This is a genomic window from Streptomyces sp. NPDC051217 (assembly GCF_044455465.1).
In the GTDB taxonomy this organism is placed as follows: Bacteria; Actinomycetota; Actinomycetes; order Streptomycetales; family Streptomycetaceae; genus Streptomyces.
Window position 1 is genome coordinate 434,198 of the sequence record NZ_JBITEV010000003.1, and the last position, 57,671, is coordinate 491,868.

The following is a 57,671-nucleotide window of genomic DNA, read 5'->3' on the forward strand; positions in this document are numbered from 1 at the left end:
CCGTGGTCGTGCGGGGCACGGTCAGCGCTCCGACCGACATGATGGAAGACCTCGACGTCGGAACACCGGTGCCGTTCACCGCCGGCGGATCACCGTCCCCCGTCGCTGTCTCGGCGGGCGCCATGGCCGCGTTCACCCAGGTCGTCAACGCGCCCGGCATCGCCTACTGGGACATCGTGGAGGGCGTCGGACCCGCCCGTCCGCATGTCACCGTGGCCTCGGGCACGACCCTCCCGCAAGCGTTGGCCGAGCTTCTGACGTCGGCGTACTCCTCGCCCACAGTCTATGTGACCGGCCACAGCCTCGGCGGCTGCGTCGCGACCATGCTGGCCCCGTACCTCCAGAAACTGCCGTGGCCGAACACGCCGCAGTTCGCCCTCGTCACCTTCGCCGCCCCCACCGCCGGCGTTCAGAGCTTCGCCCAGTACGTCGACTCCCTTCCGCTCGACCAGAACGAGAGGTACGTCAACTCCTACGACGTCGTCCCGTGCGCCTGGTCCGATCTTCAGACGCCCAAGGGGTGGTACCCGAAGGACAAGGGACCGAGGGCGAACGATGACGTGAAGTTGCTGCTCACGGAGATCGACACGCTCAGGAAGGGGAACGTCTACGTCCAGCCCGGCGGCGCCGGCACCACGATGAACGGGGACTACGACCAGCGCGACCTCGCGCTGGTCAACAAGACCCTTGAGGACTACCTGGGCCAAGTCGCCTATCAGCACGCCGACTCCACCTACCTGACGCTGCTGGGCGCTCCCCTCGTTCCGTCCGGACCGCTGGTGGCCTCGGTGAGTCCCGGCTTCGGGGCGCGAGGAGCGACCGTCACCATCAGCGGCAGCGGATTCGACCCGGATTCCGTCGTCGACTTCGGTCCGATGCCGTGCGTCGAGTTCGCACTCGACTCCACCGGTATGCGGATCACCGCGACCGTGCCCGACGGAACCGGCATCGTCGACGTCCGCGTCACCACCAAGTTCGGCACGTCGCCCGCCGCCCCGCTCGGCCAGTTCGCCTACGGCGGACCGGCACCCGTGGTCGTCACCTCTGTCTCACCGGACAAGGGAGGGTTTGGTACCCCGGTCAAAATCTACGGCTCGGGCTTCGTCGACGGAGCCACCGTGATGTTCAGGGAAACCGCCGGGGACAACGTCGGCTTCACATCCTCGACCCTGCTCACGGCGTCGGTGCCGAAGCGGACGCTGGAGCATCCGAGAACGGTCGACGTCACCGTGACGGTCGGCGTGGCCACCTCGCCGACCAGTCCGGCCGACGAATTCACCTACCCGAAAGTTATCCCGGACGGGAGCGCGGAAGCGCCTCGCGTATCGGGCTGACCGCGGGCTCACCCCTGGCACGGCACGTTCAGTGACAGCAGCGCCGTGCGCTTGCCGTCCGTGCGGATCTCGCTCACCGCCGCGTTCCGCAGCCCCGGGAACACCCGCCGGTAGTCGCTCAGCTCGATCCCCAGCAGTTCACAGAGCACCAGCCGCAGCAGGGTGTTGTGCGCGACCACCAGGACCCGGCCGCCCTCGTGCGCCGTCGCGATCCGGTGCAGGGCGTCCGTGCCGCGGGTCGCGGCCGCGCGGGGGTCCTCTGCGCCCGGGAAGGGGTTGACCACCGGGTCGGCGCGGAACGCCGCCGCGCCCGTCGGGTCGACCGCCTCGAACTCCGCGAGCGTACGGCCCTCCATCACCCCGAAGTCGCATTCGCGCAGCTCGTGTTCGCGTTCCGGTACGAGGCCGAGTGCCCGGCACGCGGGCTCCGCCGTGACGATCGCGCGGGGCACTGTGGAGGTCCATACCGCGTCGATCGGCGCGCCCGCCGCCGCCTGCCGTCCCGCCCACTCCCCCAGCCGCGCCGCCTGGGCGCGGCCCTCGTCGGTGAGGCCGACGTCGCTCACGCCCGCGTAGCGGTTCTCGGCGTGCCAGAGCGTCTGGCCGTGGCGGGCCAGCAGCAGGGTCGTACTCACGGGACCTCCAGGTCGTCGGCGCGAGCGCGGACGCGCGCGTGGGCGGCGACCGGGGCGGGGAGCCAGCCGCGCCGTTCCAGTTCGCCGACCATCCTCAGGTACGGCTGAAGGAAGCGCGCGGTACGCGCCGGGTCGGGGCGCAGGACGTGGCTGAGGCCGACCATGCGCTTGGCCGCGTCCGCGAGGGTGGGAGCGGCGCCGGCGCCGTACGCGGCGAGGACGGCCATCCCGAGGGCGGGTTCGCTGTGCCGGGGGATGTGCACGGTCCGGCCGAGGATGTCGGTGCGCAGCTGGTTCCAGTACGCGCTGCGTGAGCCGCCGCCGGTGAAGGTGAGCGGGCCGTCCTGGGGGGCGCCGAGATGGTCGAGGTAGTCCAGGCAGAGCCGTTCGGTGTGGCCGACTCCCTGGAGGAGCGCCGCCCAGTGGTCGGCGTCGGACCGAGGCTCGCCCAGGAGGAGGGCGGTGGCGTCGGGGGCGAGGAAGGGAAACCGCTCGCCGCCCGAGACGAGTGGGTAGGCGAGCGCGTTCGAGGGCTCGTACCGGTGGGCCTGGGTGTCGAAGTGCGCGGGATCGGCGTCGGGGAAGGCCCTGGCGAGCGCGCCCGCCCCGACGCCGGAGGCGCCGCCGGGCAGCCAACTGCCGTCCGGGGCACGGTGGTTGTAGACGACCCCGGTGCTGTCGTGGACGGGGTCGGCGGTGACGCCCTTCAGGACGAGCGTGGTGCCGAGGACCGAGTTCCACGACCCGGGGCTCAGTGAGCCGGAGGCGATCTGGGCCGCGCAGCCGTCGGTCATCCCGGCGATCACGGGGGTGCCGGCCGGGATGCCGGTGGCCCTCTCGCCGTCGGCGCCGACCTCGCCGAGCCGCGCGCCGGGGCGTACGACCTCCGGGAAGAGGCCCGGGTCGAGTCCGAGCGCGGACAGTTCCTCGCGCGGCCAGGTGTCGGACGTCAGGTCGTATCCCGTCTTCAGCGCGTGGCTGGAGTCCGTGGGGGTACGGCGGCCGACCAGGCGGGAGACGATGAAATCGGGCTGGTGGGTCAGGCGTACGCCCGCGGTCGCGGGCTGCCGACGCAGCAGCCACATCACCTTCGGCAGGGCCCAGGTCGGCTGGACGCGCAGTCCTCGCTCGCGTGCCAGCGCGGCCTCGGCGGTGGCCCGCCCGTCGTCGTACATCAGACCGGGGGTGAGCGGCCGGCCCGTGCCGTCGGTGAGCAGGACCGTGCCGGAGGTGCCGCACACGGCGAGCGCGCGGACCTGGCGCGACCCGCCGGGCGGCCGGTCCCGCAGGGCCCCGCCGATCGCCGTGCGCACCGCTTCCCACCACTCGTCCGGCGACTGCTCGTGGCGTACCCCGTCGCGTCCGCCGCCCAGCGGGGCCGCGCCGCCGCCGAGCATGGCCCCGTCGTCGTCGACGAGCACGGCACGGACGCTCTGTGTACCGAGATCGACACCCATCCACATATCGGCTCCCTCTGTGAAGTTCTCACTCTGCACCGAGATTTTCCGGCGCGCGCGGGATTGACGCGCAACTACCGGTGTTCCAAGCTCTGTTAACCACTCGAAGGAACGCGTTATCCAGGGGTGGGAACGTGGGAACAGCGTCTCCCGCCGGACCGTGGAGGTCATGGATGGACATGCACGGGCAGCTCGGGCACGACCGGCGGCGGTTCCTCGCTCTGACGGCGGCGGCGTCGTCCGTCCCGCTGCTGAGCGCCTGCGGCGCCGGCTTCGGCGGCGGCGACAGCAAGAGCGACGGTTCGGCGGCCGACGATGTCACCGGATCGTTCGACTGGCGGCGGCACAAGGGCACGACCGTCAAGGCGCTGCTCAACAAGCACCCGTACACGGACGCCCTGATCGCCGAGCTGGGGACCTTCACCGAGAAGACCGGCATCAAGGTCGAGTACGACGTGTTCCCCGAGGACAACTACTTCGACAAGCTGACCGTGGACCTCTCCAGCGGCCGGGCGTCGTACGACATCTTCATGCTCGGCGCCTACATGGTGTGGCAGTACGGCCCGCCGGGCTGGCTGGAGGACCTCGGTCCGTGGATGCGCAACGAGTCCGCCACCGGCGCGGAATGGGACCAGAACGACTTCCTGCCGAGTCTCCTCGAAGGCACCCGGTGGTCCCTGAAGGCGGGTGCGCCGCTCGGCCGGGGCGGGCAGTACGCGCTGCCGTGGGGCTGGGAGGCCAACGTCGTGGCGTACAACACGGAGGTCTTCGACAAGCTGGGGCTGAGGCCGGCCGAGTCCTTCGACGAGCTGCGTGAACTCGCGGGCACCATCAAGCGCAAGGCGCCGGGCGCCGGTTTCGACGGGATGTACGGGGTCGCGGTACGCGGCTCGCGGAGCTGGGCGACGATCCATCCCGGCTTCATGACGATGTTCTCCCGCTACAAGCTGAAGGACTTCACGGTCGACGGGGAGAGCCTGAAGCCCGCCATGAACTCGCCCGAGGCCATCACGTTCACCCGCGACTGGGCGGACATGGTCAAGAAGGGCGGGCCGCCCTCCTGGACCTCGTACACCTGGTACCAGTGCTCCAGCGACCTGGGCGCGAAGAAGGCGGGCATGCTCTTCGACGCGGACACCGCCGCGTACTTCCAGGCGGTGAAGGGTGCCTCGCCCGCCGCCGGGAACATCGCCTTCCACCCGGGGCCGAGGGGGCCCGACGGGTCGCTGGCGACCAACATGTGGATCTGGTCGCTCGGGATGAACGCCAAGAGCGAGAGGAAGAGCGCGGCGTGGTTGTTCCTCCAGTGGGCCACCGGCAAGGAGCACCTGCGCAAGGGCGCGGTCGAGTACAACCACATCGATCCGGTGCGCAAGTCCGTGAGCGACGACGCGGCGTACCGGAACAAGATGAAGGAACTCCCCGGTTTCATCGAGACGTTCGAGGCCGTCCAGGACCAGACACGGATCCAGTTCACCCCGCAGGAGCAGTTCTTCGACGCGACCACCAGCTGGGCGTCGGCGCTCCAGGAGATCTACGGGGGCAAGAGCGCGGGGCCGGTGCTGAACGGTCTGGCGGACGATCTGGCCTCGAAGGTCGGGTGACGCCCCATGGACTCGTCGACGGAGGCCGATCACGGGGCGGCCTCGTCCGACGACGCGGCCGTGGCCGACGCCCCTGAGAAGGCGTCGGCCGCGGAACCGGGCCCCGGTACGGGCTCGGAACCGGGCCCCGGACCGGGCTCGGGCGCTGCCCCGCTCGGGCTCGGCGCCGCACGGAGCGTGCCGGGGTGGCGGCGCGCACTGCGGCCGTATCTGCTCATCGTCCCCGCCCTGCTGCTGACCGGCGGGATCCTCTATCCCTTCGGACTCGGCCTCTACTACACCGTGTTCGACTTCGCGGCGAGCAAACCGCAGCCGGACCTCGTGGGCCTGGAGAACTACCGCCGGATCTTCACCGACTCCTCCTTCTGGGACTCGGCGTGGGTGACGGTGCTGTACGCCGTCGGCGCCGCCGCCGTCGAGACGGTCCTCGGCGTCGCCGTCGCGCTGCTCCTGCACCGCTCGACGCTGGTGGGCCGGGTGCTGGAGAAGGTCCTCATCCTGCCGCTGATGATCGCTCCCGTGATCGCCGCGATCATCTGGAAGCTGATGCTCCAGCCGTCGGTCGGCGTCGTGAACCATCTGCTGCGGCCGTTCGGTCTCGGCGGTGTCCAGTGGACGGACACCCCGACCGGCGCGCTGCTGTCGTCGATCGCCGTGGACGTGTGGGTCTACACACCGTTCGTCGCGATCCTCGCGCTGGCCGGGCTGCGCTCGCTGCCCACCTCTCCGTTCGAGGCGGCGGCGGTCGACGGTGCGAGCTGGTGGTTCACCTTCCGCAAGCTGACGATGCCGATGCTCTGGCCGTACGTCCTGGTCGCCGTGATCTTCCGGTTCATGGACTCGCTGAAGGTCTTCGACATCATCTACGCCCTGACGGAGGGCGGCCCCGGCGACTCAACGGTGGTACTCCAGATCCGGGCGTATCTGGAGGCGATCCGCTTCCAGCGTTACTCGTTCGGGCTGAGCTACATGATCGTGCTGTGGGCGGTGGTCTATCTCGCGGCCATGGTGCTGGTGCGCTATCTGGGCCGGATACAGAACCGGGCCGCGGAGGTGCCGAAATGACGGGCAGTCAGAAGGGCGGAAAGTCCCACAGGGCTTCGCGGCGGCGGGCGCTGGCGATCGCCGCCGACGGTGCGCTGATCCTCTACTTCGTCTTCGCGCTCTTCCCGGTCGTGTGGATGGTGATCCTTTCCCTGAAACCGGCGAACGACCTGTTCAGCACGTACTTCTCCTTCAGCCCGACCCTCGACTCCTACCGGACGGTCCTCGGCGCCGGCGAGGACGAGGGCGTGCCGTTCGTACGTTTCTTCGTCAACAGCCTGGTGGTGTCGCTGGGGGCGGTCGGGCTCTCCCTGGTGATCGGGCTGCCCGCCGCGTACGCCGCCGCGCGGTGGCGGTTCCGGGGCTCGGAGAATCTGATGTTCACGCTGCTGTCGTTCCGCTTCGCGCCCGAACTGACCGTGATCATCCCGCTGTTCGTGCTCTACCAGCAGCTCGGGCTCTTCGACACCTACGTCGGCATGATCTGGGTCCTGCAACTGGTCACGCTGCCACTGATCGTCTGGATCATGCGGTCGTACTTCGCCGATCTGTCGCCGGAGCTGGAGCAGGCCGCGCTGCTCGACGGCTACACCCGCAAGCAGGCGTTCTTCCGTGTCGCGCTCCCGCTGGTGAAGCCCGGCATCGCCGCCGTTTCGCTGCTGGCCTTCATCTTCGCGTGGAACAACTTCGTCTTCCCGCTGATCCTCACCTCGTCGCAGGCGCAGACCGTGACCGTGGGCGCGCTGTCGTTCCTCGGCGGCGACCGGCCCAAGTACAACCTGACGGCCGCCGCCGCGCTGGTGTCGGTGATCCCGCCGCTGCTCCTCGCGCTCACGATCCAGCGGTATCTGGTGCGGGGGCTTTCGTTCGGGGCGGTGAAGTCATGACCCCCGCGCCGTCCTCGGCCTCGATCGCGCTGCGCGGCGTCCACAAGTCGTACGGGCGCACCACCGCGCTCGACGGCATCGAACTGAACGTCGCCGAGGGCGAGTTCTTCTGTCTGCTCGGCCCCTCCGGCGCGGGCAAGACGACCACGCTCAAGACCGTCGCCGGGCTGGAGGAGCCCGACTCGGGGACCGTCGAGCTCGGCGGCCGGGACATGACGGGCGTGGAGCCCTACGACCGGGGCGTGGCCATGTGCTTCGAGTCGTACGCGCTTTATCCGCACCGTTCCGCCTACGACAACCTCGCCTCGCCGCTGCGCTCGCCCAAGTACCGGCTGCCGGCCGCCGAGGCCCGGACGCGGATCCATGAGGTCGCGGAACTCCTCGGTATCGAGCGGCTGTTGGAGCGCCCCGTCGGCGCGCTGTCGAACGGGCAGCGGCAGCGGGTGGCGCTCGGCCGGGTGCTCGTCCGGCCCGCCCGCGCGTTCCTCCTCGACGAACCGCTCTCCCATCTCGACGCCAAACTCCGCCAGGCGATGCGCGCCGAACTGAAGGCGATCGGCGACGTCCGGCACACCACCACGCTGTATGTGACGCACGACTCGGTGGAGGCGCTGGCGCTCGGCGACCGGATCGGGGTGATAAGGGACGGGCGGATCACGCAGACCGGGACGCGCGAGGAGATCTGGCACCGGCCGTACGACACGTTCGTCGCCCGCGCCTTCGGGCGTCCGCTGATCAATCTGCTGCCGGGGACGGTCACCGCGGACGGGCACTTCGGCTCGGCGGCGGGCGGCTTCGAGCTGCCGGTGGACCTGCCGGCGGCGCCGGGCACCGCCGTACAGCTGGGGGTACGGCCGAGGGACATCACCCTGGGTGGGTCGGTCGACGGCGCGCTGGAGCTGACCGGCACCGTCTACGTCACCGAGGTCCTCGGCCGCGCCACCGAGGTGACCGTCCAGCTCGGCTCCCGGCAGTTGTCGCTCGTCGCCCCGCGCGCCGCCGCGGCCGGTCTGCGCGTGGACGATCCTGTGCGGCTCTCCGTAGGGCCTGAGAGCCTGCTCCTGTTCGAGGCCGACCGGCCGGAGCGTCCAGGACGAAGGATCACCCCATGAGCACCCAGCAGCAGCGCGGCCCCGCCTCGCGCCAGGCGGCGATAGCCGAGTACGTCCTCGCACAGGGCGAGGGCACCGCCGCCGAGCTGGCAGCACGCTTCGACGTCAGTCTGATGACCATCCACCGCGATCTGGACGAGCTCGAACGGCAGGGAATCGTAAGGAAGTTCAGGGGCGGGGTGACCGCCCAGCCGTCCGGCGTCTTCGAGTCGAACGTCGCCTTCCGCCTCAAGGCCATGCACGAGGAGAAGGCGGCGGTCGCCCGGCACGCGCTGACCCTCGTCGAGCCCGGCATGGCGGTGATGCTCGACGACTCGACCTCCACCCTGGAGATCGCGCGGCGGCTCGGCCCCATCACCCCGCTCACCGTCGTCACCAACTTCCTGGAGGCGATCAATCTGCTGTCCGGGGAGCGGGGCATCCATCTGATGGCGCTCGGCGGCGACTACGACCCGCTCCACTCCTCCTTCCTCGGCGTCAGTTGCGTCGAGGCCGTGCAGTCGCTCCAGGTCGACATCTGCTTCACCTCCACCTCCGCCGTCTCCGGGGGCTTCGCCTACCACCAGGAGCAGCACATCGTCTCCGTGAAGCGCGCCATGCTCGGCTCGGCGGCGAAGAACGTCCTGCTGCTGGACCACTCCAAACTCGGCCGGGTCGCGCTGCACCGGCTGGCCCCGCTCTCCGCCTTCGATCTGGTGCTTGTCGACGCGGGCGCCTCCGCGGACGCGCTGCGCGACCTCGACGAGCACAAGGTCCCCTACCAAATCTGTGAGGTGGGCGGTGACTGAACCATCCGCCGGACAGGACCTGACTCTCCGTGCGCTGCGCAAGACCTATGTGTCGCGTGGCCGTCCCGCCGTCGAGGCGGTGCGCGGCATCGACATCGAGTTGCGCTCCGGCGAACTCCTCGGCCTGCTGGGCCCGTCCGGCTGCGGCAAGTCCACCACGCTGCGGATGATCGCCGGTCTGGAGTCCGTGACCGGCGGCGACATCCTGGTCGGCGGGGACTCCGTCGTCTCCCTCCCCGCGCGGGAACGCAACATCGGTGTCGCCTTCGAGAACTACGCGCTCTACCCGCCGCTGACCGTCGCGGAGAATCTCGGCTTCGGGCTCGCGGCCCGCCGGCTGCACGGGGCCAGGGAACGGGCCCGGCGCGTCGCCGACATGGCGGAGCGGATCGGCATCACCGACCTGCTCGCCGCTCGGCCCGCCGGTCTGTCCAGCGGCCAGAAGCAGCGCGTCGCGCTGGCCAGGGCGTTGATCCGGGAGCCCGACGTACTGCTCCTGGACGAGCCGCTGTCCCATCTGGACGCCGCCCAGCGCGACACGACGCGCCGCGAACTCAAGCGGATTCAGCGGGACTTGGGCCATACGACGATCCTCGTCACCCACGACCAGGAGGAGGCGCTGTCGCTCGCCGACCGGATCGCCGTCATGCGCGACGGCGTGATCCAGCAGGTCGGCACGGCGTACGAGATCTACGACGCCCCGGCGAATGTGTTCGTCGCCGACTTCGTGGGGGAGCCGGCGATCAATCTGCTGCCGGGCGTCGTGGCGGCCGGCGGGTGGGTACGGCTCGCCGGAGCGGCGCGGTTCCCGTGCCCGGCCGGCGCACCCGTGGGCCGCGAGGTGCTGCTCGGCATCCGTCCGGAGGACCTGCGGCTGACCCGGGAGGGTGAGCCGGGCGACGGGACGGGGGACACCGGGCCGGGCGGGGCAAAGGACGGCGCCGTACGGGCTACGGTCAGCGCCCATGAGCCGCTCCTGGAGTCCGGAATCGCCACGCTCACGCTCGACGGCGTCACGGAACCCCTCGTCGTGGAGACCGGCCCGGAGATCCGCCTGGACCGGGGCGACACCGTGCGCGTCACCGCCGACCCGCGGCACACGCACGTGTTCGACGCCGAGACAGGAGGCGCGCTGACGTGAAGATCCTCGCCGCGGGTGACCACTTCGTCCTCAACTCCCTGATCACCGAGGCCCTGCGGCGCGACGTCGCCGGCCCGGCCGAGATCACCGAGCTCACCCTCCCCTGGCCGCTCACCCCGTTCGGCGAGGTCGCCGAGGTCCATGAGGCCAACGACTCCGAGGACGCGCTGATCGAGGCGCTGGACGGGGTCGAGGTCTGTGTGACCCAGATGGGTCCCTTCACCGAGCGGGTGCTGGCCGCGTCGCCCGCGCTGCGGATGGTCGCGGTGTGCCGGGGCGGCCCGGTCAACGTCAACGTCGAGGCGGCACGGGCGCGCGGTGTGAAGGTCTGCTTCGCGCCGGGGCGCAACGCGGCGGCCACCGCCGAGTTCACCGTCGGGATGATGCTGGCGGCCCTGCGGCGGATCCCGCAGGCGCACAACTCCCTCGCCCTGGACGGGGAGTGGGACGCCTCGCACTACACGTACACGCGCTGCGGCCCGGAGCTGGAGGACACCCCGGTGGGGCTGATCGGTTACGGCGCGGTCGGCAGCCGGGTCGCCCGGGTGCTGACCGCGTTCGGCGCGGAGGTGGAGGTGTACGACCCGTACGTACGCGGCGATGTGCACGGCATGCGGTCCAAGTCCCTCCAGGCGCTGCTGTCCCGGTCGAGTGTCGTCACACTGCACGCCCGGCTCACCCCCGAGACCCGGGGGCTGATCGGCGCGCCCGAACTCGCCCTGATGCCAAGGGGATCGGCCCTGGTGAACGTGGCGCGCGGCGGGCTGCTCGACACCGACGCGCTCTGCGACGCGCTGAGGAGCGGGCAGCTCGCGACGGCGGCGCTCGACACGTACGAGCAGGAGCCGCTCCCGGCCGACTCCCGGCTCCGCGGCACTCCGAATCTGGTGCTGACCCCGCATCTGGGCGGGGCGAGCAAGGCGGTGGCGCGGAAGGCGGCGCGGATCGCCGCGGCGGAGGTGGCGCGCTACGCCAAGGGCGAGCCGCTGGCGCACTGCCTGACCTGAGCCCGGGACCCACCTGAGGAGAGCGTGATGTACGTCGGTATCGATGTCGGCACGTCCACGGTGAAGGCCGCGGCCTTCGACGACGGGGGCAACGCGCTGGCCGTCGAGTCCCGCCCGGTGCGCCTGGACATCCGCGGCGGCCATGTCGAGCAGGACATGGAGGAGTTGTACGACGCGGTCGTCGACGCCCTCGGTACGCTCACCGCCGCCCTGCCCGAGCCGGTCGAGCTGGCCGGGCTCACCGGCCAGGGCGACGGGGTCTGGCTGGTCGACGCCGAGGGGCGCCCGGTGCGGCCCGCGATCTCCTGGATGGACGGCAGGGCCCATGAGTTCGTGGACGCGTGGCTGGCGTCCGGGGTCTTCGATTCGGTGTTCCGGCGCAGCGGCAGCGCGATGTTCCCCGGCTGCCCGGGGCCCGTGCTGGCCTGGCTCGACCGTCACGAGCCGGCGGCGCTGGAAGCCGCGGAAACGGCGCTGTACTGCAAGGACATGGTCTTCCAGCGGCTGACGGGGGTGCGGGCGACGGATGTCTCGGACGCGTCGATGCCGTTCCTGGACCCGAGGACGCGCGCGTACTCCGGCGATGTGCTGGCCGAGTTGGGGCTCACGCACCGGGCTCCGCTGCTGGCGCCGGTCAGCGATCCGGTCGCCATCGGTGAACTGCCGTCGGGCGTACGGATCGCCAACGGGCCCTACGACCTGCCGGCCAGCGCGCTGGGTGCGGGGGTCACGGAGCCGGGGGACGGGCTGCTCATCATCGGCACCTGCCTGGCCTCGCTCGTCGCGACGGACACGCTCGACCTGGACGGTGAGCCGGGCGGGCTGCACATCTCGACGGACCGGCCGGGGCACTGGCTGCGCGCGATGCCCGCGATGGTCGGGACGGCCGCGCTGGACTGGGTCCTGACGACGACCGGCACGGACCACGCGGAGGTGGACGCGCTGCTCGACGCGGTGGAGCCGGGTGCGGGAGGCGTCCGGGTGCTGCCGTACTTCGCCCCGTCGGGCGAACGCGCGCCGTTCGTGGACCCGGCGCTGCGTGCCGAACTGACGGGCGTCTCACTGGAGTCGACGCCGGCCGATCTGATCCGGGCCACCTGCGAGGGCATCGCCTACGCCGCCCGCCACTGCCTGGAGGCGGCGGGCCTGACGGGCACCCTGGCGGTCTGCGGCGGCGGCACCCGGAGCCCCGCGTGGACGCGGCTGTTCGCCGATGTGCTGGGCAGGCCGCTGCGGATCGTGGAGGGCGAGGTGGGCGCGCGCGGCGCGGTGATCGCCTCGGCGGCGCGGCACGGGGTGGCGCTGGACGTGGCCCGGTGGACGGCCCCGACGGCGGTGATCGAACCGGACCCGGCGCGGGCGGCGTACTACGCGAAGGGATACGAGGACCACCTGTCGCGCCTGACGGCGGCGCGTGGACGCCACGGTACGTAGTGGGACCCCGGGCCGTGGCCGAGGCGCGGCGGCGTGAGCGGGGCCGGCGTCGCGCTCTTCGCCGTCGCGGTGGGGCTGCGGGCGCTGCCGTACCACACGTGGTGCCGGCGAGCGCGGTGGCGGTGGGGATCGGGCTGCCGTACGCGCGCGGGGCCGGGGCGCGGCGGCGTGAGCGGGGGCGGAGGCCACCGCCGTACGCACGGCCACGCCGTACGTACGCGGCGCGCGGTCCCGCGCCGTCCGGCCGGGCCACCGGTGAACCCCCGGCGGCCACCCGCCGTACAGACGGTGAATCCGCCGCGTACCGCGCCGACTCGGCCTCGGTGGATGCCTATCGTGCTGCCGCCGTCCCCCCCCCGCTTTTCGCCAACCGTCCGCCGATACACGAGCCTTACGAGGGAGACCCGTATGTCCGCACAGCCCAGACGCCGCTCCATACTGCTCGCGGCCGGCGCCGCTACCGCCGCGACCGCCGTCCCCGCGCTGCCCGCCGCCGCGGCCGGTGCCACGGAGCACGACCGGCGGCCCGGGGGCTCCGGGCGGCCGGTGGTCATCGGGCACCGGGGCGCCGCCGGGTGGCGGCCCGAGCACACCGCGGCGGCGTACACCTACGCCGTGCGGACCGGTGCCGACTGGATCGAGCCCGATCTCGTGCCGACCAAGGACCACGTCCTGGTCGTGCGGCACGAGAACGAGATCTCGCAGACGACGGACATCGCGAAGCACCCCGAGTTCGCGGACCGGCGTACGACGAAGACGGTCGACGGGCGGCCGGTGACCGGCTGGTTCACGGAGGACTTCACGCTGGCCGAGCTGAAGACCCTGCGGGCCGTCGAGAGGCTGCCGCTGATCCGGAACCGCAACACCGTCTTCGACGGCCGCGAGCCGGTGATGACCTTCGAGGAGGTCGTGAAGCTGGCCCGTGAGCTGTCCCGGCTCCACCGCCGCCGGATCGCCGTCTTCCCGGAGACCAAGCACCCCACGTACTTCCGCTCCATCGGGCTGCCCCTGGAGCCGGCGCTGGCGCGGATCGTGCGGCGCCACCGGCTGGACGCCGACGAGTGCGTGGTCCAGTCGTTCGAGCCCAGCAGCCTCGCCGCGTTCGCCGACGAGCGGCTGCGGCTGCCGCTCTGGCAGGCGCTGGGCACGACGGGCGCGCCGTACGACCTGGTCGCGGCGGGTGACCCCACGACGTACAAGGACATGATGGCGCCGGAGGGACTGCGGAAGATCGCGCGGTACGCGGACTGGATCGGCCCGGACAAGTCGTCCGTGGTGGAGCCGTTCACCCTGCTGGCGGATGCGCACCGGGCGGGTCTGAAGGTGGGTGCGTACACCTTCCGCGCGGAGAACCAGTACCTGCCCGCGCAGTTCCGGCGCGGCGCGAATCCCAACGAGTTCGGTGACGCCTTCGCCGAGTACGCGCTGCACTTCGGGCGTGGTGTGGACGCGGTGGTGACGGACTACCCGGACATCGCGGCGATGGCGCGGGACGCGGCGGCGGCGGACACCAGCCGATAGGCCCAGGACCGGCGCCTGATCAACATGGAGCCCTCTTGCTGTTAGCGTGCAACTGCATAAGATGTGCAATAAGCAGCAGGAGGGCTCGCCCATGGCCATCTACACACTCCCCGAACTCCCCTACGACTACGCGGCGCTCGAACCGGTCATCAACCCGCAGATCATCGAGCTCCACCACGACAAGCACCACGCCGCGTACGTGAAGGGGGCGAACGACACCCTGGAGCAGCTGGACGAGGCACGTGGCAAGGAGTCCTGGGGCGCGATCAACGGTCTCCAGAAGAGCCTCGCGTTCCATCTCTCCGGCCATGTCCTCCACTCGATCTACTGGCACAACATGACGGGCGACAACGGCGGCGGCGAGCCGCTGGCGGCCGACGGTGTCGGCGACCTCGCCGACGCGATCACCGAGTCGTTCGGCTCCTTCGCGGGATTCAAGGCCCAGCTGACGAAGGCCGCGGCGACGACGCAGGGCTCCGGCTGGGGCGTTCTGGCGTACGAGCCGCTCAGCGGCCGTCTGATCGTCGAGCAGGTCTACGACCACCAGGGCAACGTCGGGCAGGGGTCCGTGCCGGTCCTGGTCTTCGACGCCTGGGAGCACGCCTTCTACCTCCAGTACAAGAACCAGAAGGTGGACTTCATCGAGGCGATGTGGCGCGTCGTGAACTGGCAGGACGTGGCACGGCGTTACGCGGCGGCGAAGCAGCGTGACGACGTGCTGCTCCTTGCCCCCTGACGGGACCGACCGGCCCGCCACCCCAAGGCGTCCTGCTCGTGATCGTCTTCTCAGCCTTCACCTGCGGACGGAATGACGAAGGACCCCTGCGAGGACATGACTCGCGGGGGTCCTTCCACAGGTCACCCATCCGGTGCCGTCGAGCGATCGCGGCGCGCGCACGACGGCGCGGGCCGGGGACCTCGGACTCCGGCGAAGAGGCGGCTCAGTCGAAGATCGGGCCCTGCGTACGGGTGCGCTTGATCTCGTAGAAGCCGGGGATGGAGGCGACCATCAGCGTCCCGTCCCACAGCTTCGCGGCCTCCTCGCCCTTGGGCGCGGGGGTGACGACCGGGCCGAAGAACGCGATCTGCTCGCCGTCCGAGCCGGGCACCGCGATCACCGGGGTGCCGACCTCCTGGCCGACCTTGTCGATGCCCTCCTTATGGGAGGCGCGCAGCTCGGAGTCGTAGGTGTCCTTGTCGATGTAATCGATGAGGTCGGCCGGCAGACCGACGTCGGCCAGCGCCGCGGCGATGGTCTCGCGGCCGTTGCCCTCGGCGGCGTTGTGGAAGCGGGTACCGAGGGCGGTGTACAGCTTGCCGACCACCTCGTCGCCGTGCAGCTGCTGGGCGGCGATCACGACGCGGACCGGGCCCCAGGCGGCCTTCATACCCTCCCGGTACTGCTCCGGAAGCTCGTCGAGCTTCGACTCGTTCAGTACGGCCAGGCTCATCACATGCCAGCTGACCTCGACGTTCCTGACCTTCTCCACCTCAAGCATCCAGCGGGAGGTCATCCAGGCCCACGGACAGATCGGGTCGAACCAGAAGTCGACCGGCGTCTTGGCCTTCGTTTCGCTCATGGGCGTGTCTCTCCTCTAAAGAACGGCTGCGCTTCAGCGATGGGCAACGTACCGGCAACGCCGCCGGCCGCCGCCGGCATTCCCGGAGCACGTTCGTCAGGCACCCCGTGGGAGAATTCAAGCCGTTGCAGACAAAAACACGCACACGAAGGAGTGCCCGTGCCCGGTGAGAACCTGTCCCGCGACGAGGCCCGCGAGCGGGCCGAGCTGCTGTCCGTCGACCGGTACGAGGTCGCCCTCGACCTGCGCTCGGCGGTCGGTGAGGCGCCGGACGGAGTGCCGGGCGCCACGCCGGAGAACGGGGCGGGTGGCGACGGGGCGGGCGCGGCACGCACCTTCCGCTCGGTGACGACGATCCACTTCCGCTCCGCGCAGCCGGGTATCGCCATGTTCGCCGATCTGGTGGCGCCGAGCGTGACATCGGTGACGCTGAACGGGCGCCCCCTGGACCCGTCCGTCGTCTTCGACGGCTCGCGGGTCGCGCTGTTCGGGCTCGCCGCCGAGAACGTGCTGGTCGTGGACGCGCAGTGCGCGTACAGCCGTACGGGCGAGGGCATGCACCGCTTCGTCGACCCGGAGGACGGCGAGGTGTATCTGTACACGCAGTACGAACCCGCCGACGCGCGCCGTGTCTTCGCCACCTTCGAACAGCCCGATCTGAAGGCGCCGTTCAGCTTCGAGGTGACCGCGCCGGAGGGCTGGACTGTCTGGAGCAACGGTGAGGCGACGGGGTCCGCCGGCGGGGTGTGGACGTTCGCCGAGACCAAGCCGATCTCGACGTACATCACGGCCGTCGTGGCGGGGCCGTACCACCATGTCACCGATGTGTACCGGCGCGCGCTCCCGGACGGGTCCACGCTGGAGATCCCGCTCGGCGCGCTCTGCCGCAAGGGCCTCGCCCGGCACTTCGACGCCGACGACATCTTTCTGGTGACCAAGCAGGGCCTGGATTTCTTCCACGACAACTTCGACTACCCGTACCCCTTCGGGAAGTACGACCAGGCGTTCGTGCCGGAGTACAACATCGGTGCGATGGAGAATCCCGGCTGTGTGACCTTCCGCGAGGACTACGTCTTCCGGGGCAAGGTCACGCAGGCGTCGTACGAGCGCCGCGCGAACGTCATCCTGCACGAGATGGCGCACATGTGGTTCGGCGATCTCGTGACCATGCGCTGGTGGGACGACCTGTGGCTCAAGGAGTCGTTCGCCGACTTCATGGGAGCGCTCTCGCTGGCGGAGGCGACGCGCTTCACCAACGCGTGGGTCACCTTCGCCAACAACCGCAAGTCGTGGGCGTACCGCGCCGACCAGCTGCCGTCCACGCATCCGATCACGGCCGACATCCGTGATCTGGAGGACGCGAAGCTCAACTTCGACGGCATCACCTACGCCAAGGGCGCGTCGGTGCTGAGGCAACTCGTCGCGTACGTCGGGCGCGAGGCGTTCCTGGAGGGCGCCCGGCGCTACTTCAAGCGGCACGCGTACCGCAACACCACCCTCAGCGATCTGCTGTCCGTGCTGGAGGAGACATCGGGGCGCGACATGACGTCGTGGTCGCACTCCTGGCTGGAGACGGCGGGCGTCAACTCCCTCACCCCTGCGGTCACCTACGACGGCGCCGGCCATGTGACGGAGCTGGCCGTGCTCCAGGAGGCCGCCGCCTCGCACCCCGAACTTCGCCCGCACCGGGTGGCCGTGGGGCTGTACCGGCGCGAGAGCGTCGACGCGGAGCTGGTGCGATACGCGCGCGCCGAGGTGGACGTCGACGGGCCGCGTACGGTCGTCCCGGAGCTGGCCGGGGCCGAGCGGCCCGATCTGATCCTGGTCAACGACGACGACCTCACGTACTGCAAGATCCGTTTCGACGAGGGTTCGCTGGAGACGCTGCGCGAGCATCTCGGCGAGCTGACCGATCCGCTGGCGCGGGCGCTGTGCTGGTCGGCGCTGTGGAATCTGACGCGTGACGGGCTGATGCCCGCGCGGGACTTCATCGGTCTGGTACTGCGGTTCGCCGGGCGCGAGTCGGACATCGGCGTCCTCCAGATGCTGCACGCCTGGGCGCAGGGCGCGCTGATCCACTACGCGGCGCCGGGGTGGCGCGACGAGGGCGCGGGGGCGCTGGCGCAGGGCGCGCTGCGCGAGCTCCGGCAGGCCGTGCCGGGCAGCCAGCACCAGCTGACCTGGGCGCGGTTCTTCGCGTCGACGGCCAGCTCGGACGCCGATTTCCAGCTGCTCCAGAGCCTGTTGGGGAACACCGCGAAGATCGACGGCCTCGACGTCGACCAGGAGCTGCGGTGGAGCCTGCTGCGTCCGCTGGCCGCGCACGGACTTGCCGACGAGTCCGTGATCGCCGCGGAACTGGCGCGCGACGACACCGCGTCCGGCAGACGCCACCAGGTCCGCTGTCTGGCCGCGCGGCCGTCCCCGGAGGTCAAGGCGACCGCGTGGGCGGACGTCGTGGACTCGGACGCCTTGTCGAACGCGCTGGTCGAGGCGACGATCGCGGGCTTCGCGCAGCCGGGACAGCGATGGTTGACGGCGCCGTACGCGGAGAAGTACTTCGAGGTGATCGAACGGGTGTGGGCCGAGCGCTCGATCCAGATCGGCATGGACGTGGTGCGGGGTCTGTACCCGAGTCTGCAGGACCGGGAGGAGACGGTGCGCGACACGGACGCCTGGCTCACCGCGCACCCGGACGCGCCACCGGCCCTGCGCCGTCTGGTACTTGAGGCACGGGACGACCTGGCGCGCGCGCTGGCGGCCCAGGCGTGCGACGCGGCTTCGGGGCGGCTGTCGGGCTGAGCGGGGCGGCCGGGCGGGGGGCGGGCGTGTCGATGGGCGCCCCGCCTGATCGGCATTCGAACGTCCGTACTTTAGGACGAGCTTGTCCGGATTTGTCGACGGACTCGTAACAGCGGTTAGCGGGTGGGCCGTTCGCGGGGAAGCCCCGGACATGAACAACTCCTCCACCTCCTGCGGCGGCGAAACCTCCCCGCTATTCCCCCGCCCCCTCAGCCACCTCACCGGCGCGCAGCGGCGTGTCCTGTCCGCCGCGCAGTTGCGCGAGCACGGCGTCAGCGCGGCCCGCGCCGCCGCGCGCTGCGGGCCCGGGGGTCCCTGGCAGCAGTTCCTGCCGGGGGTGTTCCTGCTCCACCAGGGCCCGCCGACGAGCGAGGAGCGCCTGCGCGGTGCCCTGTTGTACGCGGAGCGCCGACCGGCCTCCGGAGCGGCACGCGGGGAGGTCCCGGCCCAGCCCGCGGACCGGCCGGCCGGCGCCCGACCCTCCCGTGACACCGCGATGATCACCGGCCTGGCCGCCCTCACCCTGCACGGCTTCTCGTCGGCCCCCGCGCTGACCGCGCTGGACCACATCGACGTACTCCTCCCGCGTACCCGCCGACTGCGCTCCACGGGGTGCGTCCGTATCGTCCGCGCGCACGCGCTGCCCGCCGCCGAACAGGTCACCGGCCTCCCCGTGGCGCCCGTCGCCCGCGCCCTGGCCGACGCGGTCGCCGGGCTCACCGACCCGGCGGCCGTACGCCGGATGCTGACCGAGGCCGTGCGGTACGGGCACTGCGAACCCGCCGCCGTCGTAAGGGAGTTGAGTCAGGCCCGGCTGCTGTCCCGGCCGCATGTCGTGGACGCCGTCGAGTCGCTGCTCGCCGCCGGCCGCGCGCTCGCCGAGGGCCGCCTCTACGAGATGGTGCGCGCGCACGGGCTCCCCGAGCCGGTCTGGAACGTCGACCTGCGGCTTCCGGGCGGCCCCCATCTCGGCGGCCTCGACGCCTACTGGCCCGACCACGCGGTGGCGGTCGAACTGGACACACGGGCGCCGCGCCACGGCAGGACGCCGGAGGACGAGGCCGAGTGGTCCGAGTGCGCGCGCAAGCGCGAACACCTGGAGCGGCTCGGCATCACGGTCGTCCATCTGACGCCCCGGAAGCTGCGCGATTCGCTGGAGTTGCAGGCGACGGTGGTCCGGACGGCCCTGCTCGCCTCGGCCGACCGCGAGCCCCCGGCGCGCGTGATCGTGCTGCCGAGGTGAGGTCACGGGAGGAGAGCGGGCGGAAGGAGGCCCGGATATCAGGTGGTTGGTCCTCGATGGCGGAGCCGGTCCGGTGGCGGATGTACGCCACCGCCGGTTCCCAGCACTGACAGCTCTCCACAAACCCTGGTCATTTACGCAAAGCTGAGCGGTCATCCGGTACCGAATTCCGGACTGTCTCTTTCACAACCAGGGATGCTGATGACCTCCGAATCCGAGAGCTCCATATCCGGTCCGAGACGCGTGGCTCGGGTCGCCGCCGCCACGGGCCTCGCGGCCGCGCTGATAGCCGGCGGCGCGCTGCCTGTCTTCGCCGCTCCGGCCGCCGACGACCCGGCCGCCTCCGTACCTGTGAAACCTGCCAAGTCCGCCTCCGAGAAGCTCGGTTCGGCCGACGTCGACCTCCTCGACAAGGCCGTCGCCGAGGGCGAGAAGAACGTCACCGTCATGGTGGCCACGGCACCGGGCCAGACCGAGCAGGTCTCCGGCCAGCTCGACGCCGTGTCCGGCGCGGTGGTCGGCAAGACGTACGACCAGCTCGGTTACGTACGGGCCACCCTGCCCACCGGCAAGGCCGAGGCCGCGCTCAAGGCGGCCGGGAAGCTCTCCTCCGTCCACGGCATCGACCTCAAGCACGAGATCGAGCTGGACGACCCGACGCCCGCCGCCGACACGGTGAAGGGCGCCGCGAAGGCCGAGGGCGCCAGGGCCGCGGCCGCGCCCGGCGCGAACACCCCGGCGAAGAACCCGTACAACCCGTCCTTCGAGACCGGTGCGGTGGACTTCGTCAAGCAGAACCCGAAGGCCGACGGCCGCGGGGTCACCATCGGCATCCTGGACTCCGGCATCGACCTGGGCCACCCGGCGCTGCAGAAGACCAGCACCGGCGAGCGCAAGATCGTCGACTGGGTCACGGCGACGGACCCGGTCTCCGACGGTGACGGCACCTGGCGTCAGATGCAGTTCGACGTCAAGGGCCCGTCGTTCACGGTCAACAACCGCACGTACTCGGCCCCCGCCGGGAACTACAAGTTCAACCTGTTCGCCGAGTCCGCCACGCGCGGCGGCGACATGGCCGGGGACCTGAACCGCGACGGCGACACGACCGACGTGTGGGCGATGCTGTACGACGCGGGCACCCGCACCGTACGTGTCGACCTCGACAACGACGCCAAGTTCGGCAATGACAAGATCATGAAGCCGTACAGGAACGGCTTCCAGATCGGCTACTTCGGCGAGGACGACCCGAAGACCGAGATCGTCGAGCGCATCCCGTTCGTCGTCGAGGTCCGCGAGGACGTCGTCTACAACTCTGCGGGCGCCAGGGCCGACTACGTCAACATCGGCGTCATCGAGGGCTCGCACGGCACCCACGTGGCCGGTATCACCGCGGCCAACAGCCTGTTCGGCGGCAAGATGAACGGCGCGGCGCCCGGCGCCCAGCTGGTCTCCTCGCGCGCCTGCACCTGGAGCGGCGGCTGCACCAACATCGCCCTGACCGAGGGGATGGCCGACCTCGTCATCGAGCGCGGCGTGGACATCGTCAACATGTCCATCGGCGGACTGCCCGGTCTCAACGACGGCAACAACGCGCGGGCCGAACTCTACAACCGGCTAATCGACACCTACGGCGTCCAGCTCGTGATCTCCGCGGGCAACGACGGTCCGGGCACCAACACCATCAGCGACCCGGCTGTCGCGGACAAGGTCATCTCGGTCGGCGCCTCGATCTCCAAGGAGACGTGGGCGGCGAACTACGGCTCGGTCACCACGACCGACTACGACATGATGCCGTTCTCCGCCCGCGGTCCGCGTGAGGACGGTGGCTTCGCGCCGATCATCTCGGCCCCCGGTGCCGCCATCAACACCACGCAGACCTGGTACCCCGGCGGCCCCGTCGCCGAGGCCGGCTACCAGCTGCCGCCCGGCTACTCGATGCTCCAGGGCACCTCGATGGCCTCGCCGCAGGCGACCGGCGCGAGCGCGCTGCTGCTCTCGGCGGCCAAGCAGGAGGGGATCGAGCTGACCCCCGCGAAGCTGCGGACGGCGCTCACCTCCACCGCCACCAAGATCGCCGGCAAGAAGGCGCACGAGCAGGGCGCGGGCCTCATCGACGTCGTCGGCGCGTGGGACGCGATCCAGGACGGTGCGAAGGCCAACGAGTACAGCGTCAAGGCCCCGGTCGACACCTCGATCGACTTCGCGCTGAAGACCCCGGGCTTCGGCACCGGTGTCTACGACCGTGAGGGCGGCCTCCAGGCCGGCAAGAGCCGGACGTACGACGTCACCGTCACCCGCACCACCGGTCCCAAGCGCCTGGTGGAGCACCAGCTCAACTGGAAGTACAACGACGGCACCTTCAGGCTGCTGAGTGGCAAGAACGTCAAGCTGCCGTTCAACAAGCCGGTCACTGTCACCGTCCAGGCCAAGCCCGACCAGGCCGGCACGCACAGCGCCATCCTCGAACTGGACGACCGTTCCAGCACCGGTGTGGACAAGCAGATCCTCACCACCGTGGTCGTCTCCAAGAAGCTGGCGAAGCCCGCCTTCACGTACTCGTCGCTGGGCTCGGTCGAGCGCAACGGCACCGAGTCGTACTTCGTCACCGTCCCCGAGGGCGCCAAGACCCTTGAGGTCGCGCTCGGCGGACTCGCCGAGGGCAGCCAGACCCGCTTCATCAGCCTCCACCCGCAGGGTGTGCAGATGGAGGACAGCTCGACGATCTTCTGCTACCCGAACTACGCGAACCCGGCCAACACCTGCCGTCCGGACCTGCGTTCGTACGCGGACCCGACGCCGGGCGTCTGGGAGATCGAGGTCGAGTCGCGTCGTACGTCGCCGCTGCTGAACAACCCGTACAAGCTGGACGTCACCGTGCTGGGGGCCGCGTTCGACCCGGCGGTCACCACGCTCCCCGAGGCCAAGATCGGTACGCCGACCCCGGTCGAGTGGACCGTCACCAACGGGTTCGCCGCCATCGACGGCAAGCTCGCGGGCGGCTCGCTCGGCTCGGCGAAGGTCGACCGGCCTTCGATCGGGCAGAACGAGGAGAAGGAGACGACCGTCACCATCGGTGCGGGCGTCGAGCGGCTCGATGTGGCCATCGGCGGCGTCTCGGACACCTCGGCGGACCTGGACCTCGCGGTCTTCAGGGACGGCGTACTGGTCGGGCAGGCCGCCGACGGTGACTCCGAGGAGGCCGTGAGCCTGGTCAAGCCCTCAGCCGGTGAGTACACCTTCGTGGTGGCCGGCTACTCGGTCCCGGCCGGGACCACCGAGTACGACTACCGCGACGTCTTCTACTCGGCGTCGCTCGGCGAGGTCACGGTCGGCGACGCTCCGGTGAAGCTCGCCAACGGCGCGTCGGCGGAGGTTTCCGCCGAGGTGACGGTGGCGGGCGCGGCTCCGGAGGGCCGGCAGTTCTTCGGCGAGGTCCAGCTGCTGAACGCGCGCGGTACGGCCGCGGGCACCGGCAGTGTCGTGATCGAGAAGGTCCTGCCGTAGCGGCCGGTCCGGCTGATACGTAAGGAGGGGGCGGGCGTCCTGGCGGGCGCCCGCCCCTTACGTGTGCCCCTGGCGGCTGTCCGTCCCGTGCCCCCGTTGGGGTGTGACGGACACCGCACCCGTCCCGACCAGCGGAATGGATTGGACAAGGCGGGCTCGGGGAGACGCATCATGGACGCGGCACCCGGGCCGCGTGTACGTACGGAGGAGTCCCTGTGAAGGTCGGAATCGTCGGAGCCACCGGTCAGGTCGGCACAGTCATGCGCACCATCCTGGCCGAGCGGAACTTCCCGGCCGACGAGCTGCGGCTGTTCGCCTCCGCCCGCTCCGCGGGCTCCACCATCGAGTGGCGGGGCGAGCCGGTCACCGTCGAGGACGCGTCGACCGCCGACTACACCGGCCTGGACATCGTGCTCTTCTCCGCGGGCGGCGCCACGTCCAAGGCGCTCGCCGAGAAGGTGGCGTCACAGGGCCCCGTGGTGATCGACAACTCGTCCGCCTGGCGGCGCCACCCCGAGGTGCCGCTGGTGGTCTCCGAGGTCAACCCGCACGCGATCGCCGACCGCCCCAAGGGCATCATCGCCAACCCGAACTGCACCACGATGGCCGCGATGCCCGTGCTGCGCCCCCTGCACGACGAGGCGGGTCTCGTCGCGCTCGTCACCACCACCTACCAGGCCGTGTCCGGCTCCGGGCTCGCGGGCGTCGCCGAACTGCACGACCAGGCGCGCAAGGTCGTCGAGAACGCCGACCGGCTGACGTTCGACGGCGACGCCGTGGAATTCCCCGAGCCGGGCGTCTACAAGCGTCCGATCGCCTTCAACGTGCTGCCGCTCGCGGGCTCGATCGTGGACGACGGGTCCTTCGAGACGGACGAGGAGCAGAAGCTCCGCAACGAGTCCCGCAAGATCCTGGAGATCCCGGAGCTGAAGGTCTCCGGGACCTGTGTGCGGGTGCCGGTCTTCTCCGGGCACTCCCTCCAGGTCAACGCCCGCTTCGACCGTCCCATCAGCGTGGAGCGCGCGTACCAGCTGCTGAAGGACGCCCCCGGCGTCGAGCTGTCCGAGATCCCGACGCCGCTCCAGGCCGCGGGCAAGGACGCCTCCTACGTAGGACGCGTCCGCCGGGACGAGACGGTGGAGAACGGCCTGGCGCTGTTCGTGTCGAGCGACAACCTGCGCAAGGGCGCGGCGCTGAACGCGGTGCAGATCGCGGAGCTGGTCGCCGCCGAGCCGCGCGGCTGACACCGCCTCCCTACCGACCGCGACCGCCGGTCGAGAGTGAACCGTCCGGCGTACGGACCCCGGCCCCGGGGCCTGTACGCCGGACGGGCTTCAGCGGCGTACCTCGAAGTGGAAGCAGCCGAACTCCACCGCCCGGACATGGACGAGCGCCACCTCCGGGTCCGCGAAGGCCTCGGCGAACGCCTCGTCGAAGCCCTTGTCCGCCGCCTCGGGAATCTCCAGCAGCCGGCCGCCGACGATATGTCCCTCGGAGTCGTAACGGCGTACGGCGCGCAGCGCCCCGGACCTGGCGAAGGGGTAGCCGGCCGGGTCCGCCGCCGGTCCCTCGCACTCCTCGGCGTGGATGAAGACGGGCCCCTGCTCGTCGTAGGCGCCGGGCTCGGCCGAGGTCTCGGCCGCCCAGCGGCGCAGCGGCGCGTACGAGACGAGCGTGATCCGGTCGCCGACCGTGCTGGGCCGCAGACAGCAGCGCAGCGGCCGGCCGCCCCCGGTGTCGGTGAACGGAGTGCGGGCGGCTCCCGCGTCGTCGGTGTCGCGGAGTTCCTTCAGAACGGCGGACTCGATCGCCCGTGCGATGTGCTGTGTCATACGCCGAGCATCGCGCCCCCACACGGCGTTGACCGGCGGTTTCCGGACGTCGCGGTGCGGCCCGGGGGCTCGCGGTAACTGCCGGGCGGCGGACCGGGCGCCCATGGAAGGATGAGGCAAAACGTACCGATCCGAGGAGATGACCGGGTGCCTGGCACAAATCTGACCCGTGAAGAGGCGCAGCAGCGGGCGCGCCTCCTCACCGTTGACTCGTACGAGATCGACCTCGATCTCAGCGGCGCGCAGGAGGGCGGGACCTACCGTTCCGTCACGACCGTACGCTTCGAGAGCGCGGAGGCCGGGGCGGAGACCTTCATCGATCTGGTGGCGCCCGCCCTCCACCAGGTGGTGCTGAACGGCAAGCAGCTCGATGTCGCCTCGATCTTCCGGGACTCGCGCATCGCGCTGCACCATCTGCGGCAGGGCGCGAACGAGCTGACGGTGACCGCGGACTGCGAGTACACCAACACCGGTGAGGGTCTGCACCGGTTCGTCGACCCGGTCGACCAGCAGGCCTATCTGTACACGCAGTTCGAGGTGCCGGACGCGCGGCGCGTGTTCGCCTCGTTCGAGCAGCCGGACCTCAAGGCGACGTTCCGGTTCACGGTGACGGCCCCGGAGGGCTGGACCGTCGTCTCGAACTCCCCCACGCCGGAGCCCGAGTCGAACGTATGGCGCTTCGAGCCGACGCCGCGGATCTCGACGTACATCACGGCGCTGATCGTCGGCCCGTACCACTCGGTGCACAGCACGTACGAGAAGGACGGCCGGTCGGTGCCGCTCGGCGTCTACTGCCGGCCCTCGCTCGCCGAGTATCTGGACGCGGACGCGATCTTCGAGGTCACGCGGCTCGGCTTCGACTGGTTCCAGGAGAAATTCGACTACGCGTACCCGTTCGCCAAGTACGACCAGCTCTTCGTGCCCGAGTTCAACGCGGGCGCGATGGAGAACGCGGGCGCCGTCACCATCCGCGACCAGTACGTCTTCCGGTCGAAGGTGACGGACGCGGCGTACGAGACGCGTGCGGAGACGATCCTGCACGAGCTGGCGCACATGTGGTTCGGCGACCTGGTCACCATGGAGTGGTGGAACGACCTGTGGCTGAACGAGTCGTTCGCGACGTACACCTCGATCGCGTGCCTCGCGCACGCGCCGGACTCGCGGTGGCCGCAGTCGTGGACGACGTTCGCCAACTCCATGAAGACCTGGGCGTACCGGCAGGACCAGCTGCCGTCGACGCACCCGATCATGGCGGAGATCACGGACCTGGACGACGTGCTCGTCAACTTCGACGGGATCACGTACGCGAAGGGGGCGTCCGTCCTCAAGCAGCTCGTCGCGTATGTCGGTCAGGACGAGTTCTTCCGGGGCGTGCAGGCTTATTTCAAGGCGCACGCGTTCGGGAACACGCGCCTCTCGGATCTGCTGGGCGCGCTGGAGGAGACCTCCGGGCGTGATCTGAAGACCTGGTCGAAGGCGTGGCTGGAGACGGCCGGCATCAACATCCTGCGGCCGGAGATCGAGCTGGACGAGGCCGGGCACGTGGTCTCCCTCGCCGTGCGGCAGGAGGCGCCCGCGCTGCCGCCGGGCGCGAAGGGCACGGCGGTGCTGCGTCCGCACCGCATCGCGATCGGCTGCTACGACCTGACCGAGAACGGCAAGCTGGTCCGGAGCAGCCGGATCGAGCTGGACGTCGACGGCGAGCTGACACAGGTGCCGTTCCCCGAGAACACGCCCCGGCCGGCGGTCGTCCTGCTCAACGACGACGACCTGTCGTACGCGAAGGTCCGCCTCGACGAGGAGTCGCTGCGGGTCGTCACCGCGCACCTCGGGGACTTCACCGAGTCGCTGCCGCGCGCGCTGAGCTGGGCGTCCGCGTGGGACATGACGCGTGACGGCGAGCTCGCCACGCGCGACTACCTGGCGCTGGCGCTGTCGGGCATCGCCAAGGAGACGGACATCGGCGTCGTGCAGTCGCTGCACCGTCAGGTGAAGCTCGCGCTGGACCTGTACGCGGCACCGGAGTGGCGCGAGGCGGGGCTCTCGCAGTGGACGGAGGCGACGCTGGCGCACCTGCGGACGGCGGAGCCGGGCAGCGACCACCAGCTGGCCTGGGCGCGCGCGTTCGCCGCGACGGCCCGTACGCCGCAGCAACTGGATCTGCTCCAGGGGCTGTTGGACGGTTCGGAGTCGGTCGAAGGTCTGGCCGTGGACACCGAGCTGCGCTGGGCGTTCGTCCAGCGGCTGGCGGCGGTCGGGGTGTTCGACGAGGACGAGATCGCGGCGGAGTACGAGCGCGACCGCACCGCGGCGGGCGAGCGGCACGCGGCGTCGGCCCGCTCGGCGCGGCCGACGGCCGAGGCGAAGGCCGAGGCGTGGGCCTCGGTCGTGGAGTCCGACAAGCTGCCGAACGCGCTCCAGGAAGCGGTCATCGGCGGGTTCGTCCAGACCGACCAGCAGGAGCTGCTCGCGCCGTACGTGGAGAAGTACTTCGAGGCGGTCAAGGGCGTGTGGGACTCGCGCAGCCACGAGATGGCGCAGCAGATCGCGCTGGGGCTGTACCCCGCGCTCCAGGTCGCGCCGTCGACCCTGGAGGCGACCGACGCCTGGCTGGCCTCGGCATCCCCGAACGCGGCGCTGCGCCGCCTGATGTCGGAGTCCCGGGCGGGCGTGGACCGCGCGCTGCGCGCCCAGGCGGCGGACGCGGCGGCGGGGTGACGGGGCGATGAGGAGCGGGGCGGTCTCTTCGGGGGCCGCCCCCGGCTCCTGTCGCGTGGCGCGGCGGTGGCGGTGTGGCACATGGAGCGCACCGCGGCGCCGCACGGCACACCTGTGCCACGCGGCGCCTTCTTGAAAGAGGAAGGGGCGTCCGAGCTGTCAGACCCGGTGCTGCTTCTTGGACTTGTCGAGGACCATCACCAGGCCGGCGATCACCGCGAACGCCGCCAGCGGCGTCAGCACGTACAGGCCGAGGGTCTCCACGACGGTCAGGCCGGGGCCCGGGTCGTCGCCGTCGTCGCGGTTGGCGGCGAGCACGGGAGACGACATGAGCAGCATCATCAGCGTCGTTCCGGCCATGACAGCGCCGGCGCGCAGGGCGTTCTTCTTGTCCACGGTGCCAACGTAGCGAACGCGCGGGGCGCCCGCGCGCCCGGGGGTCCCGTACAAGCTGTCAATTCGTCACAGAGGGGCGCAATACGCTCATCAGGCCGTGCAACCGGGGCGAGGCGGCCAGCTCTTCCAGCGTCATGGGCCGGCCCTCGGCGTCGGCGACCGGCAGCCGCCAGTTCGGATACTGGTCCCAGGTCCCCGGCAGATTCTGCGGTCTGCGGTCGCCCACCGCGTCCGGCAGCCAGACACCGATCATGCGGGCCGGTGTGCGCAGCAGGAACCGGTGGACCGCGCGGATCTGTTCCTCCTCGTCTCCCCCGTCGGGCGGGAGCAGGCCGAGCCGGGTGAGGGTGCCGAGCCACTCGGCGACCTCCGCGGACTCCTCGCGCCGCTCCTCCTCCAGCGGGCGGCCGAGCAGCCCCAGCCGGTGCCGCAGCTCCACATGCTCGCCGGTGAGGCGCGCTGCGGTGGACGGCAGGTCGTGGGTGGTGGCGGTGGCGACGCAGTCCTCGCGCCAGCTCTCGGGGGCCAGCGGGCGGCCGGTGCCCTGCCAGTCCCGCTCGAACCAGAGCACGGACGTGCCGAGCACCCCGCGGCGGTGCAGTGCCTCCCGTACGCCGGGCTCGACCGTGCCGAGGTCCTCTCCTATGACGACGGCGCCCGCACGGTGCGCCTCCAGGACGAGGACGGCGAGCATCGCCTCGGCGTCGTAACGCACGTACGTGCCGCGCGTCGGGTCCGCGCCGGCGGGGACCCACCAGAGCCGGAACAGGCCCATCACATGGTCGATCCGCAGGGCGCCCGCGTGCGTCAGCAGTCCGCGGAGCAGTCCCCGGTACGGCGCGTACCCGGAGGCGGCGAGTACGTCGGGGCGCCAGGGCGGCAGCCCCCAGTCCTGGCCGTGCGCGTTGAAGGCGTCCGGCGGGGCGCCCACGGACATGCCCTCGGCGAAGGCGTCGCGCTGCGCCCAGGCGTCGGCGCCGTCGGGGTGCACGCCCACCGCGAGGTCGTGGACGATGCCGACGGCCATGCCCGCGTCGCGGGCGGCGCGGCCCGCCGCCGCGAGCTGTTCGTCGGTGAGCCAGGCCAGCCAGCTGTGGAAGTCGACGCGGTCGATCAGCTCGTGCCGTGCCCGGCCGGTCTCGGCGGAGCGGGGATCGCGCAGCCCGGACGGCCAGTCGTGCCACTGGGAGCCGTGCACCTCGGCGAGTGCGCACCAGGTGGCGTGGTCCTCCAGGGCCTGGCCCTGCTCGGCCAGGAAGTGGTGGTAGGCGGCCCGGCGGCCGGGGCCGAGCGGGACCTCGCGCACGATCTCCAGGGCCTCGCGCTTGAGCCGCCACACGGCGTCGCGGTCGATCAGCGCGTCCTTCTCCAGGACCGCGGCGCGCAGACCGGCGGCCTGCTCCAGCAGCCCGGCGAGGCGCCCGGTCCCCCGGCCGGTGACGTACGCGTACTCGGGGACGGCCTCGACCCGCAGATGGACGGGGTCGGGGAAGCGGCGCGAGGAGGGGCGGTACGGCGAGGGGTCGGTCGGGTCGCCGGGGACGGCGGCGTGCAATGGGTTGATCTGGACGAATCCGGCGCCCAGCTCCCGGCCGGACCAGGTGGCGAGCTCCGCGAGGTCACCGAGGTCGCCCATGCCCCAGGAGCGGCCGGACAGCAGGGAGTAGAGCTGGACGAGGAAGCCGTGCGTACGGGGCGGCGGCCGCGGCACGTCGCGTGGGGCGACGACGAGCACGGCGCCCGCCGTACGGCCGTCGGCGGCGACGGCGGCCAGCCGGTGCACCCCGAGCGGCAGACCGGGCCAGGAACGGCCCACGGGGGCCGTGAGGGGCGTTCTGCCGGCGACCGCACCGGGGGAGGGTTCCGACGCTTCCGGCGACGGCCACTCGACCGTGTCGCCCTGCTCCGTCTCGACCCGCAGGAACGTGCCCGGTGGCAGATCCGCCAGCGCCCGCGGAAGCGCGGGAGGCAGCACCGCCGCGGGGGAACCGGCGCCCGCCCCCGGCGTGTCCGAATCGGTCGTGGCGTTCTCCGGAGCGGTCCACACGACCACGGTGGGCGGCAGCAGGCGGCTCGCGGCGGCGGACTCGGCGCGGGTCAGCGCGTCCTGGACGGCCTCGTCCGTGGACGCGTCGACGCCCAGCGCGGCGAGCACCGCGACGACCGTCTCGTCGGGGACCGGGACGGCGACGTCGGGGCTGGGTGAGTGGACGGTGGCGACACCGTGCAGCGCCGCGAGCCTGGCCAGGCCCATTCAGACTCCTGAGAACTCCGTGCCACCGGCCGTACCGGGCGCGGTCGGCTCGCTGGTGAGGGGTGCGGCGTCGGCGAGCGGGGGCTCGCTCGTGAGGGGTGCGGCATCGGCGAGGGGAGGTTCGCTGGTGAGTGGGCCCGGCGTGTCGCTGGTCAGCGGTCCGGGGAGCGTGACGGCGAGGGGCTCCTCGTCGGTCGGGTCACCAGGAACCGCCTGTTTGGACAGGGCGGTGGGAAGCAACTGTGCGGCGGCCATGGCGGCGCCTCCAAAGACGGCTCGGACAACGGGACACAGCAGCCCTACCCAGTCGGCACGGCCACAGACGTACTGCTCCGGTTAACGTGCCCCGGCTCACGCTCCGTTCCCAGAGCGGCAGTTGATCCACCCTGCCTATCACAACCGGCAAAACGGTCACAACGGCCACGCGCATTGACACCTTCACCCCGGGGTGGTGGGCTCGACGCCGATCGGCCGGACGGACCGGAATTCGGGGAGCCACGAGGGGAGCAGGCGCGTGCAACTCGGGCGCAGAAGGCGGACGGCGACAGCCGTCACGGTGGCCGTGATCGGCGGACTCCTGGGCACGGCACCCGGCGCGACGGCGGCCCCCGCCGACCCCGGCTCCACGACGGCCACCACTCCCGACGGGGAGGCCGAGTCGGGCCTGCCCGCCGTCTGGCCCCGGCCCCAGTCGCTCAAGGCGGGCGGGAAAACCGTCACCCTCGGTGACGACGTCACCGTCGTCGCGCCCGAGGAGAGCGATCCGTACGCCGTCGAGGCTCTGAAGGACGCGCTGCGCGAGGCCGGGGTCCGTACGGTCCGTACGACAGCCCCGCCCGTATCCGGACGCCCCGCGCCCCCGCCTACCGGCGACGGCCCCGTCGTCCTCGCGGGCGGCAGCGGCGCCCGGACCGCCCTGAGGACCCTGCGGGCACGTGAGCGGACCGATCTGCCCTCCGGCGGCTACCGGATCGCCGTGGGCACCGTCGGAGGCCGCGAGACGATCGCGCTCGACGGGGTCGGCGACGACGGCCTCTTCCACGCCGCGCAGACCCTGCGCCAGCTGATCGTCGGCGGACCGGGCCGCGCCAAGGTCCCCGGCGTCCTCGTGCGCGACTGGCCGGGCACCGCCGTACGCGGAATGACCGAGGGCTTCTACGGTGACCCGTGGGGCCATCAGGAGCGGCTGTCGCAACTGGACTTCATGGGGCGGACGAAGCAGAACCGCTATCTCTACGCGCCGGGCGACGACGCCTTCCGCCAGGCGCGCTGGCGTGAGCCGTACCCCGCCGCGCAGCGGGCCGAGTTCCGCGACCTGGCCGAGCGCGCGCGGCGCAACCATGTGACGCTCGCCTGGGCCGTGGCTCCGGCCCAGGCCATGTGCATGTCGTCCAAGGACGACGTCAAGGCGCTCAACCGCAAGCTGGACGCGATGTGGGCGCTGGGTGTGCGCGCCTTCCAGCTCCAGTTCCAGGACGTCAGCTACAGCGAGTGGCACTGCGACGAGGACCGGGACACCTTCGGCTCGGGCCCCGGTGCCGCCGCGACGGCGCAGGCGCGCGTCGCGAACGCGGTGGCGGAGCACCTCGCGCGGCGGTATCCGGGCGGTGAGCCGCTGACCGTGATGCCGACGGAGTACTTCCAGGACGGGACCACCGAGTACCGCAGGGCCCTCGCCGACGGCCTCGACGGCCGAGTGCAGGTGGCGTGGACGGGCGTCGGTGTGGTGCCCCGCACCATCACCGGAAGTGAACTGGCCGGTGCGCGCGAAGCGTTCAAGCACCCGCTGGTGACGATGGACAACTACCCGGTCAACGACTACGAGCGGGGACGTATCTTCCTCGGCCCCTACACGGGCCGTGAGCCCGCCGTCGCCTCCGGCTCGGCCGCGCTGCTCGCCAACGCGATGGAACAGCCGTCCGCGTCACGTATCCCGCTGTTCACGGCCGCCGACTACGCCTGGAACCCGCGCGGCTACCAGCCGCAGGAGTCCTGGCAGGCGGCGATGGACGATCTCGCGGGCGACGACACCAGGGCGCGCGAGGCGATCGGCGCGCTCGCCGGGAACGACTCCTCCTCGATCCTGAGCCGGACGGAGTCGGCGTATCTCCGCCCTCTGTTGAAGGAGTTCTGGCGCACCCGTACGGGGGCCGGCGCCGCGGAGAACCCGAAGGCCAGGGACGCGGCGGCGAGCCGTCTGCGGGCCGCCTTCACCGTGATGCGGGAGACTCCGGAGCGCCTGTCCGGCACGGCCGACGGGCGGCTGGACGACGAAGTGCGGCCGTGGAGCGAGCAGTTGGCACGATACGGGCGGGCCGGTGAGCTGTCGGTCGACATGCTCCAGGCGCAGTCGCGGGGCGACGGAGACGCCGCCTGGCAGGCGTCGCTCAGCCTCGAACCGCTGCGGAAGGCGGCGGCGGAGAGCACCGTCACCGTCGGCGAGGGCGTCCTCGACCCGTTCCTGGACCGCGCGGCCAAGGAGTCGGCGTCCTGGACGGGCGCCGACCGCTCCGCCGGCCCGGAGGCGCGCGCCACCCGGAGCACCGACGCGTACACCGTGGGGGTCGGCCGCGCCCGCCCCGTGGGCGTGATCACGACCATGACGGAGCCGGGCACCGGCGACGGCGCCTCCGTGGAGGCGCACGTCCCGGGCGAGGGCTGGCGGAGGCTGGGGCCCGTGTCGCAGAGCGGCTGGACCCAGACCGACGCGAAGGGGCTGCGCGCCGACGCCGTACGGGTCACGTGGCCCCATGTGCCGGGTGCGACGACACCGTCGGTGCGGCGGGTCGTGCCGTGGTTCACCGACGAGCCGCGGGTCCGGCTGGAACTCGCCCGCGGTGTGGCGGACGCCGAGATCGGCGGGGAGGCCACGAGCGTCGAGGCGGAGCTGGAGGCACAGCGCCCCGGCCCGATCAGCGGCGCGCTGACGGCGAAGGCCCCGGACGGCATAAAGGTGACGGTGCCCGAGCGGGTGACCGTGCCGCGCGGCCTCCGTACGACGGTGCCGGTCCAGGTGACCGTCGCCGAGGGAACCCCGGCGGGTACCTACCGGGTGCCGCTGTCGTTCGGCGGTGAGGAGCGCACCCTGACGGTGCGGGCCTCGCCGCGTACGGGCGGGGCCGACCTCGTACGGACGCCGGGCGCGGTGCCCTCGTCGTCGGGCGACGAGACGCCCGCGTTCCCGGCCACCGCCGCGAGCGACGGCGACCCGGCCACCCGGTGGTCGTCCCCCGCGGAGGACGGCGCGTGGTGGCAGGTGGAGCTGGCGGAGCCGGTCCGGCTCGGCCAGGTGGTCCTGAACTGGCAGGACGCCTACGCGAGCGCCTACCGGATCCAGGTCTCGGCCGACGGGCGCTCGTGGCGCGACGCGACGCGCGTCGCGGACGGCCGGGGCGGACGCGAGTCGGTCCGCATGGACGCGAAGGACACCCGCTTCATCCGGATCCAGGGCGAGCGGCGGGCGACCCGCTTCGGCTACTCGCTGTGGTCGGTGGAGGCGTACGCGGTCACGGAGGCGACGCCGCCTCCGCCTCCGTCTTCGTAAGGAGGACGCGCCGCCGCGGCCCCGCAGGGGGCACGCAGGGGGCACGCAGGGGGCACGGGCCCCGGCACGACGAAGGCCCGGATCCTAGGCAGAAATGCCGTCGATCCGGGCCACCGCGTCCTCGGCGCCGAAGGGTTGCAGATACGGCATCCAGCGCGGATCCCGGTGTCCGGTCCCGATGATCCGCCAGGCGAGCCCCGACGGCGGCGCGGGCTGGTGGCGCAGTCTCCACCCCAGCTCCCGCAGGTGCCGGTCGGCCTTGACGTGGTTGCAGCGGCGGCAGGCGGCCACCACGTTGTCCCACACGTGTTTCCCGCCCCGGCTGCGCGGGATGACGTGGTCGACGCTGGTGGCGACGCTCCCGCAGTACATGCAGCGCCCGCCGTCCCTGGCGAACAGCGCACGACGGGTCAGGGGAACGGGCCCCCGGTAGGGGACCCGGACGAACCGTTTCAGCCGTACGACGCTGGGCGCGGGCAGCACCTGGGTCTCGCTGTGCAGGAAGGCGCCGGATTCCTCAAGGCAGATGGCCTTGTTCTCCAGAACGAGGACGAGCGCGCGACGGAGCGGTACGACGCCGAGCGGCTCGTACGACGCGTTGAGGACCAGGACATGTGGCACGGTGCCTCCTTGGTACGCCGGCGGCGCGTGGCTCGCGCCGGGACGATCTGTCTCAGTCTCTCCTCATGCCTGGTCGAAACGCCACCACGTCTTGGTAACGGGCTCGGAGTGTTTTCGCCCACACGCCCTCCGGTCCCCCTGACCTGGCGTGTCCCCGCCCCCGTACCTTCCTGCGACTTCGCCCGCCACCCGCGCGTGAGGAGTGTCTCTCCCTCCCGTACGGCAACGGAGGAGACGCGATGCCCCGTTAGTGTGGTTGGTCCCCGCCCGTGTTTGCAGGAGGTCCCGCCGTGTCCCCGTCCGCCCCGCCGGCCCCTGGCCCGACGCCCGAGCCCGCCACACTCGACGAGGCGGCGGACCGTGCCAACGAAGCCGCGGGCTGGGTGGAGCAGAACTGGTCCACCTGGCTGAGCATCGGCCTGCGCATCCTGCTGATCGTGGTGATCGCGCTCGTTCTGCGCCATGTGCTGCGGCGCACCATCACCAAGCTGATATCGCGGATGAACCGCAGCGCCACGGCCGTCGAGGGCACGGCCCTCGGGGGCCTCCTGGTGAACGCCGAGCGGCGTCGGCAGCGCTCCGAGGCCATCGGATCGGTGCTCCGCTCGGTGACGTCGTTCACGGTCCTCGGTACGGCGGCGCTGATGGCGCTCGGGGCGCTGAACATCAATCTGGCCCCGCTGCTGGCGTCGGCGGGTGTCGCCGGTGTGGCCCTGGGCTTCGGCGCGCGCAATCTCGTCACCGACTTCCTCTCCGGTGTCTTCATGATCCTGGAGGACCAGTACGGGGTGGGCGACACCATCGACGCGGGAGTCGCGTCCGGCGAGGTCATCGAGGTCGGGCTGCGGGTGACGAAGCTGCGCGGCGACGACGGCGAGATCTGGTACGTCCGCAACGGCGAGGTGAAGCGGATCGGCAACCTCAGCCAGGGCTGGGCCACGGCCGGTGTCGATGTGACGGTCCGGCCGACCGAGGACCTCGACAGGGTCCGCGACGTCATCACCGCGGTCGCGGAGAAGATGGCGAAGGAGGACCCCTGGGCCGAGCGGCTGTGGGGTCCGGTCGAGATCCTGGGACTGGACTCGGTGCTGCTCGAATCGATGACGGTGCGGGTGAGCGCGAAGACGATGCCGGGCAAGGCGCTGGGCGTGGAGCGCGAGCTGCGGTGGCGTATCAAGCAGGCGTTGGACGCGGCGGGCATCCAGATCGTCGGCGGACTGCCCCTGGTGGGCACGGAGGCGGCCCCGTCCGATCCGGCGGCCGGTGTGGCCGCGCCGTCGGCCCTGGCGAGCCCCACGTCGCCGCAGTCCCTCGCGGCGGCGCCGATAGCGCCGCAGCAGCCGCCCAACCCCAATCTGACCAAGTAGCGGGGCCCCGGAAGCTCCGAGAGCTTCTGGGAGGCTCCCGGAGCCCGTCGGCGCCCGTCAGCGCCCCGCCGGGGGCCCGCCGGGAAGCCGCCCGGCATCGACTCGAACGTCCGTCGCACACACGCCCCCGCAGGTAACGCTTTGGTTGCCTCGGGGGCGCCGGTCGTGAACGGGTATTGACTGCTCCCTGACGCCCGGCCTACTTTCCTCCCATCAAATAGGAAACTTTCCTAACAGTGTCGCGAAGAACGACACCGGGAGAGCAGTCGCCGAAGGGCAGGTGCACACGCCGTGAGCGATCCGTCCACGCCGTCCCCGGGCACACCACGCGTCCTGCGCGCGATGAACGACCGCGCCGCGCTGGACCTGCTGCTGGCGCACGGCACCCTCTCCCGTACCCGGATCGGCAAACTGACGGGTCTCTCCAAGCCGACCGCCTCCCAGCTGCTGGCCCGGCTGGAGGCGGCAGGTCTCGTCGTCGCCACCGGCACCACGGAGGGGCGTCCGGGCCCGAACGCGCAGCTGTACGCGGTCAACGCGGGCGCCGCCCACGCCGCCGGGCTCGATGTGAACCCGGAGCGCATCCTCGCCGCCGTCGCGGACATCACCGGCGCCACCGTCGGCCGGTTCGAACTGCCCACGCCGGGACGCCGCTCGGCCGACAGCGTGGTGACCCAGGTGACCGACGCGCTGGACGGCGCCGTGAAGGCCGCCGGTCTCGCACGCGCCGACGTGCACCGCGTCGTCATCGGTACGCCGGGCGCCTTCGACCCGTCCACCGGGCGGCTGCGGTACGCCTCGCACCTGCCCGGCTGGCACTCCCCCACGCTGCTCGGCGAACTGGCCGCCGCCCTGCCGATGCCCGTCGAGTACGAGAACGACGTGAATCTCGCGGCGGTCGCCGAACAGCGGCTGGGAGCGGCCCGCGGCCACGACGACTTCGTCCTTCTGTGGAACCAGGAAGGTCTGGGCGCCTCCCTGGTCATCGGCGGCCGGCTGCACCGGGGCTTCACCGGCGGCGCCGGCGAGGTCGGCTTCCTGCCGGTGCCCGGCACTCCCCTCGTACGCCAGGTGGTCAAGGCCAACAGCGGCGGCTTCCAGGAACTCGCGGGCGCCCAGTGCGTGCCGCGTCTCGCCCGCGGTCTCGGCATCGAGACGCCGGAGCAGCCGTACGCGTACGTCGCCGCCGGCCTCCTTACGAAGGCGGCGGCCGGACACGAGGACGACCCGCGGCTGGCCGAGCTGCTGCGGCTGTTCGCGCAGCGGCTCGCCACCGGTCTCGCGTCCGTGACCGCGGTGCTCGACCCCGAACTCATCGTCCTCGCCGGCGGGGTCACCACCGCCGGCGGAGAGCCCCTGCGCGCGCTCGTCCAGGCGGAACTCGCCGAACTGGCCGCCTCCAGACCCCGGCTGCTCATCGGTGAGGTGCAGCGGGACCCCGTGTTGCGAGGTGCGCTGGAGAGCGCCCTCGCGACCACCCGCGACGAGGTCTTCGACACCTCCCGCTGACTCCTCCGCCCGCGGCCCCCGAGCCCCCTCAACACCCACACCATCCCTTTCAGGACCCGACCGACACCCGGAGTTCCGTCATGCCCAGAAACCGCCGTCTGACCGCTTCCGCCGTCGCGGTCGCCGCGCTGTCCGTCCTCACCGCCGCCTGTACGGGGCAGTCCGGCAACTCCGCGTCGGACGACCCGGACGCCAAGACCACGATCACCTTCTGGCACGGCTGGAGCGCGCCGGCCGAGGTCAAGGCGATCAAGGACAACATCGACCGCTTCGAGGACGCGCACCCCAACATCAAGGTCGACGTCGTCGGCAACATCAACGACGACAAGCTCAACCAGGCACTGCGCGCGGGCGGCTCGAAGGGCCCGGACGTCGTGTCGTCCTTCACCACCTCCAACGTCGGCAAGTTCTGTTCCTCCGGCGCCTTCGCCGATCTTGAGCCCTTCATAAAGAAGGACAAGATCGACCTGGAGAAGACGTTCCCGAAGGTGCTGCTCCAGTACACCCAGTTCGAGGGCGACCGCTGCGCGCTGCCGCTGCTCAGCGACGCGTACGGGCTGTACTACAACAAGGACGCCTTCAAGGAGGCGGGCATCACGGCCCCGCCGAAGACGATGTCCGAACTGGCCGACGTCGCCAAGAAGCTCACCAAGCCCAAGGGCGACAGTTACGAGCAGGTCGGCATGATGCCGACGTACCACGGCTACGAGACGGTCGTCGACCACTACATGTCGAGCTGGGACCACGCCTACTTCGACAAGGACGGCAAGTCCAACATCGCCAAGGACCCGGCCTTCGCGGAGATGTTCACGTACCAGAAGAAGCTGGTCGAGGACCTCGGCGGCTTCGGCAAACTGGAGAAGTTCCGCAGCACCTTCGGTGACGAGTGGGGCGCCAAGCACCCCTTCCACACCGGCCAGGTGGCGATGCAGCTGGACGGCGAGTGGCGGCTCGGCATGGCCGAGGACGCGGGCACCGACTTCGAGATAGGCGTGGCGCCGATGCCCGTCGCCGACGACGAGGCCGACAGCTACGGCAAGGGATTCCTGTCCGGCACGATCATGGGCATCGCGCCGCAGAGCAAGAAGCAGAACGCCGCCTGGGAGCTGGTGAAGTACATGACCACCGACACGAAGGCGGTCGTGGAGTTCGCCAACGGCATCCGCAACGTGCCCTCCACGCTCGCCGCGCTCAAGTCGCCCGACCTGGACTTCGACCCGCGCTTCAAGACGTTCCTCGACATCGCCCAGCACCCGAAGTCCAGCACCCCCGACGGCGCGATCAACGGCGCGACGTACCAGCAGACGCTCCAGGACTTCGGATTCCAGTACGAGAAGGGCTCCGTGAAGAACCTCCAGGAGGGTCTGGAGAAGACCGCGCAGCAGATCGACCGCGACATCGAGCAGGCCAAGTAGCAGGCCGGGAGATCGCTGATGTCCAGCAACACGCTCCGTTCGAAGCGGCGCAGGAGCGCGCTGAGGACGGTGGCGTTCCTGTCGCCCTGGTTGATCGGGTTCTCGGTCTTCTTCGCGTATCCGCTCGTCTCGACCGTGTACTTCTCCTTCATGAAGTACGACGGTTTCAACGCCCCCGTCTGGAACGGGCTGGGGAACTGGTCGTACGTCTTCAGCGACTACCCGATGTTCTGGCCGTCGCTGCGCAACACCCTGTGGCTGGTCCTGGTCATGGTCGCCTGCCGGGTGCTGTTCGGTCTCGGTGTCGGCCTGCTGATCACGAAGATCAAGACGGGTACCGGGGTCTTCCGGACCCTGTTCTACCTGCCGTACCTGGCACCGCCCGTCGCGGCGACTCTGGCCTTCGTGTTCCTCCTCAACCCCGGTACGGGGCCCGTCAACACGATCCTCGGCGATCTCGGGCTGCCCACACCGGGCTGGTTCAACGAGGCCACCTGGTCCAAGCCGGCGCTCACGGCGCTGGCGGTCTGGGGCATCGGCGACCTGATGGTGATCTTCATGGCCGCGCTCCTCGACGTACCGAAGGAGCAGTACGAGGCGGCCGAGCTGGACGGCACCTCGTCCTGGCAGCGGTTCCGCTTCGTGACGCTGCCGAACATCTCGCCGATCGTGCTGTTCGCCGTGGTCACCGGGGTGATCCAGGCGATGCAGTACTACACACAGCCACTGGTCGCGGGCAAGGTCGCCTCCGGCGTCATCGGCGGCTCGGGCCAGCAGTTCGAGCCCGGCTATCCCGACAAGTCGACGCTGACCCTGCCGCAGCTCGTCTACAACCTCGGCTTCCAGCGCTTCGACTACGGCGCCGCCTGCGTCGTCGCGCTCGTCCTGTTCGCCCTGGCCATGGTCTTTACCGCGTTCCTGATGCGGCGTCGCGGCGGACTGATCGGAACGGGTGACTGACCATGACCCAGCAACTCCTCGACGCGCCCGGCCGCCCGGTGAAGCCGACGGACGGGCGGACACCGGCGGCCCGTACGGCACGCCGCAAGGCGGTGCTGCACTGGATCGCCGTGCACGCGCTCGGTGTCGCGGCGGCGCTGTTCTTCGTGCTGCCGTTCGTCTTCCTCTTCCTCACCTCGGTGATGAGCGACCAGCAGGCGCTCACCCGCGACCTCACCCCGAACAGCTGGGAGTGGGGCAACTACGCCAAGGTCTTCGACACACCGGGCTTTCTGACCTGGTGGAAGAACACCCTGCTGTACGCGGGCCTGGGCACCCTCCTGTCGGTGCTCTCCTCGATCCCGGTGGCGTACGCGCTGGCCAAGTTCCGCTTCCGCGGACGGCAGTTGTCGCTGATGCTCGTCATCTCGATGATGATGCTGCCGCCCCAGGTGATCATCATCCCGATGTATCTCTTCTGGGCGAAGCAGTTCGACCTGTCGGGCACTCTCTGGCCGCTGATCATCCCGATGGCCTTCGGCGACGCGTTCTCCATCTTCCTGCTGAGGCAGTTCCTGCTGACGATCCCCAACGAGTACCTGGACGCGGCGCGCGTGGACGGCTGCGGCGAGTTCCGTACGCTGCTCAGGGTCGTCCTGCCGATGGCGAAACCGGGCATCGCCGCGGTGGCGCTGTTCCAGTTCTTCTACGCGTGGAACGACTACTTCGGCCCACAGATCTACGCGTCGGAGAACCCGGCGGCCTGGACGCTCAGTTACGGGCTGGAATCCTTCAAGGGCGCGCACCACACCGACTGGAATCTGACCATGGCCGCGACCGTCCTGGTCATGGCCCCCGTGATCCTCGTCTTCTTCTTCGCACAGAAGGCTTTCGTCGAGGGCGTCACACTGACCGGAGTGAAGGGCTAGAAGAACAAATGAAGCTCGCAGTAGTGGGTGGCGGGTCCACCTATACACCTGAGTTGATCGACGGCTTCGCCCGGTTGAGGGACACGCTCCCGATCAGTGAGCTCGTGCTCGTCGACCCGGCGGCCGACCGGCTGGAGCTGGTGGGCGGCCTCGCGCGGAGGATCTTCGCCAAGCAGGGGCACCCCGGCCGGATCGTCACGACATCCGATCTGGACGCGGGCGTGGCCGGCGCCGACGCCGTCCTGCTCCAACTGCGTGTCGGCGGACAGGCCGCGCGCCTTCAGGACGAGACATGGCCGCTGGAGTGCGGCTGTGTCGGCCAGGAGACGACGGGCGCGGGCGGTCTCGCCAAGGCGCTGCGTACGGTCCCGGTCGTGCTGGACATCGCCGAGCGGGTACGGCGCGCCAACCCGGACGCGTGGATCATCGACTTCACCAACCCGGTGGGGATCGTGACGCGCGCCCTGCTCCAGGCCGGGCACAAGGCGATCGGGCTCTGCAACGTCGCGATCGGCTTCCAGCGCAAGTTCGCCAAGCTGCTGGACGTCGCCCCCTCGGCCGTCCACCTGGAGCACGTCGGGCTGAACCATCTGACGTGGGAGCGGAGCGTGCGGATCGGCGGCCCCGACGGCGAGGACATGCTGCCGAAGCTGATCGCCGAGCACGGGGACACGATCGCGGCCGACCTGCGGCTGCCGCGCCGGGTCCTCGACACCCTCGGCGTGGTGCCCTCCTACTACCTGCGCTACTTCTACGCGCACGACGAGGTCGTCCGGGAACTGGGCACCAAGCCGTCGCGGGCCGCTGAAGTGGCCGAGATGGAGAAGCAGTTGCTCGCCATGTACGGGGACCCGGCACTGGACGAGAAGCCGGAGCTGCTGGCCAAGCGCGGGGGCGCCTTCTACAGCGAGGCCGCGGTCGATCTCGCCGCGTCGCTGCTGGGTGACGCGGGCAGCGGCGGCAGCCCGGTGCAGGTCGTCAACACGTACAACAACGGCACCCTGCCGTTCCTCGCCGACGACGCGGTGATCGAGGTCCAGGCCCGCGTCGACGCCTCGGGGGCGACGCCGCTGGCCGTGCCGGAGCTCGACCCGCTCTACGCGGGGCTGGTCGGAGCCGTCACCGCGTACGAGGACCTGGCCCTCCAGGCAGCGCTGCACGGTGGGCGCGACCGTGTCTACAAGGCGCTGCTGTCCCACCCGTTGATCGGTCAGTACGAGTACGCCGAGGGCCTCACCGACCGGCTGATCGCGCACAACCGGGAGCACCTCACGTGGGCGTGAGCCGCACCGAGCCGGCGGCGGGGCGCGGCAGCGTCCTGGCCGTCGACGCCGGGAACAGCAAGACCGATGTGACCGTGATCGGTGCGGACGGACATGTGCTCGGGGCGGCGCGCGGCGGGGGCTTCCAGCCTCCGGTCGTGGGCGTGGAGCCGGCGATCGACCGGCTCGCCGCGATCGTCGCCGACGCGGCGGCCGACGCCGGCCTCCGTACGGAGGGGATCGCCGGGCATGTCTCGGCGTGTCTGGCCAATGCCGATCTCCCGGTGGAGGAAGCGGAGTTGGCGTCGGCGGTACAGCGGCGCGGCTGGGGCCGCACCACCGAGGTGCGCAACGACACCTTCGCGATACTGCGTGCCGGGCTGCCGGGCGGTGAGGAGCCGCGCGGGGTCGCCGTCGTGTGCGGCGCGGGCATCAACTGCGTGGGCATGCTGCCGGACGGCCGTACGGCGCGCTTCCCCGCCATCGGCCGGATCTCCGGCGACTGGGGCGGGGGCTCGGGGCTCTCCGAGGAGGCGCTGTGGTTCGCGGCGCGCGCCGAGGACGGGCGGGGAGAGCCGACGGAGCTGATGCGTACGGTGCCGGGGCACTTCGGCCTCGACTCGGTGTACGCGCTGATCGAGGCGCTGCACCTGGGTCACATCCCGTACGGCCGCAGGCACGAACTGGCGCCGGTCCTCTTCGCGACCAGCGCGGCGGGTGACGCGGTCGCCAGGTCGCTGGTCGACCGGCTCGCCGCCGAGGTCGTCGCGCTCGCGGGGGTGGCTCTGGAGCGGCTGGAGCTGCTGGACGAAGAGGTTCCGGTGCTGCTGGGCGGCAGTGTGCTGGCGGCCGGACACCCGCAGTTGGACGACGGGATCCGGGAACTGCTCGCGGCCCGCGCGCCGAAGGCCGTGGTGGGGGTGGTGACGGCGCCGCCGGTGCTGGGCGCCGGGCTGCTCGGGCTGGATCACACCGGCGCGACGCCGGCCGCGCACGCCAGGCTGCGGGCGCACTACGACGCCTGAGCACTCCGGCCGACGTTCGATCCGGGTTCAGCCGGCGTTCGGCGGTCGACTGGTGGCCGTTCCGCGGGACGTCCGCCGAACGGCCACCGGACGTACGGCGTCTGACGAAGGGACAGGCGCGGGCGCCGGTGCGGACTCGGGCGCCTGACAGCGGGGTGCGGACTCGGGCGCCCGAGCCGGGGTGCGCACCGGGCGTGTCCGGCCCGCGGGCCCGTGGCCGGACCCTCGCGAGTGGGAACCGATCACGGGTCTGTGACGTATTCAATGGGGGGAGCATGGTAGGGGGATCGTGCTCCGCCGGCGCGCTTGGTCCGCACAAGATCGAGTCAAGGCTTGTGTGGATGCCGGTCCCTGCGGCCATACTGCTGGCCGGGAAACGTCCCTCCGTCCGCCGAGGGGCGCGACGCCGTTGTCAGTGACCGAGGGGGAGGTCAAGTGACATACCCGCCGAACGTGCGCACAGCGCCTGTTCCGGCGCCGACGCACGCGCCCGCGCAGTCGGCTCCACCGCCCGCGCCGCCACCCGCGCGGCATGGTGCCTGGGCCGAGATCAGGGAGCGCCTGCGCGCGGCGGCGACGACGGAGCCCGGCCGGCTCCAGATCATCGGGGCCGTCCTGGCGCTGCTCGTCGTGGTGTTCGGGGCGGTGACGGCCTTCCAGGTCGCGGACCGGGCCTCCGCCGCCCAGGACGTCGTCGGCCGCAGCCAGCCACTGAGCGCGGACGCGGCGAACATCTACCGCTCGCTCGCCGACGCCGACACGGCAGCCGCGAGCGGCTTCCTGGCGGGCGCGCAGGAGCCGGCGACCGTACAGAAGCGGTACAGGGACGACATCGACACGGCGTCCAGACTGCTGATCAAGGCCGCGACGAACACCGACAGCGCCAGCGACTCCGGTCGCCAGATCGCCACTCTCAACGAACAACTGCCGCGGTACACGGGCCTGGTCGAGCGCGCGCGGGCCAACAACCGGCAGGGGCTGCCGCTGGGCGGCGCCTATCTGCGCTACGCCAACCAGCAGATGACGAAGGAGATCCTGCCGGCGGCCGAGAAGCTGTACGAGTCGGAGACGGCCCGCCTCGACCAGGACACCGACAGCGCCCGTGTGTGGCCGTTCCTGGCCCTCGGCGCCGGCGTCGTCGCCCTCGGTCTCCTGGCCTGGACGCAGCGCCGCAACTACGAGCGGACGAACAGGGTCTTCAACCACGGTCTGCTGGCGGCGACGGCCGCGTCCACCGTGGTGCTGCTCTGGCTGGCGGTGGGCCACACCGTCGCCCGCACGGACCTGAACAACGCCAACGCGCACGGCCAGGCGTCGCTGAAGGTTCTCAACGACGCCCGGATCAGCTCGCTGAAGGCTCGGGCGAACGAGAATCTGACCCTGGTCGCGCGCGGTGCGGTCCTCACCAAGGACGGCAAGAGCGACCAGTACGAGACGGACCATCTGAGCAACATGAAGGCCCTCGGCACCGCGCTGGAGGACGCGCGGAAGCTCGCCGACGACGAGGCGGGGTCCCAGCCGGTCGGCCAGGCCCGCACGGCGGCCGCCGAGTGGCAGAAGCGGCACAAGTCGGCGAACGACACCGACAAGGCCGGTGACTACGAGGGCGCCCTGGACAGGGTCATCGGCGACAAGGACTCGACAGGACAGTCCTTCGACCAGGTGGACAAGGCGCTCGCGAAGGCGATCGAGCACGAGCAGGAGGAGTTCACCGACTCCGCCGAGGGCGGGCGCGACGCGCTGACCGGCCTGGCGATCGGTGCGGTCGTGCTGGCCCTGCTGGGCGCGGTCGGCGCGATCCTGGGCATCAACCGCAGGCTTTCGGAGTACCGGTGACAGGGGGAGGAATGACCACCGACGCCACGGACACGGGCGGGCCGCGCGAGCCGTACGGGTCGCCGGAGAGCGTACGGCGGCCGGCCGGCCGCCGTACGGGAGTCACGATCGCCGCCGCCGTCGCTCTGGCGGCGACGCTCGCCCTGCTGCCGCTCTCGCGCGACACCCGGGCCGAGGACGGGCGGGAGCCTCAGAAGGTCGCCGCCGAGGCGGCGCCCGAGGCCGCCGCGGCTCCCGAGTGCGACGAACCGGAGCGCAGCCTGCGGCCCTCCTCCGCCGACGGAGCGAGCATCGAGGAGATCAAGGCACGCGGCGATCTGATCGTCGGCATCGACCAGAACAGCTTCCGCTGGGGCTACCGCGATCCCGCCACCAGCACCATCGAGGGCTTCGACATCGACCTCGCGCGCGCCATCGCGGAGGACATCCTCGGCTCCCCCGACGACATCATCTTCCGTGCCATCCCCACCAACCAGCGGGTGGGCGCCCTGGAGAACGACACGGTCGACCTGGTCGTACGGACCATGACGATCAACTGCGCGCGGATCGAGCAGGTCGCCTTCTCCACCGCCTACTTCCAGGCGGGCCAGCAGGTGCTCGCGCCCAAGGAGTCGGGCATCACGGGGTACGACGAGTCGCTGTCCGGCAAGCGGGTCTGCTCGGCGGAGGGCTCGACGGCGTACGACGCGCTGGTGGAGCAGTCGTTCGGCGCGACCTTCAAGGACAAGGGCGACGAAACCGACCAGGACGAGGACAAGCTGACGGTGCCGAACCAACTGGACTGCCTGGTACGGCTCCAGATGGGCGAGGTCGACGCGGTCGTCACGGACAACGCGCTCGCGGCCGGCCAGGCCGCCCAGGACCCGGCGGTCGAGCTGGTGGGCAAGCCGTTCACCACGGAGTACTACGGCGTCGCGGCCAAGCTCGGCAACGACGATCTGGTGCGCCGGGTCAACCAGGTCCTGGTGGAGTACCGCGCGGGCGGTGCCAACAGCCCCTGGATGACCTCGTACAACAAATGGCTCAAAGCCGGACTGCCCGGCATAACCGCGCCGCCCGCGGCGAAGTACAAGGACTGAGGACGGGGTAGCGAGAACCGAGGGACCGGCACGAGGACCGAAGACCGCACACCGGTGACGGAAGCGGTCAGGGCAGAGCGGAGAGGTGATCGATGGGCGACGCGGGCTCCTTCCCCGGATCGACGGGGGGGTCGGCCGGTCCGGCGATGGACCGGGACGGGGCGGACCGCGCCCTCGCGCGCCTCGGCGCCGAGCACGAGGCGATCGAGACGTCCCTGCTCGCCCTCCAGGACCACGCGGGCCGTCGGCTGCTCGAAGGGGCCGCCCTCAGCGGGGTCACCAAGGACCGCTGGGCCTCCACCGAGCAGACGATCACCCTGCTGTGGAACTACTTCGACGCCTACTCCGCCGCCCTGCGCGGCGCCCGTGAGGCCCGTGCCCGGCTGCGGTGGCTCAACCAGCAGGATCTGGTGGACCTGACCGAGAAGCTGCGGGGCCGCAGCGTCACGGTCGCGGGCTCGGCCACCGCCACCACCTCCATCGCGGGACCGGCGAAGCTCTCCGAGCAGTTCACGCTGGCGGAGCTGGTCGCGCGGATGAACGAGCTGTACGCGCAGTCGCTGGACATGGTCGTGGCATCGGACTCCGTCTGGTCGGCGCTGCCCGCCCGGATAGATCTGCTGGCCGCAGAGCTGAACCGGACCCGTTCTCTGGCGCACTCCGCCGGGGTCCGGCCCGGTGAGCACCCGTCGGGTGACGAACTGGAGGCGATCACCGACGAGCTGAGTACGCTGCGCGCCCAGGTGATCTCGGACCCGCTGGCCTTCTGGCAGCCGGTGCACGGCAGTTCGGCGCCCGGCGGCGGCAGGCCCGACACCGAGCGCTACGACCGGGCCGCCCGAGCCCTGGAGGACGTACGCCGGGAGATCGACGCGGTCCTGACGGTGCGTCAGGATTCGGAGGCGCGGCTGCTGCGGCTGCGGGACGTGCTGTCGCGCGCCGACCGTACGCTCACCGAGGCCCGTTCCGCGCGCGGCGAGGTGCTGGCGAAGATCGCCGCCTCCGAGGTGCCCGCGGTGAGCGGGCCGTCGACGGCGCTCCAGGAGCGGCTGTCGACGGCGGCCGAATACCGCAGGCACGCGCAGTGGCACCGTCTCTCGCCGCTGCTGGAGTCCCTGGAGCGGGAGGCCGAGGACGAACTGCACCGGGCCCGTGAGTCGTTGACGGCTGTCACGGCGCCGCTCGCGGTCCGGGCCGAGCTGCGCGGCAGGCTCGACGCGTACAAGGCGAAGATGGCCCGGCACGGGCTCGCCGAGGACATGGTGCTGACCGAGCGCTACGACGCGGCCCGCCGGATGCTGTGGAGCGCGCCGTGCGATCTGCGCGTCGCCGAGCAGGCGGTGCTGCGCTACCAGCAGGCGGCGGCCGAAGCACTGGCCCAGCGGCGGTCCGGGCCCACGGACCGCAGGGGGCACGCGTGAACACCGGCAGAGCGGTGGACGGGAATCCGAGCGAGCGGGGGGAACGATGAGCGGGACGAGGAGTTGCCAGCGCCCCGGTTGCGAGGGGTCGTACGAGGACATGGGCGGCGGTGAGCTGTACTGCGACACCTGCGGTCTGGCTCCGGTCGTCTCTCCGACCGGCATGCTGTCGTCGCCGCCGACCGGGATCACCGGCGGCGGCAGGGAGAGCAGGTCGAGCGGAAAGGGCAGTGGCAAGGGCAGTGGTTCGGCGCGGAGCGGTTCGTCCCGGTCCTCCTCGCGTGCCTCCTCGCGCTCGTCGACGTCACGGCGTTCGGTCTCCGGGCGGCTGTCGCGTTCGCTGTCCGGCCGGCTCTCCAGCCGGTCGGTGTCGGTCCGCAGCTCCGGCGCCGCCACCGGCACCTCGGCGCGCAACCGGCTGGGGGCGGGGCTCGTCTCCGTACCGGACGTGCCGAGGCCCGATCCGCGCTCGGCGGTGATGGCGAGTCCCGAGGTCCCCGAGCGCAAGCGGTACTGCTCGCGTTCCGACTGCGGTGCGCCGGTGGGCCGTTCGCGCGGTGAGCGGCCGGGGCGTACGGAAGGGTTCTGCACCAAGTGCGGCCACCCGTACTCGTTCATGCCGAAGCTGCGCGAGGGCGACATCGTCCACGGGCAGTACCAGGTCGCGGGCTGTCTGGCGCACGGCGGTCTGGGCTGGATCTATCTCGCCGTCGACCGCGCGGTGTCCAACCGCTGGGTGGTCCTCAAGGGCCTGCTCGACACGGGTGACCAGGACGCCATGGAGGCGGCGATATCCGAGCGGCGCTTCCTCGCCGAGATCGAGCACTCCAACATCGTCCGCATCTACAACTTCGTGGAGCATCTCGACCAGCGGACCGGCTCCATGGACGGCTACATCGTCATGGAGTACGTGGGTGGCAAGGCGCTCAAGGAGATCGCCAACGAGCGGCGCGGCCCCGACGGCAAGCGTGACCCGCTGCCGGTCGAGCAGGCGTGCGCGTACGGCATAGAGGCGCTGGAGGCCCTCGGGCATCTGCACAGCCGCAATCTCCTCTACTGCGACTTCAAGGTCGACAACGCGATCCAGTCCGAGGACCAGCTCAAGCTCATCGACATGGGCGCCGTCCGCAGGATGGACGACGAGGAGTCGGCGATCTACGGCACGGTCGGCTATCAGGCACCGGAGGTCGCCGAGGTCGGCCCGTCGGTGGCCTCCGACCTGTACACGGTGGCGCGCACGCTCGCGGTACTGACGTTCGACTTCCAGGGCTACACGAACGTGTTCGTGGACTCGCTGCCGGACCCGGACAACATCGACGTGTTCCGGACCTACGAGTCGTTCTACCGGCTGCTGGTGCGTGCGACCGACCCCGATCCGGCGCGGCGGTTCGCCTCGGCGCAGGAGATGGCCGAGCAGCTGACCGGTGTGCTGCGCGAGGTCGTTGCGCTCCAGACAGGACGTCCGCGGCCTGCGCTGTCGACCCAGTTCGGCACGGAACTGCGGGTCACGGACACGCAGTTGTTCGCCGACACCGCGCAGGACGTCTCGCGGCTGGGGCTCCGGCCCGAGCCGGTGCGGGCGGGCCTGTTCGGGCGCCGCGACAAGTCCGCGGGGAGCGCGAACGGTTCCGCGAACGGCTTCGTGAACGGCGCGGCCGGTCACTCGCTGCCGCCGGGCGGAGGCCGGTACGCGGGGACGGGCGCGCCCGCACCGCTGCCCGGCCACCCGGCGATCCAGCCGCCCCCGGCCCCCTTCGGGTCACCGCCCCCGCTTCCGCCCGGCGCCCCGCAGGGCGGCATCCCGGCACCCCGGACCGGTCCAGGAGCGGGCGGCCCCGGCCTCCCCGCCGTCCCGGCCGTGGAATCCGTGGAGACCGGCGCCCCGCTCGCGCGCATCGACGCGCCCGCCACGGCGCTGGCGCTGCCGGTGCCCCGGGTCGACGCGAACGACCCCAACGCCGGTTTCCTCGCCGGTCTGATGGCGTCCGCGCCCGCCGAGCTGATCTCCGCGCTCGCGGCAGCGCCCGCCGACTCCGTCGAGCGCCGGCTGCGCGAGCTGCGCGCCCGTCTTGAGATGGGTGAACTGGTCACGGCCTCCGAGGCGTTGACGGAGCTGGAGGCGCGCCACGCCGACGACTGGCGGGTCGTCTGGTACCGGGGCGTCGCCTCGCTCGTGACCGGTGAGAACGAGATCGCCGCGCTCTCCTTCGACGCGATCTACGACGCCTTCCCGGGCGAGGCCGCGCCGAAGCTGGCCCTCGGAGTCTGCGCCGAGGTGCTCGGCCAGCTCGACAACGCGGCCGAGTACTACCGCCTCGTATGGATGACGGACCCGAGCTATGTCAGCGCCGCCTTCGGACTCGCCCGGGTGCAGAACGCGGCGGGGGACCGGATCGGAGCCGTACGGACACTTGAGTCGGTCCCCGAGGCGTCGATCCACTACACGGCGGCCAGGATCGCGGCCGTACGGTCCCGGCTGCGCCGCCGTGACCTGCGCGCACAGTCGCCGCTCGCGCTGCCCGGAGCCATGCCGGACACGCCGCTGATCGACGATCTGAGAGCGGCGGCCGACCAGGTTTCGCGGCTTGGCCAGTTCGGTCTGGACGCGATGCGCCGCGAGCAGTTGTCGACGGAGGTTCTGGGCACGGCTCTGGACTGGGTACTCTCCGGTAGTCCGGGGAATCAGCCCGGACAGACCTCGCTGCTCGGAAGTGAACTGGACGAGCGTGGTCTGCGCTTGGGACTGGAACGCTCGTACCGGGTGCTTGCCCGGCTCGCTCAGCGTGGCGAGGAGAGGATCGACCTGGTGGAGCGGGCCAACCGCTTCCGCCCCCGGACGTGGGTGTGATTGATGTCGCAGATGCACCAGCCGACAGCCCTTTCGCGGTGCCCCAGTTGCGAGGAGCCTCTGGAGTCGGGCGACCTGTTCTGCGGTGCGTGCGGGTACGACCTGTCGGCCGTACCCCCGCCGCCGGACGACCACCCCACGATCGTCATCAACGGCGCCCCGGCGTCGGCCGGGACGGCTTCGGGCGCCGTCGACTGGCCGACTGCCGCGGGGACGGACAGCACGGCCTCGTCCGCGCCGGTGCATCTGCCCGGCGAGCTGCCGGGGCTCGACTCCACCGGGGTGCCGCTGTCCGGTCACACGTCGGCCGGGTACGGGTCCGTGCCGTCGCCCGCCCACGCGCCCGCGCCGACCGCCCCCACCGCCCCCGCCGGTGACTTCGAGCTGCCCGCACCCGCGGCCGTACCGGCACCGGCGGTGCCCGCCGGGGCACCGCCGTCGGTGCCCCATGTCACCGACCTCCCCCCGGCCGACCCCGCCGACCCGCGCACGGCGCCGCCCGCCGTCCCGGCGGGTACGAAACTCTGCGTGGCCTGCCGCGCCGGCCATGTCGACACCGACGGCTACTGCGAGAACTGCGGTCACGCCCAGCCGCGCGAACGCGACCATCTGGAGCAGGAGTTGGACGCCGTGGCGGCGGTCAGCGACCGAGGGCTGCGCCACCACCGCAACGAGGACGCGTTCGCCGTGTCCTCGGCCGCCCTGCCGGACGGTTCGCCGGCCGTCATCGCGATCGTCTGCGACGGCGTGTCGTCGGCGACCCGCCCCGACGAGGCATCGGCGGCGGCCTCGTCAGCCGCCAACGAGGTGCTGCTCGCGGCGCTGCCGCGCGGCACGCACCCCCAGCAGGCGATGCACGAGGCGATCGTGGCCGCCGCCGAGGCCGTCAACGTCCTTGCCGCCCGGCCGGGTCGGGACGACGGTCACGAAGCGGCCCACCGCGCGCAGAACGCGCCCGCGTGCACGATCGTCGGCGCGGTCGTGGCGAGCGGGCTGCTGGTCATCGGCTGGGTCGGCGACAGCCGCGCCTACTGGGTCCCCGACGACCGCACCGGACCACCCGCGCGGCTGACCGAGGACGACTCCTGGGCCGCCCAGATGGTCGCCGCGGGCCTGATGAACGAGGCGGAGGCGTACGCGGACGAACGCGCGCACGCCATCACCGGCTGGCTCGGCGCCGACGCGTACGAACTCGAACCGCACACGGCGTCCTTCAAACCGGACCGTCCGGGTGTCGTGGTGGTGTGCACGGACGGCCTGTGGAACTACGCGGAGAGCCCGCAGGAAATGGCACGGGCCCTTCCGCCGGACGCCGCCCAACAGCCCCTGCGCAGCGCCCAGGTGCTGGTCGGCCACGCGCTCGACGGCGGGGGCCACGACAACGTAACAGTGGCCCTGCTGCCGTTCGCCGTACCGCAGCAAGGGGCAGGATCCGCCTACAGCACGGCCTGAGCACCCCACTGCCCGGACCACCGGCGGGACCGGCGGCCCGGACCGGCGCCCGGTCCGATCCCGGGAGTCCGCCCGCCCGCTGTCCCGCTGTCCCGCTCAAGTCTTCTGATCTTTTTGCCAGTGGAGCGTCAAGGAGCCGATACAGATGGCGAACTTCTCCAAGTCGACCGTGCCGCAGTTCTCCGTCGAGGTGTACCAGAACGAGTACCTGCCTGAGGGCGGGCGAGAGGTGAACGCGATCGTGACGGTCACGTCCACCGGAGGTGGCACGACCGGCGGAGTGCCGCTCACGGCGGCGTCCCCGACCCCGACAACGCTGCCGCCGCCGGGCCAGGGCCCCGACGCGGCCGTGGTGATCATGGTCGACTGCTCGGGCTCGATGGACTACCCGCCGACGAAGATGCGCAACGCCCGCGATGCCACGGCCGCCGCCATCGACACCCTGCGCGACGGTGTCGCCTTCGCCGTCGTCGCCGGTACGCATGTGGCCAAGGAGGTCTACCCGGGCAACGGGGGGCTCGCGGTCGCGGACGCGACCACCCGCGCGGAGGCCAGGAACGCCCTGCGCAAACTGAGTGCCGGGGGAGGCACCGCCATCGGCACCTGGCTGCGGCTCACGGACCGGCTGCTGTCCTCGGCCGACGTGTCGATCAGACACGGCATCCTGCTCACAGACGGCCGTAACGAGCACGAGACCCCGGAGGATCTGCGCGCCTCGCTCGACGCCTGCGCGGGCCGGTTCACGTGCGACGCCCGTGGCGTCGGCACGGACTGGGTGGTGAAAGAGGTCACAGGCATCGCCTCGGCGATGCTCGGCACGGCGGACATCGTCGCCGATCCGGCGGGCCTGGCCGCCGACTTCACCGAGATGATGGAGAACGCGATGGGCAAGGAGGTCGCGGACGTCGCCCTGCGGCTCTGGACGCCCGTCGGCGTGGAGATCAAGTTCGTCAAGCAGGTGGCACCGACGGTCGAGGAGCTGACCGAGCGGCGTACGGACGCCAACCCCCGTGCCGGGGACTATCCGACCGGCTCCTGGGGCGACGAGTCCCGCGACTACCACGTATCCGTCCAGGTCCCGGAGGCGGGCGTCGGCCAGGAAATGCTGGCGGCCCGGGTCTCGCTGATCCTCCCGGCGGCCGACGGTACGTCACAGGTGCTGTCCCAAGGGCTGGTACGGGCGGTGTGGACCGACGACATGGCGGCGTCGACGTCCATCAATCCGCAGGTCGCGCACTACACCGGCCAGGCCGAACTGGCGCAGGTGATCCAGCAGGGCCTGGAGGCCCGTAAGTCGGGGGACTTCGACGGCGCGACCGCCAAACTGGGCCGCGCGGTACAGCTCGCGTCGGACTCGGGGAACGCGGATACGGCGAAATTGCTTTCGAAGGTGGTGGACGTGGTCGATGCGGCGACGGGTACTGTGCGACTGAAAGCGAAGGTCGCGGACGCGGACGAGATGACACTGGAAACTCGCTCGACCAAGACCGTTCGCGTCAAGAAATAGCGAACAGCGACAAGCAGCGACAAGCAGCGGCCTGCGGGCCGGACGAGGAGAGGGGGAAGCGCCGACATGCCGACTTGCCCGAACGGACACCAGTCGGGTTCCGACGACTGGTGCGAGGTCTGCGGCCATCGCATGGCGGCCGGAGCCGGTGCTCCCGCCGGTTCGGTGCCGCCGCCTCCACCACCGCCGCCCGCGCCGGGTTACGGCTACCCGCAGGACCCGAACGCGACCGCGCAGGCGGAGCTCTGCCCGCAGTGCCGTACGCCGCGTGAGGGCAACGCCCTGTTCTGCGAGGAGTGCCGGTGGAACTTCCTCACCAACACGGCGACCTCGTACACGCCGCTGGCGCCGCAGCACCAACAGCCCGGTGGGCCGGGCGGACCGGGCGGCCCCGGTGGTCTTGGCGGCGCTCCGCCTCCCGGACTGAATCTGCCGCCGGGCTTCCAGGCCCAGCAGTCGCCGCCCCGGCCGCCTGACCCGTACGACTACCAGGGCTCGCGCCCTTCCCAGCTGAACCGGGCGGCCGAGCCGCTGACGCCCGATCAGCAGGGTCAGCCGGGTGGGCTCGGCCCGCAGGGCGGACCTCCCGGACCTCCCGGCCCGCACGGCCAGCAGGGGCCCCCGCCACCCCCGCCGTACCAGCAGCAGGGTCCGCCGTCGCCGCCCTCGTTCCAGCAGTCGGGGCCGCCGGCCCCGCCGCAGCAGACCGGTGGCGACGACTGGGTGCTGCCGCCGCCCTCGCAGGCGCAGGCTCCCGCGCCCCCGCACCAGTTCCAGCAGGGACCGCCGCCGCCGCAACAGCACCAGCAGCAGCCGCCGCACCAGTACCAGCCGCCCGGCAACTGGACGGCGGTCGTCGCCCCTGACCGTGAGTACTTCATGGCGATGATGCAGCGCAGCGGCCCCGAGGCGACGGGCCTCAACCTGCCCGCGTACTCCCCGGAACAGCACCTTCCGATGACCGGGAACCAGATCACCATCGGCCGTCGGCGCCACTCCACCGGCGAGTCCCCGGATGTCGACCTGTCCGTGCCGCCGGAGGACCCGGGCGTCTCGCACCAGCACGCTGTCCTGGTCCAGCAGCCCGACGGCAGCTGGGCGGTGGTCGATCAGAACTCCACCAACGGCACGACGCTGAACGGCGCCGAGGACCCGATCCAGCCGTATGTCCCCGTCCCGCTCAAGGACGGTGACCGCGTGCACGTCGGTGCCTGGACGACGATCACGATCCGCCGGGGCTGACGGAGGCGGGTGGCTGTCCGCGAGGGGCCCGGCGACGCGTCACTGTCCGCGAGGGCTGAGTGACCAGACGTACGGCCCCGAGGGGTCGTCCAGCCAGGCCCACTGCCGGTCGGGGCCGACCGTGATGCCGAACCTCTCCCGCTGCGGGCGCCCCTCGCGCTCCCAGAGGGAGAGGGCCTCGTGCGGGTCCAGGCTGCCCGCCGTGAGCGAGAGCATGAAGCGGAAGAGATCGTTCTCCAGCGCGCGTCGGGGCAGCCCGCCGATCCGCTGGAGGACGGGCAGTCCGGGCTCCTCCGGCCCGCCCCGCAGCGGGACGAAGAAGGCCGACGTGTGCAGGAAGTGCCCTTCCGCGTAACGGCCGTGGGCGGATTCGGCGACGTTCAGCGCGATCAGCCCGGTGGACAGCGGCGAGAGGATCCGCGCCCCGTCCGCGCACTGCGCCAGCCAGCCGGACGGCACGGCGGGCAGCGTGCAGGTCGCGATGATCCGGTCGAAGGGCGCCCGTCGGCGGCAGCCGAGCGCGCCGTCTCCCGTGACCACCGTGGGCCGGTATCCGGCCGCCGCGAGATGCGTACGGGCGGACTCGGTGATCTCCGGATCCAGATCGACCGTCGTCACGCGGTCGTCGCCGAGGCGGTGCGAGAGCAGCCCCGCGTTGTAGCCGGTACCCGCGCCGATCTCCAGGACCGTCTGCCCGTCGTGTACGTCGAGCTCCGCGAGCATCCCGGCCATCAGGGAGGGCTGGCTGCTGGAGGAGATCAGCTCGCCGTCCCGTACGCGGGTGGCCAGTGCCCCGTCCGCGTACACGCCGCGCAGCCAGCGCAGCCGGCGGACCGGGTCGGGATCGTCGCACCACAGCCGGTCGTGGCCGCCGAGCCGGCTGACGAAGTAGTACGGGACGAACAGATGGCGCGGCACCTCCTCGAACGCCGCGCGCCAGGCCGGGTCGTCGAGGACCCCCTCGGCGGCCATGCCGCGCACCATGGCGGCACGCGCCTCGGCGGCGACGCCCTCGACCTCGTCGCCCAGCCCGTACGCCTCGTGGTGCTCGTGGTGAACGCCCATGCTTCCACTGTCCTGTGTCACGGGCGCGGAAGCGAGCAGTACCGGGTGCCGGACCGGGGGTAACCGGATTCGGGACGTGAAAAGGCGCGTTCCGGACGTCCGGCGGGCGGGTCGTCGGGCGGTCCTGGACCTCACGTACTAGGCCGGTGTGTCTGAGACCATGGAGGGGTGAACGAGATTCCGCGTGGCACGCTTTCGGAGCAGACCTTCTACGAGCAGGTCGGCGGCGAGGAGACCTTCCGGCGCCTGGTCCACCGCTTCTACCAGGGGGTCGCCGAAGACCCGCTGCTCCGGCCGATGTATCCGGAGGAGGACCTCGGGCCCGCCGAGGAGCGGTTCACGCTGTTCCTGATCCAGTACTGGGGCGGCCCGCGCACGTACAGCGACAACCGGGGCCACCCGCGGCTGCGGATGCGCCACGCTCCGTTCACCGTCGACCGGGCCGCGCACGACGCGTGGCTGCGGCACATGCGGGTGGCCATCGATGAGCTGGGGCTCTCGGAGGAGCACGAGACGCAGCTCTGGAACTACATGACGTATGCGGCCGCGTCGATGGTGAACAGCTGAGGCCACTCGTCCTGAGTGGTCGTATCCGCTGTGGTCAAGTCCGCCCGTAAGCGGTTTCCACGCACGGGTGCCCTCGGAAAGTATCCGAGCTCCGCGGAACACCGCGTCCTGCTGGAACTGGAACAGGACCACATCCAGATCTGGCCCGCCACCCGAGGGCCTGGCATCCCAGGTCACGACACCCCGCCCGAGTGAACCGGGCCCTCTTCGGACGCCCGGTCCCTCACGTCCCTGTCGCGCTCAGGTCAAGGTGACGCTCAGGTCGGGGTGACACTCAGGGCGCCGATGCCGCCGGCTCCCGTCTCCCGTACGGCGATCGAACCGTACGGCGTCCGCAGACGCATCCACGCGGCCGCCCGTAGCAGCGCCACCGGGGCGTTCTCGGGCATCGGGCGCAGGAAGCCCACCGACTGCGCGGCATGTACGGCGCGCAGCGGCAGGCCCGTGTCCCCGACCGTCCGGGACCAGATCTCGTGGCCGATCCTGTCCCGTTCGGCGCGGTCCCGGTGCGCGGCGGGCAACGCCTCGTCGCGCGTGCGGAATTCGGCGACCGCCGCAGCGACCGCCTGGCGCAGCGCGGCGGGTCCCGGCAGGCCGGGCACCCGCTGCCAGCCGCCGCGCGGGGGCAGCACCCCGGTCCACGGCGGCCCGGTGACAGCGGCGGGCAGTGCGAAGGCACCCGTCAACTCGTCGATCGATTCGAGGAGTTGACCGGCGGAGACGGTGACATCGAGCCGCACCCCCGTCGTCTCCTCACGCAACCGCGCCGTACGGATCGCGAGGACGTCGAGCGCCGGTGGCCGCCCGAACACGGCCACCGCTCCGGCGCCCACCTGGAGGCGTACCGCGGCCGCCCGGTCGTAGCGGATCAGCCGGCCGAGGAAGGCGGCCAGATCGGCCGCCTCCGCCGTGTCGGCGAGCCGCAGGGCCCGCACGGTCGTCGCCGTCATGCCGCGAGTGCCTCCGCGTCGTCCAGGTACTTCACGAGGAACGACTTCTCCTCGGCCGTGATCCGACGCGGCCGGCCCGCCTGGAGGTCGTAGGGCACGACGACCGTCGAGGCGCGCACATACACCTGGTCCTCGTCCTTGATCTCGTACGCGATCGTGAGCGTCGCCGCGCCGACCTTCGTCACCCACAGCTCGACGGTCACCGGCTCGTGCCGGTGGACCAGCGGCAGCTTGTAGTCGATCTCGTGCCGGGCCACGACGGACCCGCCGGCGAAGGACGGCGAGCCCTCCCCCGGCGCCAGCCGGAACATGAAGTCGATACGCGCTTCTTCCAGATAGCGGATGAAGACGACGTTGTTGACGTGCCCGAAGGCGTCCATGTCCGACCAGCGCATGGGGCAGCTGTAGTGATGGCGGGCCATGTCAGCCTCGGGTCAGCTTCTTGTACGTGGCGCGGTGAGGCCGGGCCGCGTCGGCACCGAGCCGCTCCACCTTGTTCTTCTCGTACGACTCGTAGTTGCCCTCGAACCAGAACCACTTGGACTCGCCCTCGTACGCCAGGATGTGCGTGGCGACGCGGTCGAGGAACCAGCGGTCGTGGGAGATGATCACGGCCGCCCCGGAGAACTCCAGCAGCGCGTTCTCCAGCGACGACAGTGTCTCGACGTCGAGGTCGTTGGTCGGTTCGTCGAGGAGCAGCAGGTTGCCGCCCTGCTTGAGGGTCAGCGCCAGGTTGAGGCGGTTGCGCTCACCACCGGAGAGAACACCGGCCGGCTTCTGCTGGTCCGGGCCCTTGAAGC

44 protein-coding genes (2 of these 44 running past the window's edge) are annotated in these 57,671 nt (G+C 71.3%); 32 read left to right on the top strand and 12 right to left on the bottom strand.

Features of this window, described 5'->3' with window-relative positions; all coding sequences use genetic code 11:
- Positions 1 to 1,334: the 3' portion of an IPT/TIG domain-containing protein gene (locus tag ACIBBB_RS10155; protein WP_398980535.1), read on the top strand. The gene continues 265 nt to the left of window position 1, outside the view; 1,334 of the gene's 1,599 nt are visible here — the last part of the coding sequence; the start codon falls outside the window, past its left edge; it ends in the stop codon at positions 1,332 to 1,334.
- Positions 1,335 to 1,342: 8 nt separating this feature from the next.
- On the opposite strand, the gene ACIBBB_RS10160 is transcribed toward ACIBBB_RS10155, so the two are convergent.
- A complete protein-coding gene (locus ACIBBB_RS10160) occupies positions 1,343 to 1,969 on the bottom strand; it encodes a histidine phosphatase family protein (RefSeq protein ID WP_398980536.1) in 627 nt (208 codons plus the stop codon).
- On the bottom strand, positions 1,966 to 3,426 hold the full coding sequence (locus tag ACIBBB_RS10165; RefSeq protein ID WP_398980537.1) for an FGGY-family carbohydrate kinase: 1,461 nt from the start codon (positions 3,424 to 3,426) through the stop codon (positions 1,966 to 1,968). The genes ACIBBB_RS10160 and ACIBBB_RS10165 overlap by 4 nt, the downstream gene beginning before the upstream one ends.
- Before the next feature lie 173 nt (positions 3,427 to 3,599).
- On the opposite strand from ACIBBB_RS10165, the gene ACIBBB_RS10170 reads away from it, so the two are divergent.
- From ACIBBB_RS10170 to ACIBBB_RS10215, 10 genes are all read left to right on the top strand, one after another.
- Positions 3,600 to 5,030: an ABC transporter substrate-binding protein gene (locus tag ACIBBB_RS10170; protein ID WP_398980538.1), complete on the top strand. Its 1,431-nt coding sequence runs from the start codon at positions 3,600 to 3,602 to the stop codon at positions 5,028 to 5,030.
- A 6-nt stretch (positions 5,031 to 5,036) separates the two neighbouring features.
- Positions 5,037 to 6,095: a carbohydrate ABC transporter permease gene (locus ACIBBB_RS10175; RefSeq protein ID WP_398980539.1), complete on the top strand. Its 1,059-nt coding sequence runs from the start codon at positions 5,037 to 5,039 to the stop codon at positions 6,093 to 6,095.
- Positions 6,092 to 6,961 (top strand): carbohydrate ABC transporter permease, encoded by an 870-nt coding sequence (locus ACIBBB_RS10180; RefSeq protein ID WP_398980540.1) that lies wholly within the window; start codon positions 6,092 to 6,094, stop codon positions 6,959 to 6,961. The genes ACIBBB_RS10175 and ACIBBB_RS10180 overlap by 4 nt, the downstream gene beginning before the upstream one ends.
- Positions 6,958 to 8,073 carry an ABC transporter ATP-binding protein gene (locus ACIBBB_RS10185; RefSeq protein WP_398980541.1) on the top strand — a complete coding sequence of 372 codons (1,116 nt, stop codon included), beginning with the start codon at positions 6,958 to 6,960 and terminating at the stop codon, positions 8,071 to 8,073. The genes ACIBBB_RS10180 and ACIBBB_RS10185 overlap by 4 nt, the downstream gene beginning before the upstream one ends.
- A complete protein-coding gene (locus ACIBBB_RS10190) occupies positions 8,070 to 8,861 on the top strand; it encodes a DeoR/GlpR family DNA-binding transcription regulator (RefSeq protein ID WP_398980542.1) in 792 nt (263 codons plus the stop codon). The genes ACIBBB_RS10185 and ACIBBB_RS10190 overlap by 4 nt, the downstream gene beginning before the upstream one ends.
- The gene (locus ACIBBB_RS10195) at positions 8,854 to 10,002 is read left to right on the top strand and encodes an ABC transporter ATP-binding protein (protein WP_398980543.1); all 1,149 of its coding nucleotides are present in this window, start codon (positions 8,854 to 8,856) and stop codon (positions 10,000 to 10,002) included. The genes ACIBBB_RS10190 and ACIBBB_RS10195 overlap by 8 nt, the downstream gene beginning before the upstream one ends.
- Entirely contained in the window at positions 9,999 to 11,009 is a 1,011-nt protein-coding gene (locus ACIBBB_RS10200) for a 2-hydroxyacid dehydrogenase (RefSeq protein WP_398980544.1), read from the top strand. The genes ACIBBB_RS10195 and ACIBBB_RS10200 overlap by 4 nt, the downstream gene beginning before the upstream one ends.
- Positions 11,010 to 11,036: 27 nt before the next feature.
- Positions 11,037 to 12,443 carry an FGGY family carbohydrate kinase gene (locus ACIBBB_RS10205; RefSeq protein ID WP_398980545.1) on the top strand — a complete coding sequence of 469 codons (1,407 nt, stop codon included), beginning with the start codon at positions 11,037 to 11,039 and terminating at the stop codon, positions 12,441 to 12,443.
- 408 nt (positions 12,444 to 12,851) lie between these two features.
- Positions 12,852 to 13,964, top strand: coding sequence for a glycerophosphodiester phosphodiesterase family protein (locus ACIBBB_RS10210; protein ID WP_398980546.1), 1,113 nt, complete (start codon positions 12,852 to 12,854; stop codon positions 13,962 to 13,964).
- Positions 13,965 to 14,055: 91 nt separating this feature from the next.
- A complete protein-coding gene (locus ACIBBB_RS10215; RefSeq protein ID WP_398980547.1) occupies positions 14,056 to 14,700 on the top strand; it encodes a superoxide dismutase in 645 nt (214 codons plus the stop codon).
- A 205-nt stretch (positions 14,701 to 14,905) separates the two neighbouring features.
- On the opposite strand, the gene ACIBBB_RS10220 is transcribed toward ACIBBB_RS10215, so the two are convergent.
- Positions 14,906 to 15,544 carry a DsbA family protein gene (locus ACIBBB_RS10220; protein WP_398980548.1) on the bottom strand — a complete coding sequence of 213 codons (639 nt, stop codon included), beginning with the start codon at positions 15,542 to 15,544 and terminating at the stop codon, positions 14,906 to 14,908.
- Positions 15,545 to 15,703: 159 nt separating this feature from the next.
- Here ACIBBB_RS10220 and pepN (ACIBBB_RS10225) point away from each other — a divergent pair, with 159 nt between their 5' ends.
- The 4 genes from pepN (ACIBBB_RS10225) (at position 15,704) to ACIBBB_RS10240 (ending at position 24,337) form a co-directional block, all read left to right on the top strand.
- Positions 15,704 to 18,346 carry an aminopeptidase N gene (pepN, locus tag ACIBBB_RS10225; RefSeq protein ID WP_398980549.1) on the top strand — a complete coding sequence of 881 codons (2,643 nt, stop codon included), beginning with the start codon at positions 15,704 to 15,706 and terminating at the stop codon, positions 18,344 to 18,346.
- 151 nt (positions 18,347 to 18,497) lie between these two features.
- Complete coding sequence (locus tag ACIBBB_RS10230) at positions 18,498 to 19,589, top strand: hypothetical protein (RefSeq protein WP_398980550.1); 1,092 nt, start codon at positions 18,498 to 18,500, stop codon at positions 19,587 to 19,589.
- Positions 19,590 to 19,784: 195 nt separating this feature from the next.
- Positions 19,785 to 23,093, top strand: coding sequence for a S8 family serine peptidase (locus tag ACIBBB_RS10235; protein WP_398980551.1), 3,309 nt, complete (start codon positions 19,785 to 19,787; stop codon positions 23,091 to 23,093).
- 215 nt (positions 23,094 to 23,308) lie between these two features.
- Positions 23,309 to 24,337, top strand: coding sequence for an aspartate-semialdehyde dehydrogenase (locus ACIBBB_RS10240; RefSeq protein ID WP_398980552.1), 1,029 nt, complete (start codon positions 23,309 to 23,311; stop codon positions 24,335 to 24,337).
- A gap of 90 nt (positions 24,338 to 24,427) precedes the next feature.
- On the opposite strand, the gene ACIBBB_RS10245 is transcribed toward ACIBBB_RS10240, so the two are convergent.
- Entirely contained in the window at positions 24,428 to 24,925 is a 498-nt protein-coding gene (locus tag ACIBBB_RS10245; RefSeq protein WP_398980553.1) for a DUF1203 domain-containing protein, read from the bottom strand.
- 147 nt (positions 24,926 to 25,072) lie between these two features.
- Between ACIBBB_RS10245 and pepN (ACIBBB_RS10250) the strand changes: the two genes are divergently transcribed.
- Positions 25,073 to 27,643 carry an aminopeptidase N gene (pepN, locus tag ACIBBB_RS10250; protein ID WP_398980554.1) on the top strand — a complete coding sequence of 857 codons (2,571 nt, stop codon included), beginning with the start codon at positions 25,073 to 25,075 and terminating at the stop codon, positions 27,641 to 27,643.
- Positions 27,644 to 27,802: 159 nt separating this feature from the next.
- On the opposite strand, the gene ACIBBB_RS10255 is transcribed toward pepN (ACIBBB_RS10250), so the two are convergent.
- The 3 genes from ACIBBB_RS10255 to ACIBBB_RS10265 are packed head-to-tail and all read right to left on the bottom strand — an operon-like array spanning position 27,803 to position 30,548.
- Positions 27,803 to 28,039: a hypothetical protein gene (locus tag ACIBBB_RS10255; RefSeq protein ID WP_398980555.1), complete on the bottom strand. Its 237-nt coding sequence runs from the start codon at positions 28,037 to 28,039 to the stop codon at positions 27,803 to 27,805.
- A 58-nt stretch (positions 28,040 to 28,097) separates the two neighbouring features.
- Complete coding sequence (gene malQ / locus ACIBBB_RS10260; protein ID WP_398980556.1) at positions 28,098 to 30,293, bottom strand: 4-alpha-glucanotransferase; 2,196 nt, start codon at positions 30,291 to 30,293, stop codon at positions 28,098 to 28,100.
- The gene (locus tag ACIBBB_RS10265; RefSeq protein ID WP_398980557.1) at positions 30,294 to 30,548 is read right to left on the bottom strand and encodes a hypothetical protein; all 255 of its coding nucleotides are present in this window, start codon (positions 30,546 to 30,548) and stop codon (positions 30,294 to 30,296) included.
- A 259-nt stretch (positions 30,549 to 30,807) separates the two neighbouring features.
- Between ACIBBB_RS10265 and ACIBBB_RS10270 the strand changes: the two genes are divergently transcribed.
- Positions 30,808 to 33,837 (top strand): beta-N-acetylglucosaminidase domain-containing protein, encoded by a 3,030-nt coding sequence (locus tag ACIBBB_RS10270; RefSeq protein ID WP_398980559.1) that lies wholly within the window; start codon positions 30,808 to 30,810, stop codon positions 33,835 to 33,837.
- Between the two features lie 84 nt (positions 33,838 to 33,921).
- Here ACIBBB_RS10270 and ACIBBB_RS10275 read toward each other — a convergent pair whose 3' ends face one another.
- Positions 33,922 to 34,458: an HNH endonuclease gene (locus tag ACIBBB_RS10275; protein WP_382564395.1), complete on the bottom strand. Its 537-nt coding sequence runs from the start codon at positions 34,456 to 34,458 to the stop codon at positions 33,922 to 33,924.
- A gap of 290 nt (positions 34,459 to 34,748) precedes the next feature.
- On the opposite strand from ACIBBB_RS10275, the gene ACIBBB_RS10280 reads away from it, so the two are divergent.
- The 14 genes from ACIBBB_RS10280 (at position 34,749) to ACIBBB_RS10345 (ending at position 54,289) form a co-directional block, all read left to right on the top strand.
- A complete protein-coding gene (locus tag ACIBBB_RS10280; protein WP_398980560.1) occupies positions 34,749 to 35,825 on the top strand; it encodes a mechanosensitive ion channel family protein in 1,077 nt (358 codons plus the stop codon).
- 342 nt (positions 35,826 to 36,167) lie between these two features.
- The gene (locus tag ACIBBB_RS10285; RefSeq protein WP_398980777.1) at positions 36,168 to 37,334 is read left to right on the top strand and encodes an ROK family protein; all 1,167 of its coding nucleotides are present in this window, start codon (positions 36,168 to 36,170) and stop codon (positions 37,332 to 37,334) included.
- Positions 37,335 to 37,414: 80 nt separating this feature from the next.
- Positions 37,415 to 38,749 carry an ABC transporter substrate-binding protein gene (locus ACIBBB_RS10290; RefSeq protein ID WP_398980561.1) on the top strand — a complete coding sequence of 445 codons (1,335 nt, stop codon included), beginning with the start codon at positions 37,415 to 37,417 and terminating at the stop codon, positions 38,747 to 38,749.
- Positions 38,750 to 38,767: 18 nt separating this feature from the next.
- A complete protein-coding gene (locus ACIBBB_RS10295) occupies positions 38,768 to 39,709 on the top strand; it encodes a carbohydrate ABC transporter permease (RefSeq protein ID WP_398980562.1) in 942 nt (313 codons plus the stop codon).
- A 2-nt stretch (positions 39,710 to 39,711) separates the two neighbouring features.
- The gene (locus tag ACIBBB_RS10300; RefSeq protein WP_398980563.1) at positions 39,712 to 40,617 is read left to right on the top strand and encodes a carbohydrate ABC transporter permease; all 906 of its coding nucleotides are present in this window, start codon (positions 39,712 to 39,714) and stop codon (positions 40,615 to 40,617) included.
- An 8-nt stretch (positions 40,618 to 40,625) separates the two neighbouring features.
- A complete protein-coding gene (locus ACIBBB_RS10305; protein ID WP_398980564.1) occupies positions 40,626 to 41,900 on the top strand; it encodes a 6-phospho-beta-glucosidase in 1,275 nt (424 codons plus the stop codon).
- Positions 41,897 to 42,904, top strand: a complete 1,008-nt coding sequence (locus ACIBBB_RS10310) for an N-acetylglucosamine kinase (RefSeq protein WP_398980565.1) — start codon at positions 41,897 to 41,899, stop codon at positions 42,902 to 42,904. The genes ACIBBB_RS10305 and ACIBBB_RS10310 overlap by 4 nt, the downstream gene beginning before the upstream one ends.
- Before the next feature lie 435 nt (positions 42,905 to 43,339).
- On the top strand, positions 43,340 to 44,740 hold the full coding sequence (locus tag ACIBBB_RS10315) for a hypothetical protein (protein WP_398980567.1): 1,401 nt from the start codon (positions 43,340 to 43,342) through the stop codon (positions 44,738 to 44,740).
- Between the two features lie 11 nt (positions 44,741 to 44,751).
- The gene (locus ACIBBB_RS10320; RefSeq protein WP_398980568.1) at positions 44,752 to 45,819 is read left to right on the top strand and encodes a glutamate ABC transporter substrate-binding protein; all 1,068 of its coding nucleotides are present in this window, start codon (positions 44,752 to 44,754) and stop codon (positions 45,817 to 45,819) included.
- A 92-nt stretch (positions 45,820 to 45,911) separates the two neighbouring features.
- Positions 45,912 to 47,240, top strand: coding sequence for a hypothetical protein (locus ACIBBB_RS10325; RefSeq protein ID WP_398980569.1), 1,329 nt, complete (start codon positions 45,912 to 45,914; stop codon positions 47,238 to 47,240).
- 46 nt (positions 47,241 to 47,286) lie between these two features.
- Positions 47,287 to 50,088 carry a tetratricopeptide repeat protein gene (locus ACIBBB_RS10330; protein WP_398980570.1) on the top strand — a complete coding sequence of 934 codons (2,802 nt, stop codon included), beginning with the start codon at positions 47,287 to 47,289 and terminating at the stop codon, positions 50,086 to 50,088.
- 3 nt (positions 50,089 to 50,091) lie between these two features.
- Complete coding sequence (locus tag ACIBBB_RS10335) at positions 50,092 to 51,540, top strand: PP2C family serine/threonine-protein phosphatase (RefSeq protein WP_398980571.1); 1,449 nt, start codon at positions 50,092 to 50,094, stop codon at positions 51,538 to 51,540.
- A gap of 145 nt (positions 51,541 to 51,685) precedes the next feature.
- Positions 51,686 to 53,047 (top strand): VWA domain-containing protein, encoded by a 1,362-nt coding sequence (locus ACIBBB_RS10340; RefSeq protein ID WP_398980572.1) that lies wholly within the window; start codon positions 51,686 to 51,688, stop codon positions 53,045 to 53,047.
- A gap of 66 nt (positions 53,048 to 53,113) precedes the next feature.
- Positions 53,114 to 54,289: an FHA domain-containing protein gene (locus tag ACIBBB_RS10345; RefSeq protein ID WP_398980573.1), complete on the top strand. Its 1,176-nt coding sequence runs from the start codon at positions 53,114 to 53,116 to the stop codon at positions 54,287 to 54,289.
- Positions 54,290 to 54,328: 39 nt separating this feature from the next.
- On the opposite strand, the gene ACIBBB_RS10350 is transcribed toward ACIBBB_RS10345, so the two are convergent.
- Positions 54,329 to 55,354, bottom strand: a complete 1,026-nt coding sequence (locus ACIBBB_RS10350) for a methyltransferase domain-containing protein (RefSeq protein WP_398980574.1) — start codon at positions 55,352 to 55,354, stop codon at positions 54,329 to 54,331.
- Positions 55,355 to 55,522: 168 nt separating this feature from the next.
- Here ACIBBB_RS10350 and ACIBBB_RS10355 point away from each other — a divergent pair, with 168 nt between their 5' ends.
- A complete protein-coding gene (locus ACIBBB_RS10355) occupies positions 55,523 to 55,921 on the top strand; it encodes a globin (RefSeq protein WP_023541640.1) in 399 nt (132 codons plus the stop codon).
- Between the two features lie 257 nt (positions 55,922 to 56,178).
- Here ACIBBB_RS10355 and ACIBBB_RS10360 read toward each other — a convergent pair whose 3' ends face one another.
- The 3 genes in view from ACIBBB_RS10360 to ettA are tightly spaced (at most 1 nt apart) and all read right to left on the bottom strand, a layout consistent with a single transcriptional unit that may run on beyond the window.
- Complete coding sequence (locus tag ACIBBB_RS10360; protein ID WP_398980575.1) at positions 56,179 to 56,871, bottom strand: hypothetical protein; 693 nt, start codon at positions 56,869 to 56,871, stop codon at positions 56,179 to 56,181.
- Entirely contained in the window at positions 56,868 to 57,293 is a 426-nt protein-coding gene (locus ACIBBB_RS10365) for an acyl-CoA thioesterase (RefSeq protein WP_398980576.1), read from the bottom strand. The genes ACIBBB_RS10360 and ACIBBB_RS10365 overlap by 4 nt, the downstream gene beginning before the upstream one ends.
- Before the next feature lies 1 nt (position 57,294).
- Positions 57,295 to 57,671, bottom strand: the 3' end of a protein-coding gene (gene ettA / locus ACIBBB_RS10370; RefSeq protein WP_398980577.1) for an energy-dependent translational throttle protein EttA. The gene runs 1,288 nt beyond the window's last position; only the last 377 of its 1,665 coding nucleotides appear in the window; the start codon falls outside the window, past its right edge; its stop codon occupies positions 57,295 to 57,297.

Bases quoted from the DNA above. Each gene is read 5' to 3' on its own strand.
- ACIBBB_RS10220 (WP_398980548.1), bottom strand. From the start codon at position 15,544: ATGAGCGAAACGAAGGCCAAGACGCCGGTCGACTTCTGGTTCGACCCG.
- ACIBBB_RS10340 (WP_398980572.1), top strand. From the start codon at position 51,686: ATGGCGAACTTCTCCAAGTCGACCGTGCCGCAGTTCTCCGTCGAGGTG.
- ACIBBB_RS10305 (WP_398980564.1), top strand. From the start codon at position 40,626: ATGAAGCTCGCAGTAGTGGGTGGCGGGTCCACCTATACACCTGAGTTG.
- ACIBBB_RS10165 (WP_398980537.1), bottom strand. From the start codon at position 3,426: ATGGGTGTCGATCTCGGTACACAGAGCGTCCGTGCCGTGCTCGTCGAC.
- ACIBBB_RS10235 (WP_398980551.1), top strand. From the start codon at position 19,785: ATGCTGATGACCTCCGAATCCGAGAGCTCCATATCCGGTCCGAGACGC.
- ACIBBB_RS10215 (WP_398980547.1), top strand. From the start codon at position 14,056: ATGGCCATCTACACACTCCCCGAACTCCCCTACGACTACGCGGCGCTC.
- ACIBBB_RS10245 (WP_398980553.1), bottom strand. From the start codon at position 24,925: ATGACACAGCACATCGCACGGGCGATCGAGTCCGCCGTTCTGAAGGAA.
- ACIBBB_RS10185 (WP_398980541.1), top strand. From the start codon at position 6,958: ATGACCCCCGCGCCGTCCTCGGCCTCGATCGCGCTGCGCGGCGTCCAC.
- ACIBBB_RS10325 (WP_398980569.1), top strand. From the start codon at position 45,912: ATGGGCGACGCGGGCTCCTTCCCCGGATCGACGGGGGGGTCGGCCGGT.
- ACIBBB_RS10295 (WP_398980562.1), top strand. From the start codon at position 38,768: ATGTCCAGCAACACGCTCCGTTCGAAGCGGCGCAGGAGCGCGCTGAGG.
- ACIBBB_RS10350 (WP_398980574.1), bottom strand. From the start codon at position 55,354: ATGGGCGTTCACCACGAGCACCACGAGGCGTACGGGCTGGGCGACGAG.
- malQ (WP_398980556.1), bottom strand. From the start codon at position 30,293: ATGGGCCTGGCCAGGCTCGCGGCGCTGCACGGTGTCGCCACCGTCCAC.
- ACIBBB_RS10345 (WP_398980573.1), top strand. From the start codon at position 53,114: ATGCCGACTTGCCCGAACGGACACCAGTCGGGTTCCGACGACTGGTGC.
- ACIBBB_RS10190 (WP_398980542.1), top strand. From the start codon at position 8,070: ATGAGCACCCAGCAGCAGCGCGGCCCCGCCTCGCGCCAGGCGGCGATA.
- ACIBBB_RS10175 (WP_398980539.1), top strand. From the start codon at position 5,037: ATGGACTCGTCGACGGAGGCCGATCACGGGGCGGCCTCGTCCGACGAC.
- ACIBBB_RS10360 (WP_398980575.1), bottom strand. From the start codon at position 56,871: ATGACGGCGACGACCGTGCGGGCCCTGCGGCTCGCCGACACGGCGGAG.
- ACIBBB_RS10300 (WP_398980563.1), top strand. From the start codon at position 39,712: ATGACCCAGCAACTCCTCGACGCGCCCGGCCGCCCGGTGAAGCCGACG.
- ACIBBB_RS10330 (WP_398980570.1), top strand. From the start codon at position 47,287: ATGAGCGGGACGAGGAGTTGCCAGCGCCCCGGTTGCGAGGGGTCGTAC.
- ACIBBB_RS10365 (WP_398980576.1), bottom strand. From the start codon at position 57,293: ATGGCCCGCCATCACTACAGCTGCCCCATGCGCTGGTCGGACATGGAC.
- ACIBBB_RS10180 (WP_398980540.1), top strand. From the start codon at position 6,092: ATGACGGGCAGTCAGAAGGGCGGAAAGTCCCACAGGGCTTCGCGGCGG.
- ACIBBB_RS10285 (WP_398980777.1), top strand. From the start codon at position 36,168: ATGAACGACCGCGCCGCGCTGGACCTGCTGCTGGCGCACGGCACCCTC.
- ACIBBB_RS10230 (WP_398980550.1), top strand. From the start codon at position 18,498: ATGAACAACTCCTCCACCTCCTGCGGCGGCGAAACCTCCCCGCTATTC.
- ACIBBB_RS10170 (WP_398980538.1), top strand. From the start codon at position 3,600: ATGGACATGCACGGGCAGCTCGGGCACGACCGGCGGCGGTTCCTCGCT.
- ACIBBB_RS10335 (WP_398980571.1), top strand. From the start codon at position 50,092: ATGTCGCAGATGCACCAGCCGACAGCCCTTTCGCGGTGCCCCAGTTGC.
- ACIBBB_RS10320 (WP_398980568.1), top strand. From the start codon at position 44,752: ATGACCACCGACGCCACGGACACGGGCGGGCCGCGCGAGCCGTACGGG.
- ACIBBB_RS10210 (WP_398980546.1), top strand. From the start codon at position 12,852: ATGTCCGCACAGCCCAGACGCCGCTCCATACTGCTCGCGGCCGGCGCC.
- ACIBBB_RS10205 (WP_398980545.1), top strand. From the start codon at position 11,037: ATGTACGTCGGTATCGATGTCGGCACGTCCACGGTGAAGGCCGCGGCC.
- ACIBBB_RS10290 (WP_398980561.1), top strand. From the start codon at position 37,415: ATGCCCAGAAACCGCCGTCTGACCGCTTCCGCCGTCGCGGTCGCCGCG.
- ACIBBB_RS10265 (WP_398980557.1), bottom strand. From the start codon at position 30,548: ATGGCCGCCGCACAGTTGCTTCCCACCGCCCTGTCCAAACAGGCGGTT.